This is a genomic window from Calothrix sp. UHCC 0171 (assembly GCF_034931845.1).
Lineage (GTDB): Bacteria > Cyanobacteriota > Cyanobacteriia > Cyanobacteriales > Nostocaceae > Brunnivagina.
Window position 1 is genome coordinate 1 of sequence record NZ_JAYGHN010000033.1, and the last position, 57,671, is coordinate 57,671.

Below are 57,671 nucleotides of genomic sequence, written 5' to 3' on the forward strand. Positions count from 1 at the left end.
GGTAGGAATGCCCTTGAAACTCAGCGATTCCCGTTCTATGTTCTCTAAAGCTTTCTGGGAAAGCTAAGCCACTTGAAATGCAGTGATTCCCGTTTGGTTCTAAAACCTAATATCCCCGCAAGGAAATGAAAAGCAAAGAAAGTAAAGCACGATCGCGATTGACTCAACAACAACACAAAGGAGCGATCGCGCTTAAACTACTGTTATTCAAAGTATGATTAAATACCTGAGCCAAAAATAAAAAGTGGTGTTTTTTGGAAACAAATACTGCTTTTTCATTATTGCGAGTTCCAAAAACTACCCTATCTATGGAATTTATTCAACAAAAGGGATCACGCAGAGGCTCTGAGAGAACAAGAATATGACGTAGTAAAACTGTAATGTAATAGCTGCTAGCTGCTCACTTAAACTCCAAATACAAATATCGCTCCATCAAACTACTTCGCTAGTTGGTCAACAACCCGTGCAAATTCTTCCGTCATCCAATCGCTACCCGTTTCTCGATAAACTTGCAGCAAAGACTGATAAAACCACAAGGTTCTGACTTTTCCAGCGTTAAATTGATTCCAAATCTCATCACCAAATTTTTGCCAATCAGCAAGTAAAGAACGAGCATTGTGTAATTTGTCTGCGAGGGAAACCATTCGGACGGACACACAAGCGCCCCGGAGGTTTTCTAAATATTTATGTTTGCGTTCTTCCCAAGGGGGTTTGGGTTTGGTGTAGATTTCGGTACAACCATCAATGATTGCAACTATCTCATCTCCAAACATTTCTCTGATTTCTGCACGGATTTCCATTCCTCCCTGGTCTTCTATTGCATCATGAAGTAGTCCTGCGATCGCTTCAGTTTCGTTTCCTCCTGCTTCTAATATCAAAGCTGCAACGCTGAGAAGATGGGAAACATAAGGTACACTGGTAATTTTTCTGGTTTGATTTGCATGGAGACGGGTTGCGTAGACGAGTGCAGTTGAAAATTTTTCTGTCAATTTCTTAGTAGATATTGATGTGTTCATTTTGATAAAAAATAGGAAAAATTATTGTTTCAAAAACGGAGAAGAAGCCCGCACCACACAAATTAATTATGTGTGATAAAGTTTAAGTTCTGCGGCGATTTCTGCTGTTCTAATTCTTCGTAAATCCAAGGGAAATAACACCTCACATTTTCCACCCCAAGCACGTAAGCGCATGATAATTCCATTATCTTTGTGACGATACATGACTTGATAGTAAGCATCGTGGGAAGAGCGTTTTTTGCAAATATCTAAAAATGCTTTGATTTGCTGTGAATCTTTTGTATATTGACAAATTATGCTTTCGATTTGTTCATATTCAATCCTGCGGAAAGTTGAGTGACGATTGGAATTTTTGATATAACGTTCGTCGTAGTCTGCATCAAACCTTAGTATCATTAAGCGGGGAGGTAAATAAAAATCGAATCCCCAAGCTTGATCTAGTGCGATCGCAATTTCATCGGGATTGGGTAAATTATTATTCTGATAACGCTGTTGAAGGTTTTCCGGGATTTTGTCATGATTCCGTTTTAAAGGAGTCATTGCTTGGATATGGTCTAAGCGAAAATTGTACCAGTTGGTTGTGCGATCAGGACTTTCTCCATAACCACAAAGGTAAACAGCGCGTTGAAAGTAGTAAATACAAACGGGAAAAATCACGCAGTTTATATTACCTCCCACCTTCGCGCTAGAATACGTTAACTCCACAGGGGGAACTGGATTTTTTGTCCAAATTTCCTTTAATTCCCACTGACAATTGTCCACCGCATCAATGGTACTCTTAGGAATGACATAATCGAGGTGGACGAAAAACCTTTGTATTCCATTAATTTTATCCGAATGATTTTGAGCGATCGCGCTTAAGTCTTCCTGAAGAAAATTCTCGTAAACCAGTAGCTTACCTTGGTTTTTCTCCTCACTATTATTAACCGGATAAAAAGGAAATTCCCTCACCCGATAATATTGGTGATTTATGTAGACCAACCAACCCAAATCAACTAAAATTTGCAAATCCCCTTGCAATGTCCGACGAGTCACTCCAAATAACCGTTGTTGCAATATCTTATCCAACTCCTTTGCAATCATCTCCACATGGGTAATCAAAGTATGTTTCCATTCATCCTCAGAAACACCATACTTAGGAGAGAATAACCACTCCGCAGTGGATTTTGCACAATTACAATTAATATCATGTGACTGGGGAATTGATTCATCCTTGGGATGGGAAGGGAGAAAAAAATTGTCCCTCCATTGAGCATAAGTAAAACCATCCTCCAACAGCAAACGCTCGCGACTTTCTCCGTATAAACTCCGCAACCACACCCATAAGCGAATTGCACGGGGTAGGTTTTGTTTTAAAGACCCCCTCGCAAACCATTGCAATAAGTCCACATGGGGAATATCAAGAAAATATGGCTCCTGCAAATTTTTAACCTATATATTTTCAATCTGGATTTTTCATACTTCTAGGTTAATCGATACTGGAAGAAGTATATTCCAGTAGCTTGTATGATGTATCCATCCATAAGAGAAACAAAAATGACTACATACAACATCGAGTTAAAAGAAAACCTTTTGGAAATTAACTTTGGGGAACCAGCAGCAAACGATCGCATCGTTATTGATACAGCTGCAAAATTAGAGGAAATGGCTAAAGCTGGGATTTTAAGGGGAGGTCAATTACTCAAAATCAATGGTCCCACATCTATACCTGTAGCATTTGTTTTAGCCCATCGCTTGTGTCATCTGTATGGTGCGATCGCAGTTTTTGACCCAAAATTAGGAAAGTTTGTGATTTGCATCACACACAATCCTGCGTATAATCTGGGAGAATTGATAGATTGATATTTGCTGTACTGTGTGGTTTCTAGATTATTTAGATTGGGTATGCTAACTACCAGTAAATTATATGACCACATATCACATTAACTTTGAGGATGATGTTTTACAAGTTGGATTTGGTGAAACACTAGCAACAGGAGAAAAAATAGTCCAGGATGTAGTGAAAAAATTGGATAGTGCGATCGCATCGGGGGAAATACCGGGGGGTGAGTTAATCAAAATCAACGGACGCACATCAGTGTTGGTGAGCCAGGTTTTGGCGGATAAATTGGGTAAAATTTACAGTGCGATCGCGTTTTTTGACCCCAAGCAAGGTGAGAAAGGGTTAGATAGATATGTCATCACTGTTAGCAATAACCCAAAATATCAAATCGGCGATATTTTAGATATTAGTAGAGCAGAAAACCCAGCTAATATTAAAGTTGTTATTTGCGGATTTGCCAATACGGGAAAAACTTGCTTTCGCGAAGGATTAAAACAAGCATTATTAAAAATATCTAGCCAAATACCAAACACACCCAAATCCTATGTCGTTTCTGGATGTCCCGATGGGGATGGTTCCTGGTTTTCTGATACTGCAAAACGAGATTTTGAGCTAGCCAAAAAATTAAAAGCCGAATATAAAAGTAAATTCACAGAAGAATTTGCTCGATTCAAAGCACGAGAGTTCAAAAATGTTAAAGAACCTATCTTTATTTTTGATGTCGGAGGAAAAATTTCTCCAGAAAACTGCATAATCATGGCAGAAGCAACCCATGCAGTAATTTTAGTAAAAGATGATAATGAAATATCAACTTGGGAAAAGTTTTGTAAATCTTTAGGTTTACAAATAATCGCAATTATATATAGTGATTATCATGGTATAAATGATTTCATTGAGTCAGAAAAGCCAATTTTAAAGGGTAGAGTTCATTGTTTACAGCGTGGTGTTGACGCTGAGAATCGGGAAATCATACAGGCTTTAGCGAGAGTTTTGATAGAGTTGGTAAGTTAGGAGAGGGGGTAAATTATGGCAGATAAAATGCATCCAATCTCAATTGGTATTGCTTGGTGTTTAGCTTGGGGTGAGGAGAAAACACCAAAGTATGGTTTAGATATTTTGCAACAGATGCGGGAAGCTTTGCAGAAAGGAGAAAAGGCTCCCGAACAAGTATTAGATGTTGTTAATACGGTTGAGGAATTAAAAGGATTAGAGGATATTAAGAAATTTCCAAAAACATTGAATGAGTTGAAGGAATTAACAGAGAAATATCCTTTACTTTGGAATTCTAGGATTGGTTTAGTTTACGGTGGTGCGACTAAAATTAAGCAGTATGTATTTGAAGAATCGAAACTACCTGATATTCGCGGTGCTTCCGCATTGTTAGATAGGATTAACTTAGTTGATTTACCTGCTTTCTTTGGCGTTACACCTAAATATATTCCTAAAACCAGCACTCATAATTATCAGCTTCAATGTGATGAAGTACGACGTTGGTTAAATAATAATTATCTGAAACAATCAGATGATGAGAAGAGTATTTGTGAAGCTTTAATCCCCGAATTAATCATTTACTCTACAGGAGGAAATATATTAGCATTTTGTCCAGCAGCTTTTGTTGATGACTTAGCGAATGCAATCGAGAAACGCTATACATGTGAAACATTAACAGCTAACTCTTGTGCGGTAGGGGATAGATTCAAAATACTAGAAATTGCATTCGGTTTATTGCGAGATAATATTGAAGATACATTTTGGCTAGATAGATATCAAAAAGAGTATAAAAACCCAATAGTAGAAGGATTATTTGGAAAAGTAGAAAATGATTCCCAAGCTATAGAAAATTTTAAAAACCGGAAAAGCTTTAATGAACTAACCACAAAATTGGCCATTTTATTTAACCAACGTCGTTCGGGAAATGAAACCCCAAATCGTCCTAGTCGTCGTTATCCACCAATGCTAGACACCCATCCTTACCTAAGAAGAGACGAAGTAGAAAAACGTAGTGCGATCGCGCATATAACCCAACTTACCGGACAACCTTATTTATCTGAAGCTTCCTTAAGAAAAAGATGCATTGGCGATAGAGCAAAAAAAGGGGAAATACCTTCATGGTATACCGAATTGAAGCTTGATTGGCAGCCAGGTATTATTGAAAGCTGGACAAATAAATTTGAAATATTTCTAAAACAAAATCCTGATAAACATCAAAAATATTGCAAAAACTATCATCTTGAAGACATTGAAACCTCTCCGTCTTTGACTCACCTTAGTAAAGTCAGTAATGGTTTTGTTGCTTATATTTATGCTGATGGAAATAATATGGGTGGATATATTCAAAAAATTCGCACTCCAGAAGCATATCAAAATTTCAGCCAAGATGTAGATAATGCAACTAAATATTCGGTTTTTCACGCTTTAGCGAACAATCTTCACCCTCGACAATTGCAGGGAATAGACGAATCAACCTCAAGATTAAATAATGGAGATTTCATCCATCCCTTTGAAATTATTACCATCGGTGGGGATGACATTATCTTAATAGTTCCCGCAGATAAAGCCTTAGAAATAGCGAAAGATATTGGCGGTAACTTTGAAAATATTCTCTTGGGTAATCTTTCAATACCAGGAGAGGAAATCAAAGATAAAGATAACTACAAAATAACTACAGAAAAACCTGTTGATTTACAAGTAATTCATCGTTACCAATGGCAAAAGGCAAAGCCAACTCAATGTAAATTAAGCATATCGAGCGGTGTACTGATTACTTCTTATAATACTCCGATTTATTATGCTGAAGACTTGACTACTCAATTAATGAAATCTGCTAAAGACTATGCTAAAAAAATCAAGAAATATGAATATTTTGGTGGAACAGTAGATTTTTTAACGATGAAATCGGTTACAATGCTTTCATCTAGCATTAAAGATTTTCGTGAAAAGGCATTAATAAAAAAGCAAGGTGCAGAAATCAAACTTTATGCAGCACCCTACACACTTCATGAATTAGGTGGTTTAATTGCCTCGATTAAAGCTTTAATAGCAGCAGACTTTCCTAAATCGCAACTCTACCAAATTCGAGATTTCCTAGCAAAAGGACGACGTACTGCAAGCTTAAATTACTGTTATTTTCGTTACCGACTCAAACAAGGACAAACTCAATTAAGAGAGGATTTTGAAAAAGCCTGGTGTGATGCCAAAACAAATGAGGGAAATATTGCACCTTGGATGTATGAAAACAGATTCGGTGAAAAATATTACGAAACTATTTGGCGAGAAATGGTTGATTTGTATGAATTTATTAAAACGAAAGAAGAGGATAATGATGAATCGCAACAAACAGCAGCAAATATATCCAATACACCCAAGTAACCTATGCCATGATACATCTAGAAGAACTAACTAATACTAATAATAATTTTGTCGAAACTCATAGAATTACAGCAATTATTGATTCTGCATTATGTGTAGGTGCTGGGGGTTCCTCCGGTTCCCTTGCAGACAAACCAATAGTTCGTAACTCGGAAGGTAATTTATTAATACCCGCATCCCAGGTAAAAGGAAGATTGCGTCACGAATGCGAAAAAATAACGCGAGGTTTAGGATGGCCTATTTCCGAATCTCCAAATGCAGGAAGAATGGTAATTAAGAGAAATAATGCAACTCCGGAATTGACAAGAGATGAGTATGAAATTCCTGGATATGAAGATACTTATCATTGTCTAATTAGCCAAATTTTTGGCGACCCAATTTTACCATCACGGGTAATATTCGATGATTTAATCTGTACTGAAGAACCAGAAAATTTACCAGAGGTATTACGTCCAGGTGTGACTATGAACCGTCGTCGCAAAATAGCAGAAGAGAAAAAACTCTACTTTTTAGAAACTTCCCCTGCAAATGCAAAGCTTAAATTTATAGGAGATATTCACATCCAACCCAGCTTAACACCAGAAAGACCAGACTTTGCTAAAGCATTAATTTGGAGTGGTTTAAGACATATCCATGCATTAGGAGGAAGTAAATCTGCGGGTTTAGGATGGTTAACTTGGGAATTACCAGCAATTCAAGTAGATGAAACAGTATGGGAATTTTTGCGAAAAGGAAAGAATAAGTGAAAAAAATTAAGTTAGAAATCAAAGCATTATCTCCCCTAGCAATTTCGCGACAAAAACCAGGTGGTTCGATTAGCGAATGTGAAGGCTATATTCCCGGTAGTGTGATTAGAGGTGCTATTGCAGGTGCAATTTTACAGCAGTCAAATCAGCAACTTAGCGATTTGAGTCAAAATGGTGGTGATTTTCAGACTTTATTTCTAGGGGATAATCCAGCAATTTTTCAAAACGCTTATCCTTCAAAAGGAAACGCAATTTTGAGAAATCAAACAGAGAAAATAGGAGTTTTACCAGCAACAGCGCTTAGTTCTAAAACCAAATCGGGATTTAAAACAGATCAAAATAACGGAGTGTTTGATAGTTTAATAGACCGTTTTTGTGCTGAAAATTATGGGTTAGCTTATGACCCAACTTGTCCAGAAGAAAAAGGTGGGAGAGTTGAACCTTTCACAGGATTTTATAGTAAGCTAAGTAATAAGTACCATTCTGTAAGTATCCAAAAACGTCTGTTAACGCGAGTAGGTATTAATAGAAGACGTGCAACTTCAGAAGAAGAAATACTCTATAGTATAGAAGTTATAAACGAATCTGAAACAAATCCTCAACATGAGAAATCAGTAATTTTTAAATCAGAAATTATTGTTGCAGACGAGAATTTATCAAATCAACTGGAAAATTTTATTGAATTAAATAGACAAAGCTTTCGTATCGGAGGTTCCACTTCACGAGGTTTGGGAAAAGTTGAGATTAAGCTTAATGGTATCGCTATTCAAGAAGATATCGATGCAAAAATAAGAACTAAAATGCAAATATTGACAGATAGATTAATAAAACGCTGGGAAGATTGGTCAAAGATTTATAAACCAATTCAGGAACTAGATAAAAATCGTTATTTTTTCACATTAAATTTACAGTCTGATGCAATATTAACAGAGAAATGGCAACGTACAACAGTTATTTCTGCGAAGATGTTAAAGCAATTTACAGAGATTGAAGATGATTTATTAGAATTAGAAGCAGCTTATAGTAGTTATGACTATCGTTCGGGTTGGAATTCTGCTTGGGGTTTAATGAAAGATGTTGAATTAGTTACCAATAAAGGCTCTGTTTACTTGTTTAGCACAACTCAACCAGATAAATGGTATGCAGCTTTAGCAAAATTAGAACTAGAAGGGGTTGGAGAAAGAACTTGCGAAGGTTTTGGACAAGTTGAAATTTGCAATGATTTTCATTTAGTAATGAGAGAGGAGTCTGTATGAGCGATTTTTCAGAGCAACAAAAACAGCTAAAGATTCAAAAAGGTATTCGTAAACGAGAAGATGAGATTGTCAATTTAATTCAAATTGCATTGGATAATCACAATTCTTATGGAGATTTAGAAGAATCGCAGTTTAGGAATCTTGTGCGAGTTTCTGATGCTACCGATAGTACAGAAGTGATTAAAAATTTTCTCCTATATCAAGTAGGTAGAGATAAAAAATGGGGTAGAGGTCAAGATTCATTAGCATTCCAAATTATTCAACATATTGATAGCAAGATTAAAAATATAGCTTCAAAAATAGCGCAAGAAGCAAAAACTGATGATGCTGATGATTTAAAAAATATTCATTTAGAGTTGACACGACGTTATTTAGGATACGGTGCGCGTTATTTAGTATACAAGCGTAAAGGCGAAATCTAATTTTTCTCAGGAGTTTTTATGCAGAGACTTGTTATTACAACTGTTGGAACTAGTTTACTTACGAATCAAATTGATCGAGAATGCGAGAATTCTGATTATGACAGGTTACTGGAAACTGCAAATTACAGTGATGAAGAGGTTCTTCTGTATGAAGATGTAGTTGAAATAATGGGAGAGCTAAAAGTCAGAGCAGAAACTAAACTAAAAGGAAATATAGATGATATTAGAAAAGCTTGTGCGGAACTTAATGGTATTTATGGTTTGTACAATAATGATTTAAAAGATGCATACTCAGATTATCATCTTCTTATTCATACTGATACAGCACAAGGAAGAGACTGCGCTAAAATTTTGATGAAGTTCCTCACAGATAAGGAAATCAAGAATATCGAGATTTTATGCAGTGAAAATTTTTCTACTGCGAGCAATGATAATTTTTTAATCGGTATATCTCAACTGATTCCTATTTTAAAAAATAAAATTACTCAAGACTATAAAGGCTATACAATTTGCTTTAACCTTGTAGGTGGATTTAAAGCAATGCAAGGATATTTTAATACGATTGGCATGTTATATGCTGATGAAATTATTTACATTTTTGAAGAATCTACTGAGATTCTAACTATTCCTAAATTGCCAGTACAAATTGATATATCACAAGTTGAAGCTCATGAAGTCGCCCTTGCGGTTATGGATGTTGGAAAAGTCCCGATCTCTTGGCAAGTTGCAAATCAAGTCCCAAAAGATTGGGTAACTCGAACAGGTACAGAATTAACCCTATCTATTTGGGGGAAATTAATTTGGAATGAATGCAAAGATAAACTACTTTCAAAAGATAAGTTATTAAACTTTCCAAAATTTGTTTCAAAATTAAATTATCAAAAAGATTATCTTCAAAAAGATTATGAAAATACAACTGATACCAGGATAAGAATTAGATTGCAAGAAAAGCTTGCTAGGGCAGCCTACTTATTACTGAAATATCGTGATGGTATTGCTGCATTAAAAGATGATGACATTCTGAGACTTCGTAAGTATGAGGGTGTAGAAATTGAACATATCAATATTACAAAAAAGGAATTAAGATTAAGCTGCGAAGTTATAAATAATGATTTGTATTTGAGATACTTTGGAACTCATGAGCATATTTATAAAAAAGAAGGAATGAAAAAATAAAGGTATTATTTATGTTTGACACATTTAAAAACCGCTTAGAACTAACAGGAACCCTGACAACCGTAACCGCATTACGGATTAGCGCAGGACGTTCCAGCGAACCCATAGGTTCCGATTTACCAGTCATCAAAGATGCATTAGGTAATCCTTTAATACCTGGTTCCAGCTTTAAAGGAGCCATGCGATCGCGCTTAGAAAGTTTCCTCCGTGGTATTATTGGCAATAATCGCAAATTAGTAGCTAATCCTGCAATTGAAAACGAATGGTCTTTAACTTCTCAAGAAATTAAACAACTTAAAGAGAATTTTTCTGATGATTTGGCTTTAACTGAAGAAATTATCAAACATACTGATTTAGTTTCTTCTCTGTTTGGTTCTCCTTGGATAGCGAGTAAATTCCAAGTACGTGACTTAACCGTAAAATCAGATACTTGGTTTGGACAATATCAAGAACGCGATGGTGTATCAATTGACAGAGATACCGAAACCGCAGCAGACGGAAAACTTTATGATTTCCAAGTAGTACCCGCAGGAACCCAGTTTGAATTTAAAGCAATAGTCGAAAATGCAGAGGAATGGGAATTAGGTTTATTGATGGTTGGTTTGCATCAATTTGAAACCGAACAAATACCTCTTGGGGGTGGGCGATCGCGCGGTTTGGGTGTTGTTAAACTAGATATTGACAAGATGTACTGGTTGGATGTCAAAAATGACCCAAATAAATTACTAACTTATCTACAAGAATTAATCAGTAGTAATCTAGGTGATCAACTACCCAGCTACCAAGATGTTAAACAGTCAAATTTAAAGCAAGATTGGACTGATTCGTTGATAAATTATTTACAAGATTTAAGAAAAAATAAAGCTAAGACTCACACAACATAAGTAACACAAAATTTTTAAGGTGGTCAGTATGGCTTTTAGTAATTTCAAAATTATCGGTGAAGTTCTCAAAGAATATCAGGTTACTTACACTGAAGCAAACTTTGTAGCTGAAACTCCCTTTAATGTATCCCAATATTTTCGAGAAGATTTAGAGATAGTCATGCGGGAAGGAGTTGTTAACAATTCGGAATTTGCTATTTGTGAAAATTTGATTTACCCAGTTCTCAAAGAAGTCTGGAAACTCTACAACAGTAGATTTACCATCTGGAGCCACCAATCTTTAAATTATGATGAAAAGCTTTCGGGCTATCCTGAATATATTTTAGCAAGACGCTCCCCACTAGGAAAAGTTGTTTTCGATAAACCTTATTTTATCCTAGTTGAAGCAAAGCAAGATGATTTTGAAGGTGGTTGGGCACAATGTCTGGCGGAAATGATAGCTGCACAAAAGTTAAATGCAGAAAATTCTATAGTTGTATTTGGTATTTCTTCTAACGGCAGTACTTGGCAATTTGGAAAGTTAGAGGATAACAATTTTACTAGAAATATTACTCCTTATACAATTTACGAACTAGACAAACTCTTTGCAGTGGTAAATTTTATATTTCAGCAATGCGAACAACAGTTAGATAACTTAATAGCTGCGTAATTTTTATTCTTTCCATTGATTTTATCATGCACAAACGACTTGTTAATCATTGCACGATTGATTTCAGCATCATTCCTGATGGTCCAATCTTAATTAAATCGGGACGGGAAGGTGCAGATCCGACAAACCCTGATATGGAATTTGTTAGGACTTTTCATCAGGGGGGATGGTCGATATATTTACCGGGAAGCAGTCTTAAAGGGGCAATTCGCGCTCATGCAGAAAGGATTGTTCGCACAATCGGAAGTGAGACAAAACCTAGTAATTCTAGTAAGCTTTGGGCAAATAATCCTTTAACTGATAAATATACTTACTTAAAGGATAGCGCAGGTAATGATTTACCACCTCATGAAATATATCAAAAGTCTTCATTTACCGACCAAATGTTTGGGAATACTTCAATTGCTAGTCGAGTTAGGATTGAAGATGCTTATCCAGTTGATGCTAAACAATTGTATATTGAAGAGCGCAATGGTGTAGCCATTGATAGGGTATTTGGTTCAACTGTTCCTGGAGCCTTATTTAATTATCAAGTATGTACTGCGGGAGAGTTTAGAACCAAAATTCATCTCAAGAATTTTACTTTAGCGCAGCTTGGTTTAATTGGGTTAGTATTGCGCGATTTAAATGATGGTTGGTTTGGTTTGGGTTTTGCGAAATCTCGCGGTTTGGGGACAGTACAAGTTAAATATAATTCTGCTGTCATTCAATATCCAGGATGTGTAATTGATGATGAGAATAAGCAAATTCAACTGCTAGGAAGTGAGAATCATTGGAGCTGGACTTATTTGCTAGGAGTTGGAGAATTTTTATCACAAGAAGAAGCAAATAAATATGGTTTTCAAAAACCGGATAAGCAAGATTCTCCTGTGCGTGCAGAATCTATGGATTTAGGTTTTGGTGTGCAAATGAAATGGGAAGGAGATACCCAAGCAGGAGTTCAAGATTTATTCATGCGTGGGGTTCGTGCTTGGGGTGAGCTTTTAGGATGTACGACATCATGACAAATGGATATGTTTATCACAGACAATTAATAGCAGCAGAGGAAATTGATAAGATTATTGATGCTGTTAAAAATGCTTTTGGTTCATCCGAACATTATTATTTCTTGCGCTATTCCCATAAAGTAAGTGGAATTTGTCTGGAATTACCTCAAGAACGAGGGGAAATAGAAGGACAAATGTTTAATGTAATTTGTGAGCTACGGTGGAAGAAACATAAAGCTGGATATGAGGCTTTAATACTCAGCAAACACGAAATTACATTAGATGGATTTGAAGCATTAATAAAGGAGTGGAAAATTTGCGATCGCAAGGCATTTTGGCATAAAGAAGAACCAAAATTTCCTAAAGGTTTCCAGTTTAAAGGAACTGATAATCAAGATATCAATTCAGATAATATAAAAATCCACCAACGATATTTCCAAGATTCAGCAACCGCAACTGTCCATTTTGTCGCACTAACGGTAAAAGCAAATGACTCAAACACCTAAACCTAAACCCCAACCAAAAAAAGTTATTCCTCCCCAACATCAAAACAATGAGAATGCAACAGCGACTAATTCAAATAAACCCTATCAATTTGTTTCCTTTCCTCGCGAAGGTCCCCATTTAGAAAAACCTGCGGGACATGATAAGTTTAAATTCGATAAAAATCAGTTGCATGGGACATTGTGTTTAAAATTGCACGTCCAAACATCGCTGCACGTTTCCACGGGTATTGTTGCTCCTGGTAGTGATATTGGAAGTCGCGTAGCTTTGATTAAAACCATGACTCAAGGAACAGAAAAACAGCTTTTAATTCAAGGTAGTTCTTTAAAAGGTTGTATTCGTTCTGTTTATGAAGCAATTACTAATAGTACATTAGGAATCATAACTAGAGATAAACATAAAAGGTATAAAAAACAAATTCCAGAAGAACGTCAACCTCGCAATAATAAAAATGAACTTTGTCCCGCAAGTCGAGTATTTGGTGCTTTAGATTGGCAAGGATTAATTGAATTTAATGACGCAAAATGTGAAAGTATTGATTTTAGTACCGGATTTATGCCGTCGTTGTATCGTCCTCGTCCTGAACCTGGAAGTGCATATTTTGACATGCGAGGAAAAGTAGCTGGACGTAAGTTTTACTATCATACAATTCGTGCTATTGAAAAAGGACAAAACCAAGAAATTGCTGTTCAACAAGCAGCAAAAGCCTATACATTTACTACCCAATTACAATTTAAAAATCTCCAACCCGAAGAATTAGGAACTTTACTGGTTATTTTGGGACAAGATAACAAATATCCTATTGCTTTAAAAGTAGGTGCTGGTAAACCCATCGGAATGGGAACAATGACCGTAGAAATAACCCAAGCAAGGGTTTTAGAAAAGTTCGAGGATATCAAAAAACGCTACTGTCAATATAATCCGACAAACGAGAATTTGCTGACAGGAAATGCTTTACAACAATTTATCCAAAAGCAAATTAAAGCTGCACATTCCCTATTGATCCAATCCGCACAACTGCAAGAACTAGCGCAAATTTTACACTACCCAACTGATAGAGAACCTCCTGAAGGAATGTATTAAGGAATTTATTAAATGCTAACTCAAGCTGAATCATTGACAGAAACCGAGTCTCAACTAGCTCATAATTTAGCCATTACCCTAGTTCAAGAAGATACCGACGTTAACGAAATGGGAAAAGCGATCGCCTATTTACGAAGCATCATCAATCAACCCGATGCAGGAACGAGATTTCTGAAATATCTGAAAACCCTTGTGACAAATGGAAGACAAATTGGACACAGCGGTAGAACTATCGATTATTATCGCAATATTGATCGCGCTTGTAGTAAATATTTGCAGAACTACCAAAATAACCCTGATTCCATGTTAAAAATCTTGGGATGGGCAATGCGCTTGATGCGATATTACAAAGTGAGTCCCATTGAAGATATTAATGTTAATGAGATACCAGAACCTATTTCACAACGTCAAGCGGAAATTGCAAAGGTTTTAAAATCTCATAAGTTTGAAATTGATCAAGTTTTGGATGCTACTGTACTGAGCATTAAGGGTAATAAAGTTACCTATGGGATGTTAGAGACAATTAAAATGACAGAGAAAGAACCGAAAAAGGCTGTTTCGCTGTCGGAGGGGCAAGTTGTGAAGGTAAAAATTGTTGCTCTCAAAGATGATGGAAGCATTAAGAGCGTGAAGTGTATCGAGTAAGAAGAATTAGCGCAAAAGGTTAAGAGGTTAAGACCACTTTCAAATTAATGATGTATACCTTTTCGATGAGCTATAAAGTAGATATCCCCCAACTATTCCACACCCTCACCACCCACCAACCCTACAACTTCCAAACCCAAACCATCGATCGCATCCTCAACCGTCAAGATACCATCCTCCGTGCTCCTACAGGTTCCGGGAAAACCGAAACCGCGATCGCACCTTTTTTATTTGCGAAATCTCTCCAGCTTGATTTCCCCAATAAGTTAATCTATGTTGTACCTCTGCGTACTCTTGCGAATAGTCTGCGTCAACGGGTGGAGATGATGGTTGCAAATTGGGAACGGTTGTATCCTCCGTCGCGTAATTTGGTGGTGACTTTGCAAACGGGGGAAAACCCTGAAGACCCGCGTTTTGAGGGGGATATTATTTTTTGTACGATTGACCAAATGTTAAGTAGTTTTTTGAATATTCCCTATTCGGTGGGTCGTGGTTCGGGGAATGTCAATTGTGGAGCGATTTTTGCGTCTTATTTGGTGTTTGATGAATTGCATTTACTTGACCCAGATAGGTCTTTTAATACTGTTTTAAAAGTGTTGCTGCAAGTTAAGGGTATTTCTCCAGTTTTATTGATGACAGCAACGTTAACTGATGAATTAGCGGTAAAAATTAAGGAAATCATCGAAGATTCATAATGGAAATTAGTCGAGTTGCAGATGTTGATTTAAAAATAATTGAAGCTAATCGCTGTCGAATTTTTCGTGCTGTTGCTCAACCTTTGACAGCACAGTTGATATGGGATGATATTTTTCAAAACAACCGTCAGCGAGTGATTGTGATTTGTAATACTGTATCCCAAGCGCAGGGTTTATATCGTGATTTAGAAGCTTTAAATCAAGATGGGGAAATAGAAATTACGCTTTTACATTCGAGGTTTTTACCTGAACATCGTGCAGCGAAAGAGAGCTATCTAAAGGATGTATTTGCCCAAAATTGGCGAGATAGTTATCAAGATACTTATCAAGCAAGTAATATTTGTCAAGTTTTAATTTCTACCCAGGTAATTGAAGCGGGGATTAATATTACCTGCGAAGTATTACATACTCAGCTTAGTCCCATGAATTCCCTCTTACAACGTGGGGGACGTTGTGCAAGATTTGCGGGAGAATTCGGTGAAGTTTACGTATATCGGACGGTGGAGGTAAACCAAGAAAATCAAGATTTAGCAGAGACAGATTTATTTGAGATTGAAGAAAATTTATTAAGTGATATTCCCTGCGATAGCGTAGCGCTGCTGCCTACGGCAGAACACACATCCGTAAACAATAACATTGCAACTACAACAGAACCAAAGAAAGAGAGCTTTTTGCCCTATAAAAAGGAAATTTGTGAATTAACTTGGCAAGTTTTACAAGCACATACTAATTCTGAGCATGTTCATAATCATGTCGGGTTTAGGATTGAGGAAGAATGGATTAACTTGGTGCATCGTGATGAAGATTTGCTGACTCTTAAACGTCGCGAAAATAGCGAAATGGAGTTTGAAAGTAATTTTCATGATGCTGTTTTTAAAGGGGATGAGTCAAAAGCGATCGCACTTATCAGAAAGGTAGATAATCGCAGTATTTTTACTTGGACTGAATCTGGTTTTATTGATGATGACGACGAAGTTAAGGATATTCAAAAATTATTGCCTTTCTCAGTTCCCATTTCTACCCTCTGTAAAGCTTGGCGAGATTTTCAAGAGAATATAGGTTTTGGAGATGATTGGATTTTCAAGCGAATTGAAACACCAAAAAATAAATCCCAATCTTACAGTCAACCTGTCTTGAGTCCGATTACTTCTCGTGATTTTTTGATTGGCTGCTATCGCATTTTCGTCAATCCCCGGTATATTTACTATGACGAGAATATCGGTTTAAAAATTGGTGTGGATACTACAGGAAATAGATTTAACTCTCCACCAAAACCAGATAAATCACTCAGTAATCAATATCGCTATCAAATGGATACCTATGTTGGTCATTTGGTTTTGATGTGGAAATGTTGGCGAGAAAACTTTGAAACAAAGATTTTGAGAAACGGGGAATCCATCAAAGTTAAATATCCTGCTGTTCGCGATGAATTACTAGTAGCCGGTGGTAAATTTATTCAAACTAAAATATTACCTAATCTTGCTATAGATGAAACAGAAGCATTATTTGAAACGCTGGTATTTTTCGCGATTTTTACCCACGATTTAGGCAAATTACAATTAAAATGGCAACAAGTTATGCGGGGATGGCAGAAAATAGCCCACTGCAAATATCAAGGTAAAAATCCACGGGAATATTTACTCGCCCATACCGATTATAATCCAGATGATAAAGCCCAAAAAGATGAATTAAAAGCCTATGAAAAGACAAACAAGCGTCCCAATCATGCGGTAGAAAGTGCTTTTTTAACCCAAGCGATTCTTAAACAGTCTCTAGTCCCGTTTTTGCGTAATTCTTCGCTCAGTAATGATAAAATAAAATACCTATGTTATACGGTAATAATGGCGGCTGGTCGTCATCATTTCGCTTGGGCTGAAGGATTTCAAAGTGCTGATGTTGCTAATTTAAAGCAAATTGAATTGTCTGAGGAGTATGATAAAGCGATCGCACATAGTTGGCGGTGTATGGTACGCTTTTTCCCGAATGGTGATTGTTTACACCAGCCAAGTTTAGGAAAAAGTGTTTATAACCTCAAAGAGTTGAATTTGAATATTTTTGAACGCGATGAGATTGAGTTTTTGCAGCTATACTCTTTGGTGGTACGTGCTTTGCGTTTGTGTGACCAGCGATCAGTACAATTAATGTAAAGATAGCTTATCAATTGTGGACATCAGCAAATAGTACATATATGATGTTACTAGATTGATGTTTGGCAAGCCGAAGCGGGGGCTAAAACCTGGGGGGTTCTGCCAAAATCCTCAGAACCTAGACAAGTTAATAGTTACAGCGTTTTTATATTCGGCGCTATTGACATTTTATATCAATAAGTGAGGCTGAAATGAGGTCATTTTTTCGATCCGCCAAAACTGTTTGTAGAATCCTTACCCTGTAAGGGTTTCAGATGGCGGGCTTGAAACTCAACGATTCCCGTTCGCGGGATTGAAACGATTTAAAGGGATAACACTTGGCTTAAAGTCCCCCATCTTGAAACTCAACGATTCCCGTTCGCGGGATTGAAACGTATTAGATGACAGCTAGTTGTTTACTTGCTAAGTAGCTTGAAACTCAACGATTCCCGTTCGCGGGATTGAAACACACAGAAGCATATAGGATAGTCAAACAATTCTGTGACTTGAAACTCAACGATTCCCGTTCGCGGGATTGAAACGCCTCTAACTCAGTCATTCCTAACCGAATAGATTTAACTTGAAACTCAACGATTCCCGTTCGCGGGATTGAAACTCTTCTCTTCCATCATCTGTAAATGCCCTAACTTTGCACTTGAAACTCAACGATTCCCGTTCGCGGGATTGAAACACTTAGGGATTACTGCCAGCGCTAATGCTGCTAATCCTTGAAACTCAACGATTCCCGTTCGCGGGATTGAAACACTCATCTGGTTGAGTCATGCCTGAAGAAAACTTACTTGAAACTCAACGATTCCCGTTCGCGGGATTGAAACAATTGTAAACCGGGAGAGTTCTGCCCCCCGAATTGCCTTGAAACTCAACGATTCCCGTTCGCGGGATTGAAACAGACATTGAGTAGGAAATATTACGAGATATTTCTTTAACTTGAAACTCAACGATTCCCGTTCGCGGGATTGAAACATTTATCTAAGGAGTTAGATACTAAACTAGCCAAACCTTGAAACTCAACGATTCCCGTTCGCGGGATTGAAACGTTAAATCTCCCTTGAATATTAGCGCCAATTCTTGACTTGAAACTCAACGATTCCCGTTCGCGGGATTGAAACTCAAGTCAGAGCATCCTAGGAACTCACTCTCGTATATACTTGAAACTCAACGATTCCCGTTCGCGGGATTGAAACCTACGAGTACAACTGTCATACTTAAGATGTTTGACTTGAAACTCAACGATTCCCGTTCGCGGGATTGAAACATTAACAGAGCTTACCAAACAAATCGCTAACTACTTCGCTTGAAACTCAACGATTCCCGTTCGCGGGATTGAAACCAACAAGATGTGTACCACCTTGAACAGAGCCTTATGCTTGAAACTCAACGATTCCCGTTCGCGGGATTGAAACCATCTAATACCTCACGATATTAGAGGGCGATTATTCTTGAAACTCAACGATTCCCGTTCGCGGGATTGAAACGCTTATATTCGGAGCAAACAGATTTGAGTTGTGTGACTTGAAACTCAACGATTCCCGTTCGCGGGATTGAAACTGTAATTGTTGACAATGAAATAAGCCGTAGAAGCGAACTTGAAACTCAACGATTCCCGTTCGCGGGATTGAAACTACAAGATTTAATCGATGGAATTACAATTGCTTTTGCACTTGAAACTCAACGATTCCCGTTCGCGGGATTGAAACGTAAATGATTTTTTAATAATTCAAATGCACTCTGTACTTGAAACTCAACGATTCCCGTTCGCGGGATTGAAACAGAATTATGCAGGGGATATTAATAGGGCGATTGTACCTTGAAACTCAACGATTCCCGTTCGCGGGATTGAAACAACTAATTCGGGGAAGCTGACAGCAAAGTCAGTAGCCTTGAAACTCAACGATTCCCGTTCGCGGGATTGAAACGATATGTCAAGAAAGATATAAAACCAGCAAAGATATCCTTGAAACTCAACGATTCCCGTTCGCGGGATTGAAACTACTTTGTTCCTGACTATCCTATTGGTTCTAAGCTTGAAACTCAACGATTCCCGTTCGCGGGATTGAAACGACTAGAAATAACAATCCCAGAGGCAGCAACTGCAACTTGAAACTCAACGATTCCCGTTCGCGGGATTGAAACATTGAATTATTACGAGTATATACGAGACCAAGAGCAACTTGAAACTCAACGATTCCCGTTCGCGGGATTGAAACCAACCACAATACTATAATATTGTTAAACTTTAACAAAGGAAGTCATAAAAATATTGTTTTGACTTTGTTAAAAGAGAAAAAATACCCATCGCCAGATAATTACAAAAGAGGTTAGCTCGTGGTTAGCAACTTTAAAGAACTCATTGATGAACCCGAACTAAAACAATCTTCAGATTCAGAAGTAATATTTGTTACTAATGATGTCAGTTGGGATAATTACGAAACATTGGGAATCAAACTAGAGGAGAATAGCCATTATCGCCTTACTTATCTGGATGGGGTATTAGAAATTGTGTCGCCATCAAAAAGACATGAATCGGCGAAAACCAGGATTTCCTTTCTTGTATCGCTGTTTTTGTGGAAAAAACAAATAACATATTTTTCTTGGGGAAGCGCCACCTTGAAAAATGAAGCAAAAAAAGCAGGAGCGGAACCAGACGAATGTTTCTGTATTGGGGAAGAAAAAGATATTCCCGATTTAGTTATAGAAGTAGTTATAACTAGTGGAAGTATAAGCAAATTGGAAACCTATCGACGTTTAGAAGTTGCAGAGATTTGGTTTTGGCAAAGCAATCAATTTAAGCTATATCACCTGCGAGATATTTCCCAAAGCGAGCAAGCAAGTATTTTTCCTGAAACTTACGGATACGAAGAAATCACCACCAGCGAACTTTTACCAGAACTGGACATTGCTTTACTAACAAGATGTCTGTTAATTGCCGATCTAATTCAATCCAACAACGAATTCGATCGCAGTATTTAACAAGTATCCTCTATTTTACGTCACGAGCGAAAAATATATTCTTTGCTTTCTGGGATAATTTTCGATTTTGGCATATCTTTTGTGCTAACAAGCGTTATCTATATGTTACAAGCTACCTTATCTTCCTTCGTGGTGAATGACGTGTCTACATACCCATTCATAATCCACGCAAAGAACAATCAGATACCGGAATACCCCCTTTCCATGCCCATGCTATAAATAATTAAGCAAACAACCCAAGGCTCAATCCCAGATGACAGAGCAATTAATTATTACTAAAATATTCAGTAATTACGCTGATACATTTCTCATGCTGGGTATTGCCAGACTCGCCGAATATGCTCTTGTGAAAACAAAACAACCAAGCTCAATCCAAATCATAGATAGAGGTACAGCCTATATTCTCCAATTTAAACAGCCTATCAAGCTCGAACCGATTAGCAACATCAAATATACAGACCCTTTCCCAGTGGTGAAGGGGCAAAAAACTGATACCAGTAAAATTCCCGCAGATGTGGAAATATTTGACACGGTAGAACAAAGCAATAATCGCAAGGTTTACCGAGATTTTCTCTTCCAACACCGAGGAAAAATCGAAAACCGGGAGGAAGCACCCAAACCACCGGATTCGAGAACTCAAAATGGTGCAATTCTCACCTCTATGCGACACGATCGCAACCATAATGATTTGTTTATGGGTTGTTGGGAATTGCGGGAAAACTATGGTGCTTTGATTGCAGCACTTTTCCAAGGGTTTAGTCAAGGTTCCAACCAAGAAAGTGGGGGAGTCAAAGCAGTTGCAGAAATATTCGAGCAAAATACTGGTTGTAAATTATCTGATGTCGCAAGTGCAGTGAAGATTTACTTACCAACTTCCGTTCAGGGAGTCGCTAGGGTAAAAGCTGATAGCAACAAAGTAGACTCACAAAAAGCCGATTGGTTGAGTTTGTGGTTAATTGCAACCGGGTTCTTTCACTACGGGATTGCAGAGAGGGTGAAAATAAGCGATCGCAGTTTTGATTGGAGAGTTGTCGCACTCCAACCCCAAGATATCCAATTCCAAAACTATTGCAGCGTCATCAAAAAATTACTCATCTACAATCCACCAGGGGGAGCGCATGGAATTGCTCGCTTTGATGCAGAGTTAGTATTGCGGTTTTGTCAGGAATTGCTCAATTACCACTCAGTTTCTGAGGAAATCGAAGAATCACAAGATGATTTCGATGATTTTGATATTTTGGGTAAATCTGTAGATCAATTTGTCAGCAACTTTGCCGGAACTCATTTTGGTTCCAAAGGACAGGTTTATGGAGTGAAGGAAATCTTCAGTTTAGGACTTCCGGCTTGGATACATCCCCACAGCAAAGATGAATTGTACCAGTATCACAATACATTACAAGAGCATCTTAAGGTGGTGCGATCGCTTTCTATAGACGAGGGAAATAGCGAGTTACTTGCAGCATACCGAGATTTTATTACCGGGAATGATTTATTTCAGTTTTTCCGCTTCCAAGTCAGCTATGCAGATTACATTACAAAAAAATTAGCTGACGGAAAATCCAGAGTTTGTTTATTTTCTAAACAGGGAATCGATATTATGGTGAGAAATTTTAGTAACAAGTTGCGACAAAATGACAACGATTGGAGTTTGACAGAGATTACCGAAGACCCAGGTTTTCTAAATATTGCTAAAGCTATTAATAGTGCCACTGTTTATGCAGGAGCGATTCGTGATAAGGAAGGTAAGTCAAAAGAAACTGGATGGGAAAGAATCTACGGATTAGCCCAAAGACTCAGCAGTCAATCAGGTTCAAAAAAAGATTTTATTATTGAAATCAGTGCCTTTTTAGCTAGCTATGAAAATGAAAATTTACGCATTGATGAAGAACTAAGAAAACAAAATAAACCCCGTCGAATTTGGACAACCAAAAACGATTTAGATAGATTGATTCACTTGATTGAAAAACATGGTTCTAGCATAGTAGCTAATCTTTTAATTGCCTACGGATACGCCAAAGGATGGGGTAAAGGTAAAGATACAGAAGGTACAGAAAAACAGCCTAATGACATCATTGATGAAGCCGAAAATATAGATGACGAAATTGATAATGAAACAGAAGCAGCGTAAAAAGTTTTGGTTTGTCGTTGTGCTTTAGCGCTAAAAATCAGTAATGAAGATTTAATTATGGTGCTGTATAACCTTACGGTATACCCTTCAAGAAGTAAACTACAAGAAAAGGGCAGCATAATGTCCCATTTCCAATTTAATAGTAGTTGCTTTAATTGCTTAAAGCTTATTCAATAAGTCCTGAAGTGCAACTATAAACTTTATTAATTCACTTAATTATTCACTAATCAAGCCAAAATGACTAATTCACACTTTCCCATTTATTCCCTCTCCATTAGCGGTTTACTTTCCTGGCAAATCCATGCCCTCAACAACGAAGGAAACGAAGGCAATCAATCCTTAACTCGCCGTTTTTATATCGTTCAAAAAGGTGGAAATGAACCCGAATATGTTAACGGGATTTCCGGTGATATGCTCAAACATATTCAAGCTGAACATTTACACCGCATCGCCCTTGAATCTAATCTAAGTTTATCCGCAGGAGGCAAACAATTTAATCCCGATCGCATCGGTTATGATATTGACAAAAACTTACCCATTTTTACCGAAAAAGATACAGATTTAGCTTCAAAAACTGCCAAAGTCCTACAACTCTGCACCATCAGCGACTTAGAAGGATTCATGGTGACAGAAAAGAAAGGACAAACCCTCAAACGCGAATCTGTGATTGAATTTGGTGCAGTTGTCGGTTTACCCACCTACGTCAAAACCCAAAGTTACTTCCACGCTAAATACGGAGTCGAAAACCCAACTCCCTACAATGTCCAAGTCAGTTCTGGTTTATATGCAACTGTCCTGAATGTGGAAGCATTCCGCATCGGTTATAATCCCCACAATTTCAGCTACAGCATCGATGCGAATCAACGTAAACAACGCTTAGACGCACTCTTAAAAAGTATTCTTTACACCTATCTCCAACCCAACGGAGCCAAACGTAACACCCATTTACCTCACCCCGACTACTTTGAAGGTGTAATTACCGTCAGCACTCGTCGCTGTCCCGCACCCATGTTAAGCCCGTTGGAAGAAAGTTACAACCGTCAAATTCTCAGTTTGGCAGACACCCTAAATAACCTCAATGGAGAAGGTACGATTCGCTGCTTTGAATTTGATTCCATGGCACAATTCGCCGAACAAATTCAAGCCATCATCGAACAAGGACAACCCTGGGAGAGCGAAAATGCCGAAGCAGTTGAATAATTCCCCCAATTCTAATTCCCCTCCATTTCCAGAGTCAAAATGGCTCACTGTCTGCTACCAACCCGTGAGCTTATTCACCCTCAAACGTTCCGATGCAACCAGCATGGCAGCTCGTTCCAATCTGGTTCCCACACCCTATACTATCAAAATGGCATTACTCAAAGCCTTATTGGAAAGCCAGGGAAAACATCATCAAGACGATTTTGATGATTGGATAAAACAGGAATTTACCTGGATTCGGGATTTGCAGATATACATCCTTCCACCCGAACAATTGGTAGTCAATCGGAATGGTTACAAACTTCGATATTACGACCAAACCGCAGACAAAGCCGATAAAAGTAGAACCACCCTTCCCATGCAAGACGGTTTTGTATTTCGGGAATGGATACATTTACAAGGTGAATTGCAAATTTGTGTGGGAATTAATGAAGAGGTGTCAAATAAATCACCAGAAAAATCACGCAACAAACTACAAAATCAGTTACAAGAATTAACCCAACTTTTTGCCCAAATCAACTACTTTGGTAAAAAAGGTTGCTTCTTTCAATACTTACCCGATCGCACCCAAACAACAAACCAACCCACTTTCACACCTAACCCCAACAACAGTTTTACCATCCAACCGATGGATGATTTTGGTGCAAAAACCACTTTTAACAAGATAAATCCCTTTTCCAACGACAGAGCCACTATCGACAAAGATAGAATTATCAAACCAGGATTGTTACCATTAAAGCTTCGCTCTACTAGTGCCCGTTATGACTTCTACCAAAGAGACTGATAGTAAAAATTCTACCACCATAAAAACCGCGAACCTCTTGGAAAACCAGTTAACAACAGAACCGAAAATTGAACCAACTTTTGCCGGACTCAGTGTAATTTTACGTACTACTCAAACAAATACCACGCCGGTTAACTTAAGTGAATGGTTGCAAACGGAAGATATCCAGGAAGATATTAAGCCCATTTGGATACCCCTACGTAAAACTGATGGTGTAACCAAAATTATGGCGGTACTACCAGACGCAAATTTATATGACAATTTTATGGGGATGCTGTGGGGGCAAATTGCGGGCAGTAACTTAGTCGAATGGCGACAGAAACCCTACGAAATCAGTGGTGTGGAAGTAAATTCTGACTCTCTCCACAAAATTGCGATCGCAATCTATTCAGTCCAACCCCTCCCCCCGACTTTAGCCCGTGCTATCCATGCATTATGTTTTCGCTGGTTTGCCAATACTAGCCCCGAATTAGCCGCAAATCTCCACCAACAAGAAAGCCTACCTCTAACAACAGGGTGGGAATATTGCTCTCCCAAAAAAATCCTCCTCAAAATTAGTTTGTTACAAAAAGAATTACTCGCACCTTTGCTGTGGGGAATTAATGCAGACTTAGGGAAAGAAATTACTATCGCGGGAATACCTTGTCGAATGGATGCTTGGATTGATATCGCCCAAACAACCAGCTTTGAGAAAATTGCCCAATCACCGACTCAAAACACCATAGATTTACGATTTCTCACCCCCACAAGTTTTAAACAAGCTAAAAACGTCCAACCCTTTCCCCTACCCGAACTAGTTTTCAATGGACTATTAAGACGTTGGAATCTATTTGCACCAGAAGCGTTAAAATTCCCTAAAATCGAATGGAATGGTATGGTTTCCGCCTACGACCTGAAAACCTACGCTATGAAGATGGAAGGTGGAGCAGAAATAGGTGCAGAAGGATTAGTTAAATATAAGTTTGCCGACAGCGAACAAGCCAGAATCGCCACCACCTTAGCCCAATTTGCCAGCTATGCGGGAGTTGGTAGAAAAACAGCGATGGGAATGGGGCAGGTTGAAATCCCCAATTAAAGAACATCCAATTTTTTAAATACCCAATCAATTTGTAGTGCTAGCGTCTCGCTCCCTGCTAGCACCACTCAACTTTGATAATATTCCCAATTCAAAATCTAAAATTTCAAATCTAAAATCGAATGACTGAAAATTATTTACCCCTAGCGTATCTTAACGCTTGGGAATATTGCCCACGCCGATTTTACCTGGAATATGTGCTGGGGGAAATGGAAGATAACGAGCATATTATTCTTGGTCGCCATTTACACCGCAATATTAACGAAGAATTAGTGATTACCGAAGGCGAAACTATTATCCGTCAACAACAATGGGTGTGGAGCGATCGCTTAAAAGTTGCTGGAATCATCGATGCGGTGGAAGAGTCAGAAGGTCAACTTGTACCCGTGGAATACAAAAAAGGGAAAATGGCACAACACCTCAACGACCATTTTCAACTCTGCGGTGCTGCCTTATGTTTGGAAGAACGCACCGGACGCAACATAGCTTATGGTGAGATTTTTTACCACGCCAACCGCCGCCGACAAACTGTAGCCTTTACTCCCGAACTACGACAAGCAACAGAGAATGCGATCGCACTAGCCCAACTTGCAGCAACAAGGGAAATGCCAAGACCTATTGATAATACGAAAAAGTGTCAATCCTGTAGTTTGCAGAGAATTTGCTTACCCTTTGAAGTCAAAGCATTACGGACAATTTCCCAATAACCGATTTATACCGATTTATGTAGTGGGAGCATCTTGTACCATTTCACGAAAAATCTGATACAGATGTAAATCCTGAAAGCTTTGCTGCATCTAAGTTTTTTAATTGCGAATTGCGACTTGCGAATTGTGAATTGGTATTGCTCCCTTCCTATCAACCCAATGCGGGCAAGATGCTTTTTCACTCAACCAAACGCGGGCAAGACGGCTTTTCACTCAACCCAATGCGGGCAAGATGCTTTTTCACTCAACCAAACGCGGGCAAGACGGCTTTTTTACTCAACCAAACGCGGGCAAGATGCTTTTTCACGCAAGCAAACGCGGGCAAGATGCCCGCACTACCAAATCCACAATCCAAAATCCAAAATAAAATGACTGTAATTTACGTTACCCAACCAGAAGCTGTTTTAAGCAAAGTTTACGAAGCATTTACCGTTTCCCTCAAACAGGAAGACGGCACTTGGAAGAAAAAAACTATACCAGCCCAAACCGCCGAACAAGTTGTTCTCATGGGAAATCCTCAAGTTACCGGAGATGCTCTAGTATATGCTCTGGAATTAGGAATGCCCGTTCACTATCTTTCCTTTTTCGGCAAATACTTAGGTTCTGCCCTACCCGGATACTCGCGTAATGGTCAATTACGATTGGCTCAATACCGAGTTTACAACAACCCTACAGAGCGTTTGGAACTTGTCAAAGCCATAGTGACTACCAAAATCCACAATCAGTACAATGTTCTTTACCGTCACAACCAAAAAGATAACCCTCTCAAAGAGCGAAAAAACTTAGTTAAAAACCAACAAACCATCGATCAAGTGCGGGGAATTGAAGGATTAGCAGCCCGGGAATATTTTGCTTGCTGGCAAAAAATGGTGGGTAAACAATGGACATTCAATGGACGCAATCGGAATCCACCCACTGATCCGGTAAATGCCTTGTTGAGTTTCTCCTATGCTTTACTGAAAACCCAAGTTACAGCTGCGGTTCATCTCGCTGGACTTGATCCTTATATCGGTTATTTACACGAAGTTCATCACGGACAACCTGCAATGGTATTGGATTTAATGGAAGAATTTCGCGCTTTAGTTGCCGATAACGTCGTGCTGGGAGTATTGAGCAAACGAGAAATTCAACCCCAGGATTTTAGCGAGAGTTTGGGTGCATATCGCCTTTCCGATGTGGGAAGAAAGACTTTTTTAACTGCATTTGAGCGGAAAATGAATGATGAATTTACCCATCCAGTCTTTAATTATCGCTGCACCTATCGACGTGCGATCGAGTTACAAGCTAGGTTGTTGAGTCGCCATTTACAAGAAGGTATCCCCTATAAACCACTAGCTTTGCGGTAAAGAAGGAACCTCTCTTGCTTATATCTCTCTTGGAAAGAGAGATTTTGAGTTTTTACATCCCGAATCCAAAATTGTATGACTACGTTGTTTTACCTCATTATTTACGATTTACCTGACAACAAAGCTGCAAATAAGCGTCGAAATCGTTTGCACAAAATGCTGACTGGTTACGGAAATTGGACGCAATATAGTGTGTTTGAATGTTTTTTAACTGCGGTAAAATTTACTGAGATGCGAATTAAGATTGAAAAGTTAATCAAACCAGAAGAAGATTCGGTGCGGGTTTACGTACTCGATGCGGGTTCTGTGAAACGAACTATTACTTATGGTTCGGAAAAACCTCGACAAGAGCAAGCAATTATTATATAGTTGGTTAGTAGCTTGATGTTTGGCAGACCGAAGCGAGGTCTAAAACCTGGGGGGTTCTGCCAAAATCGCCAGAACCTAGACAAGTTAATACTTACAGCGTTTTCATATTCGAGACTATTGATATTTTGTGTCAATAAGTGAGGCTGAAATGAGGTCATTTTTTCGATCTGCCAAAACTGCTTGTGGAATCCTTGCTCTGTAAGGGTTTCAGATGGCGGTCTTGAAACTTAGCGATTCCCGGCAACGGGATTGAAACAAACAGGATTTCATGCAAGTGTAACTCGCAAAAGCCCCTTGAAACTTAGCGATTCCCGGCAACGGGATTGAAACATAACCATCAAAGCATTCAAAAACCCCATCCACTGTTCTTGAAACTTAGCGATTCCCGGCAACGGGATTGAAACTTTTCATCCTTATACTTTCCTATGGTAAACTCATTCTTGAAACTTAGCGATTCCCGGCAACGGGATTGAAACGTCGAAACATATACATAAGTATACTGGACTACATAACCTTGAAACTTAGCGATTCCCGGCAACGGGATTGAAACCATCAGAAAAAACAAGCGCTACCGACGACTAAGGCACCTTGAAACTTAGCGATTCCCGGCAACGGGATTGAAACGACATAAATTTGCTATTGACTATAACCGTGCCAACTTGAAACTTAGCGATTCCCGGCAACGGGATTGAAACGAACCAATAAGTCTCACCTCTTCCATCTAGATCAGGTTCTTGAAACTTAGCGATTCCCGGCAACGGGATTGAAACCGTAAGCCTAATTCATGAACCGAAAATAGATACCACACTTGAAACTTAGCGATTCCCGGCAACGGGATTGAAACACACTGGAGGTAAAGAGACATTTAATCCAAATGCGCTAACTTGAAACTTAGCGATTCCCGGCAACGGGATTGAAACTATCTGCAATCATATGTGCAATGCAATGCAGACATGCTTGAAACTTAGCGATTCCCGGCAACGGGATTGAAACTGATGTTATATCTTTATCGATGCAGTCATGTACACTTGAAACTTAGCGATTCCCGGCAACGGGATTGAAACTATCTTTGCTTTTAATGCTAACTCTAATGTAATTTGACTTGAAACTTAGCGATTCCCGGCAACGGGATTGAAACAGGTTTATTACTTTTAACTTATTTATTACCTCTCTCCTTGAAACTTAGCGATTCCCGGCAACGGGATTGAAACACTTGAAATAACCTTTACCCCTATATTTACTATCCTCTTGAAACTTAGCGATTCCCGGCAACGGGATTGAAACTTACCACCGATGTTCATAATGGCAAGCTGATTTATACTTGAAACTTAGCGATTCCCGGCAACGGGATTGAAACTTAGATTTTGCCCAGTTTGTCAATGGCGGAAGCAGCCTTGAAACTTAGCGATTCCCGGCAACGGGATTGAAACGATTATCCTGTAGTGGTGTTCGAGACTTTAGCCGATTACTTGAAACTTAGCGATTCCCGGCAACGGGATTGAAACAAGATTTTTGTGTTGATGAAAATAACTTTGATTTAGACTTGAAACTTAGCGATTCCCGGCAACGGGATTGAAACGTAAATTGTTTTTTGATATTCAACTACTTTCCAGAACTTGAAACTTAGCGATTCCCGGCAACGGGATTGAAACATTTATAGAAAAATTTATAGAAAAACTAATTCTGGCCTTGAAACTTAGCGATTCCCGGCAACGGGATTGAAACTAGCAGTTTATCTACAGCTGCGCGAATATTTTCTGCTGTCTTGAAACTTAGCGATTCCCGGCAACGGGATTGAAACACCGCAGTCCTATCGAGTTTTCCCAACTGGAAAACTTGAAACTTAGCGATTCCCGGCAACGGGACTGAAACATTTTTTCCTGGTCGGTATCTGTGAGAGCAATTTCTGGCTTGAAACTTAGTGATTCCCGGCAACGGGACTGAAACATAATATTACGCGGGTTGATCGACGAATACACATTTACTTGAAACTTAGTGATTCCCGGCAACGGGACTGAAACGTTATGTTGTAGTTGCGATCGCGCAGATGGAATCAACCAACTTGAAACTTAGTGATTCCCGGCAACGGGACTGAAACATTTTGGCAGAATTGAATACACATAGAACTCTGTCCTTGAAACTTAGCGATTCCCGGCAACGGGATTAAAACATTAAGGAAAAATCCAGTGTAATGAGAGGTGAATGTTATTAAAAATGGCTTGTGATTTGATATGTAGCTATGCGTCATCACCAGACCACTGAGCAACGACGCGCAATCCCATTTCTTCTAGCAACATGCGGCTTGCCCATGCGTCACCACCGATGTTGTAGTCACCAATTAATGCGACATCGTAAGGACCTGGTTCAAAGTCGAGTTTGTTTTCTTTCTTTGCTTTGTCGAAGTGGGGGAATACCCAGTCACGGATTGCGTCGTTAGCAATGTGGTGACCCAAGGATTGCGATACACCACGGAAGCCTTTACTTCCGCTTGATAACATATCAAAAGTGAGACATAGACATATTCATGGAGCAATTAAAAGGGTAAAATGTGTTGCCTAAAAAGTTGAGATTCATTAGCCTTGAAGTTTGTAAACTCAGAAATAAGACACAATGACACAAAACTTTACATTAACCAACTGATATCCGTTGATTCACCTTGATTGAATCTGCTGTATTATTTATGATTTATCGTCGTAACTCCTCAAATACTTGGAATGCGTCGTTGTTAAACCTAGTACAGATACATGGTAAATTACAGCATCCTTTTAGCCCTGAGTGGAATATTTAATTAAAGCAAACATATGAAAACAATTCAATCTCAGCAAATAGAGCCAATTAATCAAAGTTTCCAATATTATGACGCTGCCGAAGGCGGATTAAATTTACTTGATTTCAAAGACAGGATTATCCGGCAGATTCATGTCGTGGTAGGAATCACTATTTTTATGTCTTCTTTAGCTTTTGTTAGCGCCCTCAAGCGTACTCCTACCTATGAAGCTAGTTTTGAAATACTTTCTGAGCGAGTTAGTATTGAAACCAAAGTTACTTCTTCTGTTTCACAATCGCGAGAAACTACAGAAGACATTGGAGCCGTTACTTTAGATGAAGTACAAATAAAAAACTTAAAAAGTCCTGATCTCATTGCACCTATTGTTATAAAACTAAAAGAAAAGTATCCAGGAATTAACTACGACTCGATTACTAGTACACTAAACTTAAAAGCTGACGAAAAAAAAGGAATTTTAGAAGTATTTTATCAACATAGCGATCGCGAGCAAGTTAAAGATGTTTTAGAAGAGTTAATACAAGCCTATTTGAACTATAGTTTGAGAAAAAGGCAATCTGGGGTAAATAGAGGACTAGATTTTTTAAACCAGCAAATTCCCAGAATACAGAGTAAGGTGAATGTACTTAATTATAAATTACAAGAATTAAGGAAAAACTATAATATTATCAATCCATCAATTCAAGGTTCTCAAATATCTCAAAGAATAGATACTTTTACTATTAAGCAAATTGAATACAAATCACAATTAGAAAAAACTCAAAGGCAAGCTGCTCTTGCTAAAAGAGAACTCAATGAGGAGTCTACCACATCAACTACAGCGATGCTAATTGGTACTTCCCGATATAATGCACTATTGGAAGACTTGCAAAAAATAGATAGTGAAATTGCCAAGCAATCTGCGATTTTTTCAGATCAAAGTACCAAAATTCAGAATTTACAAGAACAAAGACGAGCCATAGTTTCTCTCATAAATTTAGAAATAGCTACTATTCAACAAAAGATTGACAATCAAGTTAGTTTAGAACAAAAACAGATACAAGTCATTAATAAAGAAATTGCAAATATGCAAAAAAATTTCCAAGAATGGTTAGAGGTGACAGGAAAATACGAAAATATCGAAAGAGAAATGACAATTACAGTCAAACAACTGAATGACCTTCTAATTCAAAGAGAAGCTCTACGACTGGAGTCTGCTCAAAAAGAAGCTCCTTGGAAGTTGCTTACTCTCGTAGGAGAACCCAAAACAAATGCTGCTAGCATCGCAAATTACATAATATTAGGTACACTTTTAGGGTTGTTGCTTGGTGTAGGAACAGCATTACTCTTAGAGACATCTCAAAATCTAGTGTATAGTCCCAATCAAATTCAAGAAATTATCAATCAACCAATTTTAGGGATTATTCCCTTTAATCACTCTTACAATAACTTATATTTTCAGAAAATACTTGATTTCATTAAACAAATATATTCAAAAGAAAAGCAGTCAACAAATAAAAATTATAATAAAAACTATGCTGTCAAGAATTTGCTCTCTCCATATGTAGAAGCTTATGTTTTTTTAGCATCTAACTTGAGCTTATTTGCAAAAGATAAAGATATTCATTCCTTGATTGTGACTTCTACTATATCTGGGGAAGGAAAATCTACTGTGGCGCTTAATTTAGCTAAAGTTATAGCAGCGTCAGGAACTAGAGTATTAGTGGTTGATGTTGATATGCGTAATCCAGGTAATTTGACTAGTCACATGGTATTAAATTCAATCAAAGGTTTAAGTGATATTTTATTGTCTGATAATTTAAATGCAGAGATAAATATTAAGAGCATTATTCAACAATCTATTTTAGATGAAAATTTATTTATTTTGTCATCAAGAAATACAAATAGCGATATTAATATTAGTGGCTTACTGGCTTCTGCAAAAATGCGAAACTTGATGCAAGAATTACAACAAATATTTGAGCTAGTCATTTATGATGTTGCTTCAATTGTTGATTATGCCGATGTCAAGTTGTTAGCTAACAACACTGATGGAGTAGTGTTAGTCACTGGTTTAGGTAAGTTACAAGGTTTAAAGCTCAAAGAAGCTGTTTCTCAATTAAATATATCTAAAATACCTATGTTGGGTGTAGTGATTAATCATTTGACTAATTAATTGACAATAACTTTCCGTTTTAAGAACACTTTGAATTAACTCGATAATATAGATTTAAATATTGCTTGGCTATATTTGATTTTTCAAAGCGCTCTACATTGGTATAGTTTGATAAATTAGGTTTCTTTATCGATTGAATAATGGCTTGGCTGAGGTTAGTAACAGCATCAGTCTCTAAAGAAAAATAAGTACAGTCATTAGTACCAACTTCTCTAAAAATTGGGATATCAGAGCAGACAATTAAATTTCTGAAGTGGAGAGCTTCAGCTAGAGGCAGACAAAAACCTTCCGTGGCAGAAGGAATTACAAAAACTTGACAATTTTGATATAACCAACACAATTCTTGATCATCGATCGCAGCTAGTAGGATTACTTTCTTTTCTACAGATAAATGGCTAATTAAATCTTTAATATTTTGAGTTTCTGGTCCAGAAGTCCCAACAATGACTAATTTAGTATCTGGAACTAATTGCTTGTTATTTAGTAACTGTGAATAAGCTTTAATCAACAAATCTAAATTTTTATTCTGACGATGTTGGGCAACAGATAATAAAAATAAACTATTTGCTGGTATCTTTTGAGGAACTTGAGGTTTAACATTCTCAAAGTCAACATAGTTATAAATTACATCAATTTTTGTACTGGGTTTAAGATAGGGGAAATAAAACTTTAGTTTATCTAATGTTACTCTAGATACGCAAGCAAGACCATCACTATTACTAATACATTGGTTTAAAAATAGACGATTGAACCAAACTTGAGGAAAGCCGAAGTTATCAGGACATTCGTAAGGATATAAATCATGAATAGTAGTGACTACAGAAGCATTAAATTTAGCTCTGAGGAATGGGAAAGGAAAGGAAAGATGAATAATATCTGCATTGAGATGATTTGCTAGTTGGGGTAAACCCCTGAGAAACCAAATATTTCTGGCGAGAGAACTGTTTTTGATTTTGACACTAATTAGTTGAACTTTTTCAGAGGTAAGAGGAAAAGAGGTTTCAAAATATTTTTTTTGCCAAGCTCCTATCACTAAACTGATTTTGGTAACTTCTTCATTTCCTGCTAAACAACGAGCTAGATTAGCAGCGTGTCGGCAAACACCAGTTGGTTGAATAGGTCGATGTAAAGCGGCAATTAAAACATGCATATTTAATTATTTTTTTTTCAAATTGTTCTCTAAAGTCGAACCAGCTTTCCAGATGGGAGTACCTCGCTCGTATGCACCAATATCGGGCGCATCACCAACAAAATTTTCTGTAATACCAGGAATTATCACCCCAGCATCAATAGCTGGAGAGTTTGACTTTAAGCTAAAGTCAGGAAGAGATTTTGCTTCTTTGGTAGGAGGTTGAGAAAACTTCGGATTATTGTTTATAAACAAGTTATTGGATTGTTTATTGGCAGTTATAGTTTTAGATGCTGCAAAAATATTATTACGCGCCTCAATCGAACCTCCACCCATAACCACATCTCCCATAAAAGTATTATTAAAGACTCGCTCGTATCCTCTAGGACTACCTACCAGTAAGTTATGGTTGTCTTTTCCTCCAGTTAAATTCCAGACTACATTATGGTGAATAGTGCTGTTGAAGCTTTCGAGGTCTAAATAAATACCGCGAGTACCCCAGAATGGACTAAAAGCTTGGGTATCTCGAATCCAGTTATGATGAATCGAACCACCTTCTAAATTAATGTAGCAGCAAATGTAAATAGCTCCTAAGTCGGTACTGAGCATACCAAAGCGAGAAATATCATTATAAGCAATTTCAATGTTACGAGCATCTGTACCTGCGGTATGCCAATCAATATTAATTGCGTCACGACCAGCACGAGAGATTGTGTTATGGGTAATTTGATGACCAGTGCCATTAATGCGGACAGGAGCGGCATAGGACACCATGTAATTACTGTTGGTAATAATATTGTTGGTTACTGTATGATTTTTCCCTTCTAGCAGTACACCATTACCAGAACTCCACTCGATTATTGAGTTTTTGAGTGTATGACTGTTTCCACGTAATTGAATTCCAGTATCGTGGGCATGGGAAGCCACAATTAAACCATTATCAGAGTTAGGAGCTTGTTCTGACTTGGGTAGAGGTGGCAAAGTCATGTGGTGGGACACATACTTACCCCGAATACCATCAATAACTATATTAGTGCTGCGATCGCTCGTGGTAATTGTGTTAGCAAATAGGTTTAAATTACGTAAAGAAATATAAGAGCGATCGCTTAAATCAAAAGCAAAGTTGCGCTGTTTAACTTCTACTTTGGTTGGTATCTTACTGTCAGGTGCCCAAAGGTAAAGAGTTTGGCTTTTATAGTCGTAAAACCATTCTCCTGGATTATCAAGTAATTCTAATTTGCCGAAAAGATAAAACCAAAATCCACCCCTATCCCAAGGAGCAGTCATTTTAGCAGTTAATTTTCCTGCTGTTCCGCCAGTTATTGTACCTGTGCGGGTGGTATACCATTCATTAGTCCAGACTTTTGCACCAGTCCATCCTTCAGATAAATGAGGAATTTCTTTGTTTTCAATACTAGCTAATAGTCCTCCCTGACTTTTAACCCCTCCACCGATGAGAGCAGGACGTAGAAAATCTCGTTTTTCATCCATATTGGGAAAACGGGCTTCCGGCATCATTTCCCCATTGATAAATACCTGATTGGCAAAGAAATCTATATCCCTATAGCCATTGACAGGTAAACTCACCTGGCGACGATAAATTGAGTTGCGATATGTATTCCATCCTTCAACTGCTTCAGTCCCAGAAATAGTGACATCTTCATTTTTATAAGCTGCAAAGGTTATCGGTGCCTCTGCTGTCCCTGAAACCCCAGGACGAACCTCCTCACGATAAATACCTGCTCTTAGCCAACAAGTTTCCCCTGGCTGAACAACAGTGGCACATTTTTGAATAGTTTTAAACGGGCGATCGATTGTTCCAGGATTTTTGTCTGAACCAGTTGGTGCAACAATATAATAATTATTAGGTTTGGCAATACTCTTACTTAAAAAAATTACAATGCCAAGGGAAGTAGCAAACAAAAGAGAAAAGATCGAGTATTTCAATAGTCTCTTATTCATTTGTCTAACTTCGGTAGAAGGATTGATTTTCTCTGACTTTTCTGGCGTATTCCTAAATGCATTCGGTGTTCGTGCCAACGTAATCCAATCAGAATAACTGTAGAAAGCATAAAGCCAGGTTCTTCCACTTGGGTTAGAAAAAAACCATAAATAAAGACTGTGAGAATAAGAAATTTACAAAAATCATCAATACAGAAATATTTCCATACTAAAAAACCAAGATATAAATAAGCAGCAACTCCCAGGCAACCCTGATCACCCCAAACTCCAGCCCAGGTAAATAGGGGAACGTATAAGGTACTTGACAGAGCAATCCAATTACTATTAATAAAACTCCACATTTCATCGTACAGAGGATGTTTTGTAGCTCCTAACCGAGATAGGATACTCCACATATCACTAATTGTCCATCCTCCTAACCGACCGAGCGTATGCCCAGGTCCTAGTCCTAGTAACCAATTCAGAGGGGAACGGTAGTATGAAAGAACTCTGCGAATACCCTCTATTTTGACATCTAAACCACCACCCGAATCACTATTATTAATGTCATCTCTGGTTAACCATTGGGCGTAAACCTCAAATAATTCTAGGTTATGAATCGCCCACCAGAAAGCTGCAATGGCTAAGCCAATAGAGGTTGCATAGATTAGAAACTTATTGATATCCTGAACTTTAGTCAAGGCAATTGCGAACCAAGCCAGTCCACTGACTAGAATTACTTGTTTAGTATCCGCAATTTGAATTTGATAAATTGTTCCTATTATTGCCAGAATACGTATCCACAGTGGAACTGTTTTAAGATACAGAAGGCAATAAATAGAAACACTAACTGAGACAGAAGCAGAAATATAGCCTCCAGCTCCCGATATAAAAAAAACTCCTTGTACTCCATCTGTTTCATCGTACGGGGCTGCACTTATCCGTCCTGCAACTAAAAGAAACTTTTGAATAATTGCTAATAAAAGATTGATTAATGCAGAGATAATTAGCCACGACCTGAACTTATTAAGACTTTCTATGGAGAAATCGACACAAGCGATCGCCAAGAGAAACATAAAAGGTTCTCCAAGCATCAAAAAGTTAATGATGACATTAACAAGCCCAGCATTATTGACAAATGCACTGGCGACCATTATGCCAAGGAAAAAGAGGAGTGCAAAAACAATAGACCAGACAGCATGAATTTGATGGCGATCTTTGATTCGAGTAGTTAATATTGCAACTACCATTGCCAAAGGTACAGTTACGAAGTGAAAAAAGTTTAGAATTGATGGTGCACGAGTGATCGAGCAAAAAATTCGCGAATAGAAAGTTGTAGCAAAGGCAGCAAAAATAAGCTTGTAATTTTTAACAAATCCTGCTTTCTTCTTGCTTAAATTGGCTGTTGGTTGGTGTAACATTACTAGTTGTTTGGAGTGCAGATTCACTCACTTTTATATACACCATTAAAAGGCATTATTCATTAATTTTTTTAGCACTACCAGTTATTTTACAACCTGATGATAAACTGTATTCCAATTCTCCCCGATAACTTGCCAGCTAAAGTTTTCTTTGACCCGTTGCCGACCTGCTTGACCCATGCTGAGTCTTAGTTGTGGGTCTTTCGCCAACTGAATCATTGCTAAGGCTAGATCGGCTACAGCTTGAGCAGGTTCATCAGCAGGAATTTTGAAGCCAGTTTCTGCCGTCACTTGAACCGCAGGACCCCCTAAGTCTAGACAAATTACAGGGCGACCTGCTGCCATTGCCTCCATACACACCCACCCACCAGAATCATGTAAACTAGGGTGGACTAAAATATGAGATTTTTTCAACAATTCTAAAGTCTTTTCACGAGGTAATTTACCCCAAAATTTAACTTTTTGAGCAATTCCCAACTCCTGTACTAAAGCTTGGAGCCGATCGCCTTCAACCCCTCCTCCTACAACCCAGTATTCTGTATTTGGTAGATTTGCTTCAGCAAAGGCGCGAATTCCTAAGTGAAAGCCTTTCCAATGGAGAAGTCTACCCATACTGATAAATCTTACTGGTACGTCATTAAGTATTTGGTATTGAGAAAGTTTGCCTATATCTTCTGTCGATAACCCTGATTCTGGTATGATTTTCAAATTACTGATGCCCATTTGATAAAGACGATCAGCTGTATCTTTAGTTGTTGCTCTGACTAAAACGCTTTTTTTAGCAGTAATATGTACAAACGGATCTTGTTCACCCAACCAGCGAACTAGACTACGTGCAATTTCATAAATTTTAGCTTTCAAACTAAAATCCTGCCAAAACGCTTTTGGGGCAGATTCCCCACCACCTACAGGACCCCAAACAAAAGGAATCGGGAGTAGGGAAAGAAAACTAGGACTGGAATATTTAACAAAGGTGACGTGGTGTGTCAGATCGAAGCTAATTTGTTGATGCAGACGGCGAGCAACAAAGTAAGCTTGAATTTGCCAAAGGTAATAGTGAAGTTGCATTCCTCCCGAATGACCCCACTTGCGGCTATCTTGCCAAAAAGGAAGAGTAAAATAAACAAAGTGAAGGTTGGGTACAGGGTTACGTTCCAGTTCAGTTTCAATAATATCTTTGCTCTCATCTGGACGTGTAAGTACCCAAACTTCATGATATTTGGCAACTTCGCGAGCAACATTCCATCCTACGCCCGGTTCTGAACCCATGCCGGGTTCACAGGAATATGCAGAGATAAGTATTTTCATTGCTCAATAACTTCTTGGTAGAGATTTAGGTAACTTTTAGCGATGGTAGTTGGTAACAAGTGAAGTCTCGCATAGGATTGTGCAGATTCAGACCAATGTTTCATTTGAGCAGGTTGTTTAAATATTTCCACTATACGATTTGCCGCTGTTTGTGGTTCGGGAGACAAGACAATACCTAGATTATGTTGGTCAAATAACTCAGCAAAATTCACCGTGCTTGCAACAGCACATGGTAGACCTAAATACATAGCCTCAGCAATTGAAATTCCAAATACTTCCCAGCGAGACATCTGAATATAAAGACTAGCTTCAGAAAGTATTGCAGCTTTGTTAGAATCAAAAATAGGAGAGTGAAAATAAATGTTTGAAGGAAGATTACTTTGAAGATGCTTTAGCCATTTAAGTGTTTTAACATCTTCAGTTCCATATAAATGAAGCTCTATATCTGATGGCAACAAACGTGCAATCTCCACTAAGATGTCTATTCCTTTATGGAGAACATCAAAGCGTCCCATATAAACTAATTTCTTAGCTTTTAAATTACCTTTCCATCTATTTTCTGTGATCTGATTAGGATTGATCGGGTTAGGTATACACTTAATAATTCCTGTAAAATTGGGGACAAAATCCCTAATAGCTTTTTCTTCCTTTGGTGTTACAGAGGAAATAGCAGATGCTTGATAGAATCTTGGCTTTTCTAGAAGCCAACTATAAATTTTTTTCTTAAACCAACCTCTTTTAAGAAGTTTAGACGAAATGGCATTGGGAGTAATTACATAGGGAATTTTTTTTCTAACTAAATACTTTGCTAAAGTCGCCAAATTTGGAAGAAAAACTGAATGCATATGCACAATATCTGGTTTATTCGAGTTAACAATTAACTCTATTTTTTTCATATCGTAGCTCCATATATTGGTTGGAATATGCATCAATTGAATTCCTGTTTTCTTGGCTATTTTCTGGGCATATTCATCTGGAGGAGATGCTAGTAATAAAGTTATTGAGTGACTCATTAAAGCCTGCTCTTGAGCAATTAGCCAGACAGTTGCATTTAATCCATCTACTGTTTGTGGGGAGGGTGATGCCCCAACATGCCAAATTTTCATTAATAAATTCCTAATAAATATTATCTAATTATCTGAGTAGAAATTATTTTTTTAGAAGGATGTTTTTTGTTGTTTTACACAAAGTATTCCTAAATCAAAGTTTATTAATCTAATTGAGGTTTGAAAATAAAATTACAAATGTAAGTTTTCCCTAAAGAAGAGAGACCTTGATAATTATTTATATTCTGGTGTTTCATTTTGTCAAAATTATCTAACTTTTTTAATTCCCCATCTAGTAGAAAAAATCCTTCATAACCTAAATTTAAAATTCGTTCAAATATATCAAAAATATCTTTGTCTGGATGATGCTTTTGTTCAATTTCAATTAACAGGTTGGGGCGTTGTGTGATCAATAAGTTGTATGCGCCATCAATAACAGCTTCTTCATGTCCTTCCACATCAATTTTAATAAAGCCAATATTACTATGCTGGCAATCATCTAGTTTCTGTAAAGGGACTTGATAGGTTTTTTCTTTCCCTTCTGTATTAGTGGCTTTTGCTTCTAAAGTTCCTAACTGATCGTAAAAAAAATTATCAACAAGGGGTATAGATAGGGTTGCTTCTCCTGTTGTATTGGATAAAGCGATCGCATGAACACTGACATTAGCAGGAACTGATTTAGCTAAAACCTCAGCCAATTCTGGGTTGGGTTCATAAGCAAATACTTGACGGGAGAGTTTGGCAAGAAAATAAGTATAAATACCTTTATTAGCACCAATATCGATACTATCTTTCTGAGGATCGACTAAAGATTTAAGAAGTCTGATTTCAGGCTCGCCTTGGCGATAATTGAGTGCAGCCATTAAATGAATGGTTACAGAAGGAGGTAATAGTTTTCTAATTAATTGTTTAGTTGCCATCGAAATCATGATGATTACCTTTTAAAAGTGAAAAATATAGTTTAGGAGTTATGTATCTAATAATTAACTAATTGTTCGTAAAGTTGAGCAACTTTTTCTGCTGTATTCTCCCAGGTAAATGATTGAACTCTCATCAAACTTTTTTCTTTAATTGTTTGGTAATAATTAGGGTTTTGATGTAAATCAAATACTACCTGAGCAATTTCTTGAGCATCTGTTGGATTAACTAAAACTCCCGCATCTCCGACAACTTCCGGCATGGCAGAAACATTGCTTGTAATGACTGGAGTCCCACAAGCCATTGCTTCTAAAAGAGTTATACCAAAGCCTTCATATAAAGAAGGGGCAATCAACATATCAGCAGCATTATAAATCTCGACTAATTTTGATTTGTCTGGTTTACCTAAATACTTAATATAACTTGTGAGACCGCAAGCTTTAATAAATTTTTGTTGTTCAATAGTAAAATCTGCCCCAACTTTCCAAAACTGTATTGACAAACCCTTTTGTTTTAAAATTTCTACCGTTTGCAGAATAATATCAAGATTTTTTCGAGGATGATTTGCCCCCACATTGAGAAGACAAATTGTTTCTTCTGTAACACCCTGCTGATGGCGAAAAGATTCAGCTTTGGCTTTTAGCAAAGGTTGAAAAATATTTTCAACAGCATTAGGAATTACTATAATTCTTGCTGGATCGATATTGAGTATCTTCTGGGTATCTTTAGCAGTTGCGTTAGAAACGGCAACAATGCGATCGCATTGTTTCATTCCTTTAACTGAGTATATCCAGGCATTTCTACTAATAATAGGTAATTCAACAGAACCTTGAAGATTATCCCGATAGAAAAAGTTAATTAGATCGTGACAGGTGACTACTGTATGTTTACCTGCTTTTTTTAACCAATAAACTAGATGAGCATCGCACGGTTCAATTATATGAAAAATGTCTGCTTCTTGCTTTCTAGTTCTACGAGGGTAAAGCCAAAAGCGTTCATAGTATTTCTGAATTCTCAAAGATACAGAGGAACTACTTCGATCAAAGGAACGGGGAGCTAATTCAATAATTTCCCAATCTGGACGTACAGTTTTTAATGCTGAAATCAGATTATTACTATAAACATCAATGCTGAATTCAGCCATGGTTCGCGCGATCGCTACACGCATTCTTTACCCCCTATTTCGTTTTGCTTGCTGTTGCTCAATTCTTGGGTGGAAGAACTTTGTTGCTGTAATACCGATTGCCAAAGGGTAATTAATCGTTCGGCAATTTTTTCGTGAGAATAATTTTGATGCACTCGATCCCAACAATACTGCTTTATTTCCTGTCGCCAAAGGGGATTGCTAATCATTCGCTCTAGAATTGCTGCCAGTCCCTCAGTATCTTCTTCTTCAAAAACCAAATCTGAACGAGCGATCACGTTAGGAATCTCGCCACAGGTAGAACCAACCACAGGAATCCCCATTGCCATTGCTTCAATTAAAACATGACCAAATTGCTCTTTCCAGGTGTCAATTGTTCGTGAGGGAAGCACTAACACATCAAATTTATTCATCTCCATTGGTGCTTGATCATGGGGTACTGCTCCTCTCCAGATTACCGAATCAGCTATCTGGAGTTTTTCTGCTTTTTGACGCAATGCTGTTTCTTCCGTACCCAAACCACAGAGAATTATCCGGCAAATTAACCCTTTGTGGCGTAGTTTAGCAACAGCTGCTAACAAGATATCTATGCCTTTTTCGGGAACTAACCGTCCTAAAAATCCAATCTGAAATTCATCATGGTTATGTTCTCCAGATTGAGGAGCAAATAAAGTAGTATCTACTCCTATTTGGGGCATGACTTCGATTGTTCCTTTGTACCCCCAAAGCTTAAGTAAATCTCCTCCTTCCTGATTACCAGCAATTATTAGACTTGCTGTATTGAGTACAAATCGACGTATCCAACAGCGTAATAAGGAGAGTTTTCGATCCATATTTTCCCAGCCAAAGACAACTAATGGTTTGCCTGTGAACCGAGACCAAATCGCTAATTCAAACGTACAAAGAGAGAATACTTCTTCTTCCACTTGCACAATATCTGGGCGAAAATTATGTAATACTTGCCAAATTTGCCATGGTGCATAGAAATGAGCTCCTCCTCGCCCTGTAAAGAACACCGGTGCTGAATAAATTTGAATATTGGGGTAAGGTTTCTCCAACTCCAGTAGACGATTCCACTCTAAAGCTTTCCAGTTGCTGGGAGCAAATAAACCGACTGTAACTTTATCAGTTTTGGCGATCGCATTAAGTTTTCCTTGATTAACACCTACTACATAAGCGTGACTGATAACAAGAACACGAAGAGATGAACTAGCCATAATATACCAGGTGAGACCTTAGATACAATTCTTATAATTATTAACTATGGCTTAGTGAGAACAAATGTGTAATACAGTTCTGCATCCTTAGATTTTTCTTCTCCAGGATCGAATTTGTTAGCTGTAACTTTAGCTATTTCTAAACCAGAATCTAAAATAAATTTTTCAATTTTCGGAAAAGGTCGACCAAGTACACGGAGAATATACCTTTCTTTTATTTTTTTTACGAAAGGATTAAGGATTTGTTTGTTAATAGAGGCATTCCCCGTATTTTGTAAGTCTACGACAAATTCACAAATAATTTTCCCTTGAGGTTTTAAAACCCGAAAAAACTCTTGTAAGATTTGTTGACAGACATCATCAGTAACATGTTGCATGACTGCAAAAGAGTAGATTAAGTCTATGCTGGAATTTTCTACTTGAGATAAATGAGTACCACTTTCAGTTATGTATTCAATATTAGGCTTACCATTAATTGCTTTGGCACAAGCAATTACGCCACTGGATATGTCTACTGCGATTACACGATTACAATATCGGGAAACAGCACTAGCAAGGTATCCAGGACCACATCCATGATCTAACACAATCATATTTTGATTCAAATGAGGCTTTACCTTCCTCTCGATCATAGATTCTCGACTGAGGAGCATTCCTTGATGTTCAGCTTCGATAAAATCCTGTCGGCGAATATTAGGTGGTAATGTCCCATAGTAATGAGGACTAATAAATAGTAAATTTAAAGCCAGATTTTTCCTAAATTTTGGCGAAATTGACTGTAATAAAAATGGGATATAAAAAGCCCCTAAGAAGTTTTGATCGGGAAATCCTGTTGTGAAGACAATCAATAATCTTCTTATTAATCCAAAAGAAGTACGAAATTTTTGTTGTTCCATAGTCTTTGATTTTTAATAACCTAAAAAGCTCTAATTTCAATTTTGGCTCAGTTTACTAAAAGACGGACTTGATTTATTATCCAATCAATAAATTTTGGTCTAAATTGTGGTGCATATAGCCAAGTAATTACGGGTTTTGCTAAAGATATAGGCATGAATCCCACCCAAATAAACCATAAGCTATAGAAAATTCGCTTTTGCCAATTAAAGTGTGAATATTTCCACAGGCAGCGAATACCTTGATAAATTAATATCAAAGAAGTATCTGATGGCACAGGATGTTTTTGGGGTTCTAAACGCAACGAGATAATCCGTGACCACAAACGCCCGATAGAACGCTGTTCCAAGTCTTTTGGTAATTGATAACCTAGTTCTTCTGCTCTTTGCTGGAGCAAAGCAAAATTTTGTAAATCATGTTGGACAAAGCGACGGAAGCGATCGCTAGTAACTGTGGTTAAAGCCCATTGATTACTGTCATGAATACGATAAACTCCTAACGGTTCTTCTACTGCACTCACCTCTCCATAAAAGGGGATTGAGTAGGATAAATAATCATCTGCGGTAGTTCGATACTCATCAGAAATTGGAAACAGTTTTTCCATCGCCTGACGAGATAAAGCATTTCCACTAGTAGGAGTACTGGCATAAGCTCCTGACTCTAGCAAAGTTTGCCAAACTTCGCCTGTCGAGAGTAAGGCTCCTTGAGGCAGAGTATAGCCTAATGATATTCCTTCAGCATCAACTACATTTAAACGATAGTGAACTTTTGCTAAACTTGGTTTCCAGATAGCAAGTATTTGTTCGACTGCTTGGGGAAACAAAAAGTCATCTGAATCAAGAAAGATAACAACTCCTCCTTTACTCGCTGTAAAACCACTGTTAAAAGCTTTTCCTTGCTTGCCGTTTGACTGAAAAATTGGAATAATGCGATCGCCATATCCTGCAATAATTGCTCGTGAGTTGTCGGTAGAACCGTCATCAACAACAATAACTTCGGTATGAGGATAAGTTTGATTCAAAGCACTATCAATTGCTTTAGCTAGAAAGCGATCGTAATTATAATTATTAATGATAATACTGACTAATAGTGTGGTTTTCATTGATTTAATCTAAAATTTCATAATACTCACTGTACTTGGCTATGTTTTCATAAATTTTCTATAAAATGAGTATTAGTTGTCACTCTGTTGTTGCTCTTCTAGCTTGGTCTATAACTTGAAGAAATCGCTTTGCAGTTGATTCTGTCCCAAAATTATTAATTGCCCATTCTCTTCCTGAACTTGCAACTTTCTCTAAAATCTCCGGTTCTTCAATCAGCCGATCGAGCGTTGCTTGAATATTATCTAAATCAAATCCAATATAATGAACCCAGTTTTGAGGCATCACAGGTAATTGACAGCCATACTTTTGAAAATCAACATGAAACGTTGCACACCCTGCCGCTAAAGATTCCCAAAATCGCCAACTATCCCATTGAATGATTATGTCTGATTTAAGTCTCGACTTAGCAAAAAACTTACGTAGAAATATATAAGCTAATTTATTTGGTCTTTTAAAAAGGGGCGGATAAAAAAAACCACCAAAAGCACCACAGGCACGGATTTTTTGAAGTCTTTCATAATAGCTTGGATAATGGCGACAACCAGATTGATGCCACATAAGATACTGATAAGTATCTAATGGGGGAGAATATTGAGGATCAATTCCTCGTTCAAGTGGCATAATGAGATCAACTAGGGGAAGTATTTTTGTATTCACAAATTTTCTTACAGAATGCATCCCCAATATAGAATGATGCCTAAAATTTACTTGAAAGCCATTTTTTCGTTGCTTAAAAGCCAAAGGTGAATTAGTTTCTCTTAAAATTCGTTCCGATAATCCAAATCCCCAAGGATAAACATTTTTGGGATTCGCTAATTTATTATTGTAATGAGTTCTCAAAATAACATCAAATTGTCGAAACTCTTGACTCCAAGATGCTCCAAACCAATCTTCACTATCCAAAAAGACAGTAGTAAAATTTCTATTTGGAGATAATAGTTCTTTAGGTATACCATATTTGCGATACCAGTGTTGGTCTATAACAACAATAGTGCAATCTTGAAAACTAACTTTTGGTTCATACTTGAGTAAATAGATTTCTTCACTATGAGAAAGCTTCCAATAATTATTAGATGCATAAAATTCAATGCCAATTTTTTTGAACCCCTCTGCCAGACACACAATCAGATGTTGATAATTGGCATCTTCAGGAGGACCCGTAGGACATACATAAAAGAAAACTTTCTCATTTTGAGAGTATTCCATAAGAATCAATATTTTTTGATATTACGCAACTTGCTAACTTAAATTATTTAGCAAGCATTGTATTAATTATTTTTTACTTTTCTAAAATAACTTCTTTATAATTACCTGATTTTACAATCCTGCCCTTTTCAATTTGATAAATACAATCACAATGCTCAATAGTTTGGAGGCGATGAGCAATAATAATAATTGTTTTATTCCCACTTAGAGCTTTAGTTGCTTCAGTTACAAGTTGCTCTGTCTCATTATCTAAAGCAGCAGTTGCCTCGTCAAATACTAAAATTTCTCTTTCGTGATAAAGTACCCGTGCAATTCCGACTCTTTGACGTTGTCCCCCAGATAAGAGAACTCCTCGTTCACCAACGACAGTTTTGATTCCTTGAGGAAGTTGCTCTACTACCTCACTGAGTTGAGCTACTTCAATTGCCTTTCTTAATCTATCCTGATCGATTAAATTATCTGGAGTCCCAAATGCAATATTCCGCTCAAGAGTATCATCTATCAGAAAGATAGATTGGGGAACGTAGCCAAGTATATTCTGCCAAGCACGCAAATTGTCATACACTGAAACTCCATCAACTTTAATATCTCCAGATTGAGGGGTAAAAAGACCTAAAATAACATCAACTAAAGTAGTTTTGCCAGAGCCTGATTTACCAATTATTCCAATAGATTCGCCTTTACGTATAGTAAAAGAGATTTCGTCTAGCGCTTTTTTTGTCGCATTTGGATATTGAAAAGTGAGTTTATCTAAAATGATATTTTCTTGAAATAATATGAATTTTTCATTTTGATTTGATGAAATACTTAAAGAAGTATTTTTAAAATCAATACTAGGTAGAAGTTTTCCATTTTCCAATTCTTTGAAATCAAAGAATAAGCCATCAAGAGCATGAGTGTTAATTCTAACCATGTTAATACCAGAAATTAAATTTCCGATTCCTGGTAACAGACGAATTGAAGCAAGGGCAAAAATTCCTAGTACAGCAGTTAGACTTTGACCGTTTCCTTGATTTATTTTGATAAATAAAAGGGTGAAACAAATCAAGAAACTAATCATAAACGCTTCGATCACATATCTGGGAAGATTACCATATGCCGAAGCCATGCTTAAATTCTTAGCATACCTTTTCGTCTGTTCCTCCATCTGATTTTCAAAATATGATTCACAACCAATAACACGGGTTTCTTTCAAGCCACCCATACCATGGTTCATAATACGAATCATCTCGCTAGAAGCCTGCCACCCGTCTTTACCCCAATTAGCTAAACTCTCTTTCATTGGTTTCAACAACCCAAGTGCAAGCAACATAATCATAGCAATGAAAATTAAAGCCAGGGCATCAGTTTTAACTAAAAGTATTACCAATGCCAGAATAACTATTATGTTAGAAATAGATGTCAAAAATGACAAGACTAAACCAATGCAGAAGTTTTCTGTCGAGGCAATAACATTTTGAATAATAGTTGCGGAATTAACACGTAGGTGAAAACTATAAGGAGCTTCAATATAGGCTTTCATCAGTTTTTGAGCTAACTCTCCTCTCAAGCCAAAGCCAAAGTCAAAAACAGCTTTTTGAGCTTTGAAACTTAAAAAAGCTTTTACGTAAAAGGCAATAATAACTAGCAAGCCCAGAAAAAATACCAATTGTTCTTCGGAAGTGAAATTTAACTGCGTATAAACTGAGTTTAACCAGTGAATACTTTCAATGGAATTTGGATTGGTAACTATCGCCATAAATGGACCAATAATTCCAGTACCAACTACTTCCAGACAAGAGACAAAAACAAATAGGAAAATCATATAGATTAACCTATTGTGATGACCTTTAGTAAGATATAAAAGTCTGTATAAAAACTGATTCATAGTTGGGCAGTCGCTTATAAACGATTTAATAAATATAAAAGGCGTGTTTTTATCGCGAGTTTTTTTCGGATACTAAAGATAATTCTGCTTCCCTTGACGATTAATGAATTTCTAAAAGGATAAGGATTGAGCATATATGCGATGCTAGAAAAAATCTTTGTCAGTTTTCCTGATTTTAATAGGGGGAAAGTAGCGCCAGAGATATTTTCTACACTTTGCGACGATTTCGGATCTGGAGCAACATACTTTATTAGTATTTCTACTAAATCAAATTGTTGACATGAATTAAGCATGATGCATAATTGTTCTACCCACTCATTAAAACTGCGCTCAGGTATCTTATGAATGCTGTAGTGCGTCTTAATAAGTTCATCATGTAAACAAGAAGGTTTGTTGCTTCTATTTTTCAATATATCGATTATCCATCGCACGCGGTTGAGTTCAGGATGTTTTAACGATGGAAAGCGATTAGCATGTCCTATAGCTTCATCAAATTTTCCTAAACAAAGAAGAGAAATAATGCAATAAGCCCACTCTACTGGATCGGGGTTAGGTACTTGACCATTCTCCAAGTTTGGTTTAATTATAGGAACAAGCCATTCAAGTGCTGTTTTTGCATCACCTTTATAAAGATTACACAAAGCCAATTTAAATTTTGGCTCAGGCATTACGCCTACATAATTAAGGCATTTTAGATATAGTTCCTCTGCTTCTTCATATCGATCCGACCATAACTTTTCATCTCCTTGGTGAAGAAGATTGATGTTTAATCCATCACGAAAAATAGGTAAACTTCTAATTCCAGATGACTTGTCTACAACAGTCATTTTTTCAAAGGGATTAGTTTGAATAATCTTTTGATCAGATTTGATATTTTTGTATAAATTAAACCACTGGAAAACTTGATCTCGCTGTTTTAAAGTATGCCTAGAATGAACTAATTGATAACCTGCATCAATAATACCTTCAAGTTTCTCTAGGTTTTGAAATAAATAATCAATTTTATCTATTACATTGCTTTCATCAACAAAAATGCAATTTTCCATATCTACAAATCCCGCAGCTTCAAGACTTGGAGATTTTTCTGTCATTAAACAAGCTTTAGAAGCTGGAATTTCAAAATGTTTGCGAACAACTTCTTTAGCGACTGTTCCACAAGTGGGTACAAACCAGGAAGCGTTAATGGTACGGGCATATTGTTCACCATAGAGCATTCGGAATTTTGAAGCTTTGCTGTATCCCAAGTGCGGACAAATTAATGAAGGATAATACTGAGAGACAAGCTTGTAAATTTTTTGTCGCCAAGGATATAGCTCATAGCTAGCACCAGTCAAAAGCATTGGTATATTTTTGACTGCCCCATAATCTTTATAGATTTCGGCATCTATAAAATTTGGCCACACAAACAAATTATCCCTTATTTCTGGTATATATTCAGCAATCGTAGTACAGATGGAGAAAAAAGTTTCGATTCCCCAACATTCCATATCAGAGATGAAATCCTTACGACTACTGCACCATGCATCCTCGTTGTAAAATCCTAATTTGGGTATCTCAGAATAAGCATGAGTGTTTTTGATTTCTATCTTTTGAACATTAGGAAAGTTCCCAGGATTTTCAAAAAGCGTAAGTTCAGGTTGATATTTATCACAAATTTGTTGGTAATCACAGTTCTCTTGAATAAGTATTACTTCAAAAAACTCAGATAGACACTTAACATGTTGTAACCTGTGAAGCTTAATAAAGTTAGCTAAATGTCTATTTGGTTTACCTTGAAAAAATACAAGTTTTGGTTTACTAATCTTTCCCATACAATGATTTTTTGTATATAGTTAAAAACTTATTTATGCTTATATGCTTAAAACTTCTCGAAAATATTAACAATTTTTGTGAGTGACGAGAGCATGTCCTTTTCGAGGATGATTCTCGCCACCCAAAAATAATCGCTACATGAATTAACTAACAATAATTCCCGTAGCTGGAGTTTGTGGTTTGGCTCCCATATCAGCTAGAACATTAACCGTAATTTGCTGTACACGAGAATCTACACGAGAATAAGGTCCAAAGCTATCTAACCCCCATGGCCACTGAATAGTTCCTGTTGAGAAAACTTTGGCACCACTAGAAGCGGTGTAACGAACAGCATTGGCGATTGAGGTATCTGTTCCAACGGGAAGTAGTGGAGCTTCACCAACCGGAGCAACAGGTGATTGCGATAGGATCACTAACCCAGATGGAGTAAAGCCGTTATTCACAACCGCATCCCATTCATAACCTACTAACCCAAAAAGGGTGCTCCCATTTTGTAGACCAGTGTGAGCATAATAAGGATCTGAGGCATTGCTAACCACATAGCTAAATCCTGAGAAAGCAGCAGCAACTCCTGTATTTCCAGTATACATAACTCCTAGCAAACTATTTTCAGGCCTATTGAGTTGAGGACTACGAAACACCGTAGTTGCGGCAGAAGGATCATTCTGAGCAACAGGATCGAGTGCCCAATCACCTTTATAGACAGTCATCACTCTGTTTTCTTGTCCAGTGCTAGAAGGTTCAAAGCGAACCCGCCAATAAGCAGTATTTGCCGAGAAAAATCCTAGATTAATACCATTATCACGTGCCTGTTCGATATTATCGAACATTTCCATCGACCAGTATTCATCATGCCCCACCGATAAAAAAGTCTTCTGTGAATACAATTGTAATGGGTTGGTATGAACATCAAGATTAGTATAGTAGCTCACATCATACCCTTGGGATTCCAGCCATCGCACCATACTGTACTCCCAGGTCATTCTATTATTAAAAGCTTCCTCATTATTAGTTAGCCCAAAGGGACGGTCAAAGGACACTTTGTAAGCTCTTTGACCACCAGCGCTGTTTACGGTATAAGTGCTATAGCCACCGTAATTATTATAGGCTTCAGTGGTAGTAACAGCTTCTTGAAAGCCAAGGTCAGCAGGGCGATTATCATCACGTACAGTGAACCAAACTTGGGATTCTTTCCCAGTACCTATATCAGTTAACTTCGCAGTATATAATCCAGTAGTCCAGTCTGTACCTGTTTGCAAGGTATAAGAAGTATTCCAATTATACTCAACTAATCTGGTAGTGGGATCGATTGTTGGTCCAGCCTGAGTTACACCATTGAGTAATCCACTGCTGGTAATAAATCTAGCTCCAGCACCACCGTAATAGCCTAAGCGATAGATATCAATCCTATACTGTCCAGGTGTTGCTAAAGAAACCTTTATAGGAATAGATTCTCCCTTGTTGATGCTTGTCGCCCCAGCAAATCCAGCAATCTCATTATTGTTAGCCTGGTTACTTATTTGCCAATTAGTCGTACCTGTTTTTTGGTTTTCCAGAACGATCGCATTTTGAGCGGCAATACTTACCTCTGAACTGACGATATCTTCGTTGGTACCAAAAGCATCAATATAATTTGCTAGTACCCGTACTTGCTGTTCTAATAGAGCAGTTGTTAGGGATAGAGAACTGGCTGTTGCTCCAGAAATATCAGTCCAGATGCTATTCACTAACTGTTGCCATTGGTAGTTGATGGTACTTCCTGTCAGTCCATCAGCATCGAAAATATTTGCCTTCAGGCTGGCTCCGATAGTTGCACTACCAGCCAAAATAGCAAGACCCTCATCATTAACATTAGTTACAATATTTGTAGCAGCACTGGTTACAGTTTCATTGCTACCCAGGTTGTCAGTGTAGGTCGCTATTACCCTTAATATTTGACCGACTTGAGGGTCATCTGGGGTAAAAGTTTGATTAGTTGCTCCAGAAATATTTTTCCAAGTTGTACCGTTATTATTGCTTTGCTGCCATTGATATTTAATGTTTGCTCCCGTGAAACCATCAACATCAGTGATATTAGCTGTTAATGTTTGATTTTCTGTTGACACACCACTGACATCAACTGTACCAGGTATGTTGTTAGGATTAGAGACTACAGCAGCAAAGACAATATCACGGAAGTAGTTGGTGTTGTTGTAAGACTGAGTAGGGAATAAGTTTGGAGTGAAGTTAAATACTCCATTACTGCCATCGGCAACTGCACTTACATCACCATTTGTCAATGTTGTTGCCAGTCCATTGGGAGTTGACACATAATGAGTGTTGGCATTGACGGAAACTACATATGTGGTATTGGCATCAATCGCTACAGGAGTAGTCAGAGCCTGCTGCTGCCAACCTGATGCTGTTTCGTTTGTAAAAGTGACACTGGCTAACAGTTCCCCAGTGTTCGACCAGATTTTACCCACATGAGTACCAGTCTCACTCGCTGCCTTGTAGTAGCGAATTGCATTAATAGTGCCTGCTTTCGCACTCTGGAATTCCATCCCCAGTTCGTAATCACCTGCACTTCCGAATCCATCTGTTGCATTGGTTACTATAGGAATTTGCGTAGTGAAAAGGCTCTGAGTGGTAGAAACAGCAGTGATTGCATTAGTGGGATTGCTGAGGATATTTTCGTTAGCACCTAGTGCATCGATATATATAGCATTGACACGCAACTGTTTACCAATATAGCTGCTGTCAAGAGTCAGATTAGAAGTAGTCCCTCCACTTACATTTGTCCAAGTTGTACCATCACTGCTTTGTTGCCATTGATAGGTGGGGGTGACTCCAGTTAACCCATCGATATCAGTGATATTTGCAGTCAGAGTTTGTCCTGCTACAGTTGTTCCAGCGATCGCCACAACACCAACATCATTGACATTAACAATGGCACCAGTGGGTGTGCTAGATAGGCTTTCGCTACTACCTAGGGCATCAATATATGTTGCATTGACGCGCACTTGGTTTCCGACTTGTTCTTGTCCTAATGTCAAGGTTGAGTTGTTTGCGCCGCTTACGTTTGTCCATGTTGTGCCGTTACTGCTTTGTTGCCACTGGTAGTTGATGGTGACTCCATTCAATCCATCAACATCGCTTACGGAGGCGCTCAATATTTCATTTTGGGTTGCAGTTCCACTCAGTTCTATTGTCCCTGGATTGTTATTCACAGGTTGAAGAGGCGTAAAGACAATGTCACGGAAGTAGTTGCTGTTATTCCAGGATTGTGTGGGGAAGGCACTCGGTGTTTCGTTAAATACTCCATTACTACCATCAGCTACGGCACTTATGTCTCCATTCGTTAATGTTGCTGCCAGTCCATTAGTGGTTGCAACGTAATGACTGTTGGCATTAACGGAGACTACATACTTTGTATTGGCGGCAATAGTTAAAGGTGTTGCTAATGCTTGCTGTTGCCACCCTGATGCTGTTTCGTTTGTAAAGGTGACACTAGCTAGCAGTTGTCCTGTACTTGACCATATCCTGCCAATATGCGTTCCTGTCTCACTTGCTGCCTTGTAGTAGCGAATGGCGCTAATCTGTCCTGTCCTTGCAGTCTGGAATTCCATCCCCAGTTCGTAATCACCTGCACTTCCGAATCCATCTGTTGCATTGGTATTGCTTGGTGTATCGCTCGGCGTAAATAGGGTTGCTAATGAACCTGCGTACGAGTTCATTAAGGAATCTGTAAAAGGTGTAGTCGTTTCAATACTGCCGCTACTATACTCTAATATCCAGTCACCACCCAGAAGCGAATTACCCGTAATATCCGTAGATGCTGCTACATCTGCCCCAGTTAATGTGCTTAGGTTATTGACAAAAACTTGTCCTTCTTTTCCATTTGCAATATTACAGCCATAAAGCAAGATATCTGCGCCTGGAGCAAGGGAGTTATTCCATTGCTGGATTTCTTCTGTATATTGGTTAAAAGAATTAGAACTAAGAAAACTGTTGCCTAACTGTAGTTGTGCAACATTTCCATGGGAAATTATGTGAATACCTGTGAGATTGTTATTGTAATCTTTGAGGATGTCACTAATTTGGCTAATACCGTCTTGCGTCGGGTCTAAAAGAATCTTAACATCAGCCTGTATATCTGCCATGAGAGTCATGGCATCAGAAACACCCGAATCTACAAAAGCAATTGTTTGTGGATTGTTAGAACTAGAACTGCTCCCATACAGGACGAGTGGGTGGTTGAAAGTATTGAAAGGTTCCAAATAGGACGAGTATATTCCATGATTTGGCGATCGCGTCAAATTATTTGTAGAAGAATAAGTATCTTGCAAAGACATATGACATTAAACAGAAAAATATTTTGTAGGTTGGGCTAATTAATGAAACCGAACAGTCGTAAATATACTATGGATGGATAGTAAGAGAGAAACTGACGCTACGAATAATTGAGTGGACTTACTTAGAAATATACAACGACTAAAAACTTTGCCAGATAAAGTCTATGAGAAGTTTGTTTATTTAAAATGTGAAGTTAGTTCTAACTCAATTGTTTTGTATTACTACAAATTATGTCAGTCACTTCTAAATCTTAAAAAACATTCAATTTGAATAACTCGACTTTAGAAATTACCGTGAAATTAAAGCAATATATCTTAATCTGTTTCTATTTTTTTGTTGAAGTCCTGTTAATAATTACTACAAAACAAAGTTCAATAATAGCTTGACGACATGATTTTGTTCAGCTTCGGTCATTTGATGGAAAAGTGGTAGTAAAATACAACTATCTTGCGCTTGTTCACTTTCAATCAAGCGATCGCATTTTCCTGCTTCATACTCACACTTTTCTTTAACGATTCCACAACGCCAAGTTTCAATCTGATAAGCTGGTTCACGATGAGCGCACATTATTCCACGTCGCGTTGATACTCCAGCATCTAGCATTGCCTGCATCACTTGCAATTGGTGGATTCGCTCTGGTAAACGAACACAGAAGCTTTGCCAGTTACTACGTGCCCAAGTTGGCTCAGTTGGTAATTTCAATCCTGCGACATCGGCTAACATTTGCTGATATCGCTCCGCTAAAAAACGTCGGCGTTCGATAATTTCTGGTAAACGTTTGAGTTGTTCCCGCCCGACTGCTGCTTGAATGTCAGTCATGCGATAGTTGTAGCCCAACATTGGATAGGACTCGAAGATAACTTGTTTGGCATCGTGACGCACAGTATCGGGAACGCTCATACCGTGTTGTCGCCAAAGGCGAAATTGCTTATCCCATTCAGGATTATTAGTAGTAATCATCCCACCGTCACCAGTGGTAATTACCTTACGGGGATGAAAGGAAAAACAAGCAATATCCCCATGGGGTTTACCAATTTTTTCCCATTTCCCATCCCACAGAATTTTACTACCAATCGCACAAGCTGCATCTTCAATCACTGGTAACTCATAACGACGGGCAATATCGATAATTGCTTGGAGATTGCAGGGCATTCCCATCTGATGAACGACAAGGATTGCCCTAGTGCGATCGCTAATGACGGATTCAATTAAAGTGGGATTGATATTATAGGTATGGGGTTCGATATCTACAAAAACGGGAATAGCACCACAGTAGCGAATGCTGTTAGCCGTAGCAATATAGGAATGACTAACGGTAATTACTTCATCTTCTGGTTGGATTCCTGCCGCCAATAAGGCTAAATGTAATGCGGTAGTACAGTTAGATACCGCACAGGCATATTTAGCTCCCACCAGTTCGGCAAATTCTTTTTCAAAGGCTGCTACTTCTGGACCTTGAGTAACCCACCCCGATAAAATCGAACGGCTTGCCGCTTCTGCTTCTGCTTCTCCTATCCAGGGTTTAGCAATAGGAATTTTGTTAATTATTTCAGACATTACTTGTTTCTTTCTCCTGTTTTTGAGAATTCCACCAACTAACCAATCTTTCTAAACCTTCTTCTAAGGACACTGTTGCTTCAAAATTAATTAATTCTTTTGCTTTACTAATATCTGCAATCCGTCTTTGTACAGGATTGACTTTACGTTCTGGTCCATATTCTGGTTTGAGATCAGATTTCATTACCTTCGCTAAACTCAGAGCTAGCTCATGTAAGCTAGTTTCTGTGCCACTGGCTACATTGAAAACTTCGTCTGTTACATCTGCTTTAGCTGCCAAGATATTAGCTCTGGCTATATCTTCAATGTAAACAAAATCCATTGTTTGCTTGCCATCACCAAAAATTAGTGGTGCCTTACCTGCAATAATGCGTTCCATCCAGCGAATTAGCACTTCAGTATATACGCCGTAAATATCCATGCGCGGACCGTAAACATTAAAGTAGCGCAGAGCAACATAATTCAATCCATACATATCGTAGAAACTACGCAATATTCCTTCGTTAAACGCTTTAGCAGCACCGTAGAAAGTACGATTATTATATGGATGATGAGATTCAGTAGTGGGAAAATCTTCCGCCATGCCGTAAATAGAAGCAGAAGAAGCTGCAACTACTTTTTTGACCTTGGCGTTGACTGCTGCTTCCAAGACATTAAAAGTACCATCTGCTAAAACTTCTAGTGCCAAACGTGGTTCTTCAGCACATTGAGTAATCCGAATTGCGGCTTGATGAAAGACGACATCAACACCCTGCATGATATCAGCTAGAAGTTGGCGATCGCGAATATCTCCCTCTACAGTTACCAATGATCCATTAGCTTCTGCCCAAGCTAGGTTTTCTCTGCGTCCGCGAGTAAAGTTATCTAAAACAATAATCTCCGCAACTTCCTCTTTTACCAGTAAATCGGCAATGTGAGAACCAACTAAGCCCGCACCACCTGTGATTAAAACTCTTTTATTTTGCATTTTTACTTTAACTCCATAATTTGTTTTTCTAGAATTTGGATGCGATTTAGCAAATCGGACATTTGCAAACCCAAAGTGTTTTTAGAGGATGTGATTATATTTGCTGCTGCTGTTTTTTCTTCTCCTTCAAGTTGAACTTCTAAAATTCTCAAGACACCATCCCCTGTTAAAACATCTATATAACCTTCTGATTTTGATCTGTTAATAATTCGTCCAGGAATGCGTCCTACGTACTGAGGAGGATTTTTAACAGATTGAGCTTGCCAAATCAGCATTTTTTGTTGCTGGAAATATGTATATGCACCGGGGAAAGGATAAACTAAAGCTCGAATAAAACAGTCTATACTTCTGGTTGATGCCGACCAATTAATCTCACCATCTTCAGGCAGGCGAGTACAACAATAAGTTGCTTCATAACTATTCTGTATAATTCCTTGATAGCCATTAAGAAGCTTAAGAACTATTTCTCCTAAATTTTGAAATTGAATTTCATTTAATTTGTTATAAAGATTGGCGATGCTATCCTCAAACTCAATCGGAATTAATTTTTGAAATAAAATATTTCCTCCATCTAATTCCGAAGAAATTTTATGAATAGTTATTGCTGCTGAAGGTTCATCGTTAATCATTGCCCAATTAACATTGGCACGACCGCGATAATAAGGCAAAGGAGAATAATGAACATTTACAAATGTAGAAAGGGCAATCAGTTCAGAGGAAATAATTTGATTATAAGAAGAAACTACTACACAGTCTGGCTGAAATTGTAAAAGTAGGGATTTAATTTGTTTTTGAGAAATATCCGAAAAAATTGGAATGCCTAGTTTTTGAGCAATACTGACGACAGGATCATCATTGAATTCAGTATCTACATTTCTAACTATTCC

Annotated in this window: 43 protein-coding genes, 1 pseudogene and 2 CRISPR repeat arrays (1 of these 46 running past the window's edge); of the genes and pseudogenes, 24 read left to right on the top strand and 20 right to left on the bottom strand. The window is 37.9% G+C overall.

The annotated features are described in order from the left end of the window. Positions 1–437: 437 nt before the first annotated feature. A complete protein-coding gene (locus VB733_RS20920) occupies positions 438–1,004 on the bottom strand; it encodes an HD domain-containing protein (RefSeq protein ID WP_416336339.1) in 567 nt (188 codons plus the stop codon). 78 nt (positions 1,005–1,082) lie between these two features. Beyond that, positions 1,083–2,438 carry a TIGR03985 family CRISPR-associated protein gene (locus VB733_RS20925; protein ID WP_323341991.1) on the bottom strand — a complete coding sequence of 452 codons (1,356 nt, stop codon included), beginning with the start codon at positions 2,436–2,438 and terminating at the stop codon, positions 1,083–1,085. A gap of 114 nt (positions 2,439–2,552) precedes the next feature. Between VB733_RS20925 and VB733_RS20930 the strand changes: the two genes are divergently transcribed. The 23 genes from VB733_RS20930 to cas2 all read left to right on the top strand — a co-directional run bounded on the left by VB733_RS20930 (position 2,553) and on the right by cas2 (position 27,979). After that, the gene (locus tag VB733_RS20930; protein WP_323341992.1) at positions 2,553–2,858 is read left to right on the top strand and encodes a CRISPR-associated protein Csx3; all 306 of its coding nucleotides are present in this window, start codon (positions 2,553–2,555) and stop codon (positions 2,856–2,858) included. Between the two features lie 64 nt (positions 2,859–2,922). Continuing rightward, positions 2,923–3,849, top strand: coding sequence for a CRISPR-associated protein Csx3 (locus VB733_RS20935; RefSeq protein WP_323341993.1), 927 nt, complete (start codon positions 2,923–2,925; stop codon positions 3,847–3,849). A 15-nt stretch (positions 3,850–3,864) separates the two neighbouring features. Beyond that, positions 3,865–6,207, top strand: a complete 2,343-nt coding sequence (cas10, locus tag VB733_RS20940) for a type III-B CRISPR-associated protein Cas10/Cmr2 (RefSeq protein ID WP_323341994.1) — start codon at positions 3,865–3,867, stop codon at positions 6,205–6,207. Between the two features lie 8 nt (positions 6,208–6,215). Continuing rightward, positions 6,216–6,953: an RAMP superfamily CRISPR-associated protein gene (locus VB733_RS20945; protein ID WP_323341995.1), complete on the top strand. Its 738-nt coding sequence runs from the start codon at positions 6,216–6,218 to the stop codon at positions 6,951–6,953. After that, positions 6,950–8,209, top strand: coding sequence for a CRISPR-associated RAMP protein Csx10 (gene csx10, locus VB733_RS20950; RefSeq protein WP_323341996.1), 1,260 nt, complete (start codon positions 6,950–6,952; stop codon positions 8,207–8,209). Before VB733_RS20945 ends, csx10 begins: the two co-directional genes overlap by 4 nt. Next, positions 8,206–8,631, top strand: coding sequence for a hypothetical protein (locus tag VB733_RS20955; RefSeq protein WP_323341997.1), 426 nt, complete (start codon positions 8,206–8,208; stop codon positions 8,629–8,631). Before csx10 ends, VB733_RS20955 begins: the two co-directional genes overlap by 4 nt. Positions 8,632–8,649: 18 nt before the next feature. Further along, positions 8,650–9,807: a putative CRISPR-associated protein gene (locus VB733_RS20960; RefSeq protein ID WP_323341998.1), complete on the top strand. Its 1,158-nt coding sequence runs from the start codon at positions 8,650–8,652 to the stop codon at positions 9,805–9,807. A gap of 11 nt (positions 9,808–9,818) precedes the next feature. Beyond that, positions 9,819–10,691, top strand: coding sequence for a CRISPR-associated RAMP protein Csx7 (csx7, locus tag VB733_RS20965; RefSeq protein WP_323341999.1), 873 nt, complete (start codon positions 9,819–9,821; stop codon positions 10,689–10,691). 28 nt (positions 10,692–10,719) lie between these two features. Beyond that, on the top strand, positions 10,720–11,340 hold the full coding sequence (locus VB733_RS20970; protein WP_323342000.1) for a hypothetical protein: 621 nt from the start codon (positions 10,720–10,722) through the stop codon (positions 11,338–11,340). A 26-nt stretch (positions 11,341–11,366) separates the two neighbouring features. Then, positions 11,367–12,344: an RAMP superfamily CRISPR-associated protein gene (locus tag VB733_RS20975; RefSeq protein ID WP_323342001.1), complete on the top strand. Its 978-nt coding sequence runs from the start codon at positions 11,367–11,369 to the stop codon at positions 12,342–12,344. Next, positions 12,341–12,832: a hypothetical protein gene (locus VB733_RS20980; RefSeq protein ID WP_323342002.1), complete on the top strand. Its 492-nt coding sequence runs from the start codon at positions 12,341–12,343 to the stop codon at positions 12,830–12,832. Before VB733_RS20975 ends, VB733_RS20980 begins: the two co-directional genes overlap by 4 nt. Beyond that, positions 12,816–13,913, top strand: coding sequence for an RAMP superfamily CRISPR-associated protein (locus tag VB733_RS20985; protein ID WP_323342003.1), 1,098 nt, complete (start codon positions 12,816–12,818; stop codon positions 13,911–13,913). Before VB733_RS20980 ends, VB733_RS20985 begins: the two co-directional genes overlap by 17 nt. A gap of 12 nt (positions 13,914–13,925) precedes the next feature. Beyond that, positions 13,926–14,558, top strand: a complete 633-nt coding sequence (locus VB733_RS20990; RefSeq protein WP_323342004.1) for a hypothetical protein — start codon at positions 13,926–13,928, stop codon at positions 14,556–14,558. Positions 14,559–14,605: 47 nt separating this feature from the next. Next, on the top strand, positions 14,606–15,253 hold the full coding sequence (locus VB733_RS20995; protein WP_323342005.1) for a DEAD/DEAH box helicase: 648 nt from the start codon (positions 14,606–14,608) through the stop codon (positions 15,251–15,253). Next, positions 15,253–17,400: a helicase-related protein gene (locus VB733_RS21000; RefSeq protein WP_323342006.1), complete on the top strand. Its 2,148-nt coding sequence runs from the start codon at positions 15,253–15,255 to the stop codon at positions 17,398–17,400. Before VB733_RS20995 ends, VB733_RS21000 begins: the two co-directional genes overlap by 1 nt. A 262-nt stretch (positions 17,401–17,662) precedes the next feature. After that, positions 17,663–19,607: a CRISPR direct-repeat array (repeat unit 37 nt; unit sequence CTTGAAACTCAACGATTCCCGTTCGCGGGATTGAAAC). 118 nt (positions 19,608–19,725) lie between these two features. Further along, positions 19,726–20,370: a Uma2 family endonuclease gene (locus VB733_RS21005; RefSeq protein ID WP_323342007.1), complete on the top strand. Its 645-nt coding sequence runs from the start codon at positions 19,726–19,728 to the stop codon at positions 20,368–20,370. Positions 20,371–20,623: 253 nt separating this feature from the next. Beyond that, positions 20,624–22,498: a hypothetical protein gene (locus VB733_RS21010; RefSeq protein WP_323342008.1), complete on the top strand. Its 1,875-nt coding sequence runs from the start codon at positions 20,624–20,626 to the stop codon at positions 22,496–22,498. A gap of 237 nt (positions 22,499–22,735) precedes the next feature. After that, positions 22,736–23,698 carry a DevR family CRISPR-associated autoregulator gene (locus VB733_RS21015; RefSeq protein ID WP_323342009.1) on the top strand — a complete coding sequence of 321 codons (963 nt, stop codon included), beginning with the start codon at positions 22,736–22,738 and terminating at the stop codon, positions 23,696–23,698. Beyond that, on the top strand, positions 23,679–24,482 hold the full coding sequence (locus tag VB733_RS21020) for a hypothetical protein (protein WP_323342010.1): 804 nt from the start codon (positions 23,679–23,681) through the stop codon (positions 24,480–24,482). The genes VB733_RS21015 and VB733_RS21020 overlap by 20 nt, the downstream gene beginning before the upstream one ends. Then, the gene (gene cas6, locus VB733_RS21025) at positions 24,460–25,557 is read left to right on the top strand and encodes a CRISPR system precrRNA processing endoribonuclease RAMP protein Cas6 (RefSeq protein ID WP_323342011.1); all 1,098 of its coding nucleotides are present in this window, start codon (positions 24,460–24,462) and stop codon (positions 25,555–25,557) included. Before VB733_RS21020 ends, cas6 begins: the two co-directional genes overlap by 23 nt. Before the next feature lie 122 nt (positions 25,558–25,679). Then, positions 25,680–26,264 carry a CRISPR-associated protein Cas4 gene (gene cas4, locus VB733_RS21030; RefSeq protein ID WP_323342012.1) on the top strand — a complete coding sequence of 195 codons (585 nt, stop codon included), beginning with the start codon at positions 25,680–25,682 and terminating at the stop codon, positions 26,262–26,264. Positions 26,265–26,632: 368 nt separating this feature from the next. Next, positions 26,633–27,610 (top strand): type I-D CRISPR-associated endonuclease Cas1d, encoded by a 978-nt coding sequence (gene cas1d / locus VB733_RS21035; protein ID WP_323342013.1) that lies wholly within the window; start codon positions 26,633–26,635, stop codon positions 27,608–27,610. A 75-nt stretch (positions 27,611–27,685) separates the two neighbouring features. Continuing rightward, a complete protein-coding gene (gene cas2 / locus VB733_RS21040; RefSeq protein ID WP_323342014.1) occupies positions 27,686–27,979 on the top strand; it encodes a CRISPR-associated endonuclease Cas2 in 294 nt (97 codons plus the stop codon). A 219-nt stretch (positions 27,980–28,198) separates the two neighbouring features. Beyond that, positions 28,199–30,149: direct repeats of the CRISPR family, unit length 37 nt; unit sequence CTTGAAACTTAGCGATTCCCGGCAACGGGATTGAAAC. A gap of 76 nt (positions 30,150–30,225) precedes the next feature. Here cas2 and VB733_RS21045 read toward each other — a convergent pair. Then, positions 30,226–30,459 (bottom strand): annotated as a pseudogene (locus tag VB733_RS21045) (nitrogenase component 1); the annotation flags it as partial. A 321-nt stretch (positions 30,460–30,780) separates the two neighbouring features. Between VB733_RS21045 and VB733_RS21050 the strand changes: the two are divergent. Continuing rightward, a complete protein-coding gene (locus VB733_RS21050) occupies positions 30,781–32,919 on the top strand; it encodes a GumC family protein (protein WP_323342015.1) in 2,139 nt (712 codons plus the stop codon). 19 nt (positions 32,920–32,938) lie between these two features. Here the strand turns inward: VB733_RS21050 and VB733_RS21055 are convergent, their stop codons facing one another. The 17 genes from VB733_RS21055 to VB733_RS21135 form a co-directional block, all read right to left on the bottom strand. Next, positions 32,939–34,069, bottom strand: coding sequence for a glycosyltransferase family 1 protein (locus VB733_RS21055; RefSeq protein ID WP_323342016.1), 1,131 nt, complete (start codon positions 34,067–34,069; stop codon positions 32,939–32,941). Between the two features lie 6 nt (positions 34,070–34,075). Further along, entirely contained in the window at positions 34,076–35,971 is a 1,896-nt protein-coding gene (locus tag VB733_RS21060) for a right-handed parallel beta-helix repeat-containing protein (protein ID WP_323342017.1), read from the bottom strand. 35 nt (positions 35,972–36,006) lie between these two features. Then, positions 36,007–37,239, bottom strand: a complete 1,233-nt coding sequence (locus VB733_RS21065; RefSeq protein WP_323342018.1) for a hypothetical protein — start codon at positions 37,237–37,239, stop codon at positions 36,007–36,009. A gap of 255 nt (positions 37,240–37,494) precedes the next feature. Next, complete coding sequence (locus VB733_RS21070; RefSeq protein ID WP_323342019.1) at positions 37,495–38,718, bottom strand: glycosyltransferase; 1,224 nt, start codon at positions 38,716–38,718, stop codon at positions 37,495–37,497. After that, positions 38,715–39,824, bottom strand: a complete 1,110-nt coding sequence (locus tag VB733_RS21075) for a glycosyltransferase family 4 protein (RefSeq protein WP_323342020.1) — start codon at positions 39,822–39,824, stop codon at positions 38,715–38,717. Before VB733_RS21075 ends, VB733_RS21070 begins: the two co-directional genes overlap by 4 nt. A 104-nt stretch (positions 39,825–39,928) precedes the next feature. Then, positions 39,929–40,684: an FkbM family methyltransferase gene (locus VB733_RS21080; protein WP_323342021.1), complete on the bottom strand. Its 756-nt coding sequence runs from the start codon at positions 40,682–40,684 to the stop codon at positions 39,929–39,931. Positions 40,685–40,740: 56 nt separating this feature from the next. Next, a complete protein-coding gene (locus tag VB733_RS21085; protein WP_323342022.1) occupies positions 40,741–41,826 on the bottom strand; it encodes a glycosyltransferase family 1 protein in 1,086 nt (361 codons plus the stop codon). A gap of 14 nt (positions 41,827–41,840) precedes the next feature. After that, positions 41,841–43,043, bottom strand: coding sequence for a glycosyltransferase (locus VB733_RS21090; RefSeq protein WP_323342023.1), 1,203 nt, complete (start codon positions 43,041–43,043; stop codon positions 41,841–41,843). Positions 43,044–43,087: 44 nt separating this feature from the next. Then, positions 43,088–43,939 (bottom strand): class I SAM-dependent methyltransferase, encoded by an 852-nt coding sequence (locus tag VB733_RS21095; RefSeq protein WP_323342024.1) that lies wholly within the window; start codon positions 43,937–43,939, stop codon positions 43,088–43,090. A 47-nt stretch (positions 43,940–43,986) separates the two neighbouring features. After that, positions 43,987–45,039 (bottom strand): glycosyltransferase family 2 protein, encoded by a 1,053-nt coding sequence (locus VB733_RS21100; protein ID WP_323342025.1) that lies wholly within the window; start codon positions 45,037–45,039, stop codon positions 43,987–43,989. Positions 45,040–45,118: 79 nt separating this feature from the next. Beyond that, a complete protein-coding gene (locus tag VB733_RS21105) occupies positions 45,119–46,246 on the bottom strand; it encodes a glycosyltransferase family 1 protein (RefSeq protein WP_323342026.1) in 1,128 nt (375 codons plus the stop codon). 73 nt (positions 46,247–46,319) lie between these two features. Continuing rightward, positions 46,320–48,050, bottom strand: coding sequence for an ABC transporter ATP-binding protein (locus VB733_RS21110; RefSeq protein ID WP_323342027.1), 1,731 nt, complete (start codon positions 48,048–48,050; stop codon positions 46,320–46,322). A 77-nt stretch (positions 48,051–48,127) separates the two neighbouring features. Beyond that, positions 48,128–49,924: a glycosyltransferase gene (locus tag VB733_RS21115; protein ID WP_323342028.1), complete on the bottom strand. Its 1,797-nt coding sequence runs from the start codon at positions 49,922–49,924 to the stop codon at positions 48,128–48,130. A 144-nt stretch (positions 49,925–50,068) separates the two neighbouring features. Then, positions 50,069–54,259, bottom strand: coding sequence for a N,N-dimethylformamidase beta subunit family domain-containing protein (locus VB733_RS21120; RefSeq protein ID WP_323342029.1), 4,191 nt, complete (start codon positions 54,257–54,259; stop codon positions 50,069–50,071). Between the two features lie 358 nt (positions 54,260–54,617). Continuing rightward, a complete protein-coding gene (locus VB733_RS21125; protein ID WP_323342030.1) occupies positions 54,618–55,817 on the bottom strand; it encodes a DegT/DnrJ/EryC1/StrS family aminotransferase in 1,200 nt (399 codons plus the stop codon). Then, complete coding sequence (locus VB733_RS21130) at positions 55,810–56,784, bottom strand: NAD-dependent epimerase/dehydratase family protein (protein ID WP_323342031.1); 975 nt, start codon at positions 56,782–56,784, stop codon at positions 55,810–55,812. The genes VB733_RS21125 and VB733_RS21130 overlap by 8 nt, the downstream gene beginning before the upstream one ends. A gap of 2 nt (positions 56,785–56,786) precedes the next feature. Beyond that, positions 56,787–57,671, bottom strand: the 3' portion of a protein-coding gene (locus VB733_RS21135) for a methionyl-tRNA formyltransferase (RefSeq protein ID WP_323342032.1). The gene runs 81 nt beyond the window's last position; the window shows 885 of its 966 coding nt (coding positions 82–966); its start codon lies off the right edge, out of view — the gene reads right to left on this strand; its stop codon occupies positions 56,787–56,789.

What these genes read in the sequence shown, in the direction of transcription:
- VB733_RS20930 (WP_323341992.1), top strand. Translation starts at nt 2,553, where the DNA reads ATGACTACATACAACATCGAGTTAAAAGAAAACCTTTTGGAAATTAAC.
- VB733_RS20935 (WP_323341993.1), top strand. Translation starts at nt 2,923, where the DNA reads ATGACCACATATCACATTAACTTTGAGGATGATGTTTTACAAGTTGGA.
- cas10 (WP_323341994.1), top strand. Translation starts at nt 3,865, where the DNA reads ATGGCAGATAAAATGCATCCAATCTCAATTGGTATTGCTTGGTGTTTA.
- VB733_RS20945 (WP_323341995.1), top strand. Translation starts at nt 6,216, where the DNA reads ATGATACATCTAGAAGAACTAACTAATACTAATAATAATTTTGTCGAA.
- VB733_RS20955 (WP_323341997.1), top strand. Translation starts at nt 8,206, where the DNA reads ATGAGCGATTTTTCAGAGCAACAAAAACAGCTAAAGATTCAAAAAGGT.
- VB733_RS20960 (WP_323341998.1), top strand. Translation starts at nt 8,650, where the DNA reads ATGCAGAGACTTGTTATTACAACTGTTGGAACTAGTTTACTTACGAAT.
- csx7 (WP_323341999.1), top strand. Translation starts at nt 9,819, where the DNA reads ATGTTTGACACATTTAAAAACCGCTTAGAACTAACAGGAACCCTGACA.
- VB733_RS20970 (WP_323342000.1), top strand. Translation starts at nt 10,720, where the DNA reads ATGGCTTTTAGTAATTTCAAAATTATCGGTGAAGTTCTCAAAGAATAT.
- VB733_RS20975 (WP_323342001.1), top strand. Translation starts at nt 11,367, where the DNA reads ATGCACAAACGACTTGTTAATCATTGCACGATTGATTTCAGCATCATT.
- VB733_RS20980 (WP_323342002.1), top strand. Translation starts at nt 12,341, where the DNA reads ATGACAAATGGATATGTTTATCACAGACAATTAATAGCAGCAGAGGAA.
- VB733_RS20985 (WP_323342003.1), top strand. Translation starts at nt 12,816, where the DNA reads ATGACTCAAACACCTAAACCTAAACCCCAACCAAAAAAAGTTATTCCT.
- VB733_RS20990 (WP_323342004.1), top strand. Translation starts at nt 13,926, where the DNA reads ATGCTAACTCAAGCTGAATCATTGACAGAAACCGAGTCTCAACTAGCT.
- VB733_RS20995 (WP_323342005.1), top strand. Translation starts at nt 14,606, where the DNA reads ATGATGTATACCTTTTCGATGAGCTATAAAGTAGATATCCCCCAACTA.
- VB733_RS21000 (WP_323342006.1), top strand. Translation starts at nt 15,253, where the DNA reads ATGGAAATTAGTCGAGTTGCAGATGTTGATTTAAAAATAATTGAAGCT.
- VB733_RS21010 (WP_323342008.1), top strand. Translation starts at nt 20,624, where the DNA reads ATGACAGAGCAATTAATTATTACTAAAATATTCAGTAATTACGCTGAT.
- VB733_RS21015 (WP_323342009.1), top strand. Translation starts at nt 22,736, where the DNA reads ATGACTAATTCACACTTTCCCATTTATTCCCTCTCCATTAGCGGTTTA.
- VB733_RS21020 (WP_323342010.1), top strand. Translation starts at nt 23,679, where the DNA reads ATGCCGAAGCAGTTGAATAATTCCCCCAATTCTAATTCCCCTCCATTT.
- cas6 (WP_323342011.1), top strand. Translation starts at nt 24,460, where the DNA reads ATGACTTCTACCAAAGAGACTGATAGTAAAAATTCTACCACCATAAAA.
- cas4 (WP_323342012.1), top strand. Translation starts at nt 25,680, where the DNA reads ATGACTGAAAATTATTTACCCCTAGCGTATCTTAACGCTTGGGAATAT.
- cas1d (WP_323342013.1), top strand. Translation starts at nt 26,633, where the DNA reads ATGACTGTAATTTACGTTACCCAACCAGAAGCTGTTTTAAGCAAAGTT.
- cas2 (WP_323342014.1), top strand. Translation starts at nt 27,686, where the DNA reads ATGACTACGTTGTTTTACCTCATTATTTACGATTTACCTGACAACAAA.
- VB733_RS21050 (WP_323342015.1), top strand. Translation starts at nt 30,781, where the DNA reads ATGAAAACAATTCAATCTCAGCAAATAGAGCCAATTAATCAAAGTTTC.
- VB733_RS21055 (WP_323342016.1), bottom strand. Translation starts at nt 34,069, where the DNA reads ATGCATGTTTTAATTGCCGCTTTACATCGACCTATTCAACCAACTGGT.
- VB733_RS21065 (WP_323342018.1), bottom strand. Translation starts at nt 37,239, where the DNA reads ATGGTAGTTGCAATATTAACTACTCGAATCAAAGATCGCCATCAAATT.
- VB733_RS21070 (WP_323342019.1), bottom strand. Translation starts at nt 38,718, where the DNA reads ATGAAAATACTTATCTCTGCATATTCCTGTGAACCCGGCATGGGTTCA.
- VB733_RS21075 (WP_323342020.1), bottom strand. Translation starts at nt 39,824, where the DNA reads ATGAAAATTTGGCATGTTGGGGCATCACCCTCCCCACAAACAGTAGAT.
- VB733_RS21080 (WP_323342021.1), bottom strand. Translation starts at nt 40,684, where the DNA reads ATGGCAACTAAACAATTAATTAGAAAACTATTACCTCCTTCTGTAACC.
- VB733_RS21085 (WP_323342022.1), bottom strand. Translation starts at nt 41,826, where the DNA reads ATGGCTGAATTCAGCATTGATGTTTATAGTAATAATCTGATTTCAGCA.
- VB733_RS21090 (WP_323342023.1), bottom strand. Translation starts at nt 43,043, where the DNA reads ATGGCTAGTTCATCTCTTCGTGTTCTTGTTATCAGTCACGCTTATGTA.
- VB733_RS21095 (WP_323342024.1), bottom strand. Translation starts at nt 43,939, where the DNA reads ATGGAACAACAAAAATTTCGTACTTCTTTTGGATTAATAAGAAGATTA.
- VB733_RS21100 (WP_323342025.1), bottom strand. Translation starts at nt 45,039, where the DNA reads ATGAAAACCACACTATTAGTCAGTATTATCATTAATAATTATAATTAC.
- VB733_RS21105 (WP_323342026.1), bottom strand. Translation starts at nt 46,246, where the DNA reads ATGGAATACTCTCAAAATGAGAAAGTTTTCTTTTATGTATGTCCTACG.
- VB733_RS21110 (WP_323342027.1), bottom strand. Translation starts at nt 48,050, where the DNA reads ATGATTTTCCTATTTGTTTTTGTCTCTTGTCTGGAAGTAGTTGGTACT.
- VB733_RS21115 (WP_323342028.1), bottom strand. Translation starts at nt 49,924, where the DNA reads ATGGGAAAGATTAGTAAACCAAAACTTGTATTTTTTCAAGGTAAACCA.
- VB733_RS21120 (WP_323342029.1), bottom strand. Translation starts at nt 54,259, where the DNA reads ATGTCTTTGCAAGATACTTATTCTTCTACAAATAATTTGACGCGATCG.
- VB733_RS21125 (WP_323342030.1), bottom strand. Translation starts at nt 55,817, where the DNA reads ATGTCTGAAATAATTAACAAAATTCCTATTGCTAAACCCTGGATAGGA.
- VB733_RS21130 (WP_323342031.1), bottom strand. Translation starts at nt 56,784, where the DNA reads ATGCAAAATAAAAGAGTTTTAATCACAGGTGGTGCGGGCTTAGTTGGT.